This window comes from Modestobacter altitudinis, from assembly GCF_005930475.1.
GTDB lineage: Bacteria > Actinomycetota > Actinomycetes > Mycobacteriales > Geodermatophilaceae > Modestobacter > Modestobacter altitudinis.
This window is the reverse complement of sequence record NZ_SJEW01000033.1, coordinates 1-51,484: the sequence shown is the minus strand read 5'-3', so window position 1 is coordinate 51,484 and position 51,484 is coordinate 1. Positions and strand designations below refer to the sequence as shown.

Here is a 51,484-nt window from a genome sequence, read left to right as displayed (position 1 = left end):
CCCCTGGAGAGCCCGTGCTGATCCTCACGCCGACGCCGTTGCAGACGGCCGCCGAGCGTGCGTTCTTCGCCGAGCTGGCCGGCTGGGACACCGGCAGCGGTGTGCGCGGTGCCGTGGTGGCCTCGCTGCCGGTGGTCGAGGGGCCGATGGGGCGCCGGCAGGCCGACGCGGTGCTGTTCGTGCCCGAGGGTGTGGCCGTGGTCCGGGTGGTTGAGGTCCAGCGGAACTCCGGCGTGGTCACCGCCCACGCCGACGGCGCCTGGACCATCGGCCCCGGCGACGGGCCCGGCGACGTCCTGCAGCTCGACGGCGGTGGCTCCACCCCGCTCGAGGGCCTGATGAGCGCCGGCATGCACGCCGCCGTGACGCTGCGCAAGGCCGGCCTGGAGCCCGGTCGGATCGCCCGGCTCACCGTGCTCACCGGCCCGGTGACCGGTCTGCTGCCCGCCGACGGTGACCTGGGGGAGGGCGACCAGGTCGCGCTGGTCGAGCCGAGCTCGCTGCTGCTGGGCGTGGCCCGGGCCGCCCGCTACGCGGGCACCGACAACCCCCGGCTCTGGACGACGGCCGACGTGCGCGCCGCCGTCGAGGCCCTCGGCGTGGCCGGCCGCACCCCCACGGTCGAGGAGCTCAACGGCGAGGGCTTCCCGTACTCGCCCTACGTGCTCCGCCGACCCGACCTGCTGACCCCTGCCGCGCTGAACGCCTCACCGAGCCGGGTCGCCGCCGTCCCGCTGACCGGCGCGGGGGTCGACCGGGTGGCCCCGGCCGGGCCGCTGGTCGACCCGGCCGCCGCGGCCCGGGTCGCAGCGGCGGCGGTCCAGGCGCAGGAGGAGGCCGAGCGGGCCGCCCCCGGGCCGACGCCCGCATCGACGCCTGCTCCCGAGCCGGTGCCGGCTGCGGTCGCCCGTCCCGCCGCGCCGGCGCCGTACCAGCCCACCGTGCCGGTGGAGCTGCGCTCGGTCCGCTCCAGGGACACCATGGCGCTGACCGGCGAGCCCGCGACCGCCGTGGCCGGTGGGCCGGGCGTCGTCGAGCCGCGTCCGGCGGCCGAGGACACCGGGGGCATCGGTGGGTTGTTCGGCGAGGACGGGACCGTCGCCGTCGCCCCGTCCCGGCCGCGCGAGCTGCCACCGGAGCTGCGGCCCCGGCCGCTGGTCGGCGCCCCGCCGCCGGGCGGCAGCTCGGCCGCGGACGCCGGGGCGCCGGACCGGCGTCGCACGCTCGTGGTCGTGGCCGCGGCGCTCGTGCTGCTGCTCGTCGTGGCCGGCATCGGGATCTGGGCGCTGGGCAGCGGCGACGCCGACGCCGACGCCGACCGGCCGGCGGAGACGACCAGCGCGCCCGCCCCGACCTCGGCCCCGGCCGGCCCCGCGGTGGGCACGACCGAGGTGGTCAACGGCACCACCTTCACGCTGCGGGCGGTCGAGGTCGACGACACCTGCCGGGGGCACGCCTACGACGCCGTCGCCGCGTTCTTCGCCAGCTCCGACTGCACCGGCCTGCGCCGGTCGCTGTGGTCGGCCGACGCCGGTGGGCAGCCCGCCGTCGTCTCGCTGTCCCGGGTGACCATGCCCGACGTCGCCAACGCGCAGGCGCTGCGCTCGTTGGCCGACACCGACGGCAGCGGCAACGTCAACGACCTGCTCCGCGAGGGCGTCGGCTACGACGGCGGACCGGCCAAGCTCTCCGGCGCCCAGTACGCCAGCGCCCAGCAGGACACCACGGTGACGATCGTGGAGACCTCCTGGACCGGCGGCGCCGGCACCTCCTCGGCGCTGGACGCGCTGGCCAGCTCCGCTCTGTCCCTGCCGGACGCCGCCGGTTCCGACTAGGCGGTCGCGGCGGCGATCGCCATGTCGGCGAGCAGTGCGGCCATCGTCGGGCGGGCCAGCCGCCCCGCGCTGTGCGGGGTGGAGTTGATCAGGCCGAACACCGCGTGGGCGCGCGCCCGGCAGGCCGCCGTCGACGCGTCCGGGTGCACCCGGACGAGGACGGCGACCCACTCCTCGACGTAGCTCCGCTGCAGCTGGCGCACCCGGCGGGCGTCGGGGTCGCTCAGCGCCCCCAGGTCGCGGTCCTGCACGGTGATCAGCGCGGGGTTGTCCAGCGCGAAGTCGACGTGGAAGTCGACCAGCGCGCGCAGCTGGGCGGCGGGGGAGTCGCCGGCCGCGGCGATCCGCTCGGTGCCGCCGGCCAGCAGCCGCTCGCTGATCCGCAGCAGCATCTCGGCGAGCATCGCGTCCTTGCTCGCGAAGTGCCGGTAGATGGCCGGGCCGGTGACGCCGACGGCCGCGCCGACGTCGTCCACGCCGACCGCGCGCGACCCGCGCTCGGCGAACAGCTGGGCCGCGGCGCGCAGGATCTGCTCCCGCCGCGAGGGGTTCGCCGCGTCGCTGTGCAGCGCGCTGTCCGGCGGGGACGTCACGGACAGAGGTTAACGGCAGTTCACACTGGACCGACAGTGTGAACGGTGGTTAACCTCACCCCGTGGACGCACCGGTGCTCTCCAGTGCCCCGCCGGCGGACCCGGCGGCGGCCGCGCGCAATGCCGCGCACCACGCCGCGCTGGCCGGCGGGCTGGCCGACGAGCTGGCCCGGGTGGCGCTCGGCGGTGGGGAGCGGGCCCGCGAGCGGCACGTCTCCCGCGGCAAGCTGCTGCCCCGCGAGCGCGTGGACGCGCTGCTGGACCCGGGCAGCCCGTTCCTCGAGCTGTCCCCGCTGGCCGCGCACGGTCTCTACGACGGCGACGCGCCGGCCGCCGGCATCATCACCGGCATCGGCCGGGTGTCCGGGCGCGAGGTCGTCGTCGTCGCGAACGACGCCACCGTCAAGGGCGGCACCTACTACCCGATGACGGTGAAGAAGCACCTGCGCGCCCAGGAGGTGGCGCTCCAGAACCGACTGCCCTGCGTCTACCTGGTCGACTCCGGCGGCGCCTTCCTCCCGCTGCAGGACGAGGTCTTCCCCGACCGCGACCACTTCGGCCGGATCTTCTTCAACCAGGCCAACCTGTCCAAGGCCGGGATCGCGCAGGTCGCCGCCGTCCTCGGTTCGTGCACCGCCGGCGGCGCCTACGTGCCGGCGATGAGTGACGAGGCGGTCATCGTCCGCGGCCAGGGCACGATCTTCCTGGGCGGCCCGCCGCTGGTGAAGGCGGCGACGGGGGAGGAGGTCACCGCCGAGGACCTCGGCGGCGGCGAGCTGCACTCCCGGGTCAGCGGGGTGACCGACCACCTGGCCGAGGACGACGCGCACGCGCTGCAGATCGTCCGGCAGATCGTCGGCACGCTGGGCCCGCGGGAGGCCCGGCCGTGGGACGTCGAGCCGGTCGAGGAGCCGCGGTACGACCCTGCCTCGGTCTACGAGGTGGTCCCCACCGACACCCGCACGCCCTACGACGTCCGCGAGGTCATCGCCCGGCTGGTCGACGGCAGCCGGTTCGCCGAGTTCAAGCCGCTCTACGGGCAGACGCTGGTGACCGGCTTCGCCCGGCTGCACGGCCACCCGGTCGGGATCATCGCCAACAACGGCGTGCTGTTCAGCGAGTCCGCGCTCAAGGGCGCGCACTTCATCGAGCTCTGCGACCGCCGGAAGATCCCGCTGCTGTTCCTGCAGAACATCTCCGGGTTCATGGTCGGCCGCGACTACGAGGCCGGCGGCATCGCCAAGCACGGCGCCAAGATGGTCACCGCCGTCGCCACCGCCCGGGTGCCCAAGCTGACCGTCGTGATCGGTGGCTCGTTCGGCGCCGGCAACTACTCGATGTGCGGCCGGGCGTACTCGCCGCGGTTCCTGTTCACCTGGCCGAACTCGCGCATCTCGGTGATGGGCGGGGAGCAGGCGGCCAGCGTGCTGGCCACCGTCCGCCGCGACGGGTTCGAGGCCCGCGGGCAGGAGTGGTCGGTCGCGGACGAGGAGGCGTTCAAGGCGCCGATCCGCGACCAGTACGAGGACCAGGGCCACCCGTTCCACGCCACCGCCCGGCTCTGGGACGACGGGGTCATCGACCCGGCCCGGACCCGGACCGTGCTCGGGCTCGCGCTGTCCGCGTGCGCCAACGCCCCGTTGGAGGAGGTCGGCTATGGCGTCTTCCGCATGTGACGTCGTCCCTGAGGGCCATGGTGGCCACCATGGCCCTCAGGACTCAGACGCCGGCGATCCGCGGCGCGGTCGGGTCGACGCCCTCGGGGACGGTCTCCCGCTTGACGTAGTCCTCGATCTGCTCGACGTCGTGGGCGGAGCGGCGGACGACGGCCAGCAGGTCGCTCATCTTGCTGACCTCCTCGACCTGCTCCTTGATGAACCACTGCATGAACTGGTCGGAGGAGTAGTCGTTCTCCCGTCGCGCGATGCCGATGAGCTCGTTGATCTGCTGGGTGACCCGCTTCTCCTGCTCCAGCGCGAGCGAGACCGGCCCGACCACGTCCTGGAACCTGGTGACCGGGCCGACGACGCCGGGGATGGCCACGGGCGCGTCGGCGTCGAGCAGGTAACGGACCATCATCATCGCGTGGTTGCGCTCCTCGACCGCCTGGTCGAAGAAGAGCTGCGCCATCTGCGGCATGGTCAGCTCGTCGAAGTACACCGCGATGGCGATGTACTGGTGGTGCGCGGCGAACTCGTGGCCGATCTGCTCGTTGAGCTTCTCGACGAAGGCGTCGGCGGCCATGGGTGCTCCTCGGTGCGGTGGGACGACGTCCTCGGAACCGTAGCGGGCGACACGCCCGCCACCTCGACGGGTGGGGAAGGCATGGCTAACCTCACCGCGTGGGGAAGCCGGCCAAGATGCCCAAGAAGAAGTGCTGCGAGGACAAGCCGCGCTGCGGCCGCTGTCCGCTGCGCGCGCTCGCCGAGGGCAACCTCCCGCCCGGGTACACCGTCAAGAAGCGCCGGCTGGTCAAGGTCGGCAAGGCCGACCTCGTCCTCGCGAAGAGCACCCGCAAGGCAGCCTGACCGCACCCCCCGGGGCAGAAGTGGCCACTCCTGCCCTCGTGGGAGGTGGTGAGCGGTGTTCGAGACCGTCCTGGTCGCCAACCGTGGCGAGATCGCCGTCCGGGTCATCCGCACCCTGCGGCGGATGGGCATCCGCTCGGTCGCGGTGCACAGCGACGCCGACACCGGCGCGCTGCACACCCGACTGGCCGACGTCGCCGTGCCGATCGGCCCGGCGCCGGCCGCGCAGAGCTACCTGTCCATCGAGCGGGTGCTGGACGCCGCCCTCCGCACCGGCGCGCAGGCCGTCCACCCCGGGTACGGCTTCCTCTCCGAGAACGTCGACTTCGCCCGGGCCTGCGCCGCCGCCGGCATCGTGTTCATCGGGCCCCCGGTCGACGCGATCGAGGCGATGGGCGACAAGATCCGGGCCAAGCAGACCGTGGCGGCGGCCGGTGTGCCCGTCGTCCCGGGCCGGACCGAACCGGGCATGGACGACGACGCGGTCGCGCTCGCCGCGGTCGAGGTCGGCTTCCCGGTGCTGCTCAAGCCCAGCGCGGGCGGCGGCGGCAAGGGCATGCGGGTGGTGCGCGGCCCCGATGAGCTCGCCGAGCAGATCGCCGGCGCCCGCCGCGAGGCCCGCGGCTCCTTCGGCGACGACACCCTGCTGGTCGAGCGGTACCTCGGGAACTCCCGGCACATCGAGGTGCAGGTCTTCGGCGACGCGCACGGCACCGTGATCCACCTCGGGGAACGCGAGTGCAGCCTGCAGCGCCGGCACCAGAAGGTCATCGAGGAGGCGCCCTCACCGCTGCTGACCACCGATATGCGGGCCCGGATGGGCGGCGCGGCGGTCGAGGCGGCCCGCGCGGTCGGCTACACCGGCGCCGGCACGGTCGAGTTCATCGTCGACGCCGACAGCCCGGGGGACTTCTTCTTCCTGGAGATGAACACCCGGCTGCAGGTCGAGCACCCGGTCACCGAGTGCGTCACCGGGCTGGACCTGGTGGAGCTGCAGGTCCGGGTCGCGGCGGGGGAGCGGCTGCCGATCGGGCAGAGCGACGTCGTCCTGGACGGGCACGCCATCGAGGCCCGGGTCTACGCCGAGGACCCGGTCCGCGGGTTCCTGCCGCAGGCCGGGGACGTCGTCGGGCTGCTCGAGCCGACCGGCCCGGGGATCCGGGTCGACAGCTCGCTGCGGGTGGGCGGGGTCGTCGGCACCGACTACGACCCGATGCTGGCCAAGGTCATCGCCTGGGGGCCGGACCGGGAGACCGCCCGGGCGCGGCTGGTGACGGCGCTGGCCGGCACCGCCGTCCTCGGCGTGGCCACCAACACCACGTTCCTGCGCGACCTGCTGAACGACCCCGACGTCGTCGCGGGCCGGCTGGACACCGGGCTGATCGAGCGGCGGGGTGCGGCGCTGACGCAGCTCCAGCCGCCCCCGCCGCACGTCTACGCGTCCGCGGCGCTGGCCCTGCTGCTCGAGGGCGAGCCGACCCGGGCCGCCGACCCGTGGGACGACACCTCCGGCTGGCGGCTGGGGGAGGCGGCCTGGACGGTCCGGCGGCTGCAGGCGCCCGGCGGGCAGCCGGTGACCGTCCGCGTCCGCGGCCGGGCCGCCGCGGCCCAGGTGCAGGTGGCGGACGGGGCGCCGATGGCCGCCCGGGTCCGCCGGGACGACGACCTGCTCGCCGTGACCCTGGACGACGTGACCACCCACGTCACCGTGGTGCACGCCGCGGGCACCGTCTGGCTCGCCGTCGACGGCCACGTCGCGGCGCTGCGCGAGCACGAGCGGCTGGCGCCCCCGGACGCCGCGGCCGGGACCGACGGCTCGGTGACCGCCCCGATGCCCGGGACGGTGACCGTGGTGCAGGTGTCCCTCGGAGACGAGGTCGCAGCGGGGACCCCGCTGCTCGTCGTCGAGGCGATGAAGATGGAGCACGTGCTGACCGCCCCGGTCGCGGGGACGGTCACCGAGCTCCCGGTGACGGCCGGCCACCAGGTCCGGCTGGACGAGCGGGTGGCCGTGGTGACCCCACCGGCGCCCGGCGGGGAGGAGTAGACGTGCTGGACTACCGGCTCGACGAGGAGACCGAGGCGCTGCGGAAGGTGGTCCGCGAGTTCGCCCTCGAGGTCGTGGCCCCGCAGATCGGCGGGTTCTACGAGCGCGACGAGTTCCCGACCGACATCGTGCGGCAGATGGGGGAGCTCGGGCTGTTCGGCCTGCCGTTCCCCGAGGAGTACGGCGGCTCGGGCGGGGACTACTTCACCCTGTGCGTCGCCCTGGAGGAGCTCGCCCGGGTGGACAGCTCCGTGGCGATCACCCTGGAGGCCGGCGTCTCCCTCGGTGCCATGCCGATCTTCCGGTTCGGCACCGAGGAGCAGAAGCAGCAGTGGCTGCCCCGGCTGTGCGCCGGGGAGGCACTGGGGGCGTTCGGGCTCACCGAGCCTGGTGGCGGCTCGGACGCCGGCGCCACCCGGACCACCGCCCGGCTCGAGGACGGCGAGTGGGTGATCAACGGCTCGAAGGCGTTCATCACCAACTCCGGCACCGAGCTGACCGAGCTGGTCATCGTCACCGCGGTCACCGGCACGAAGCCGGACGGGAAGAAGGAGATCTCCGCGATCGCCGTCCCGTCGGGCACCGAGGGCTTCGCCGTCGGCAAGCGGTACTCCAAGGTGGGCTGGAACGCCTCGGACACCCGCGAGCTCGCCTTCACCGACGTCCGGGTGCCCGAGGCGAACCTGGTGGGGGAGCGCGGCCGCGGCTACGCGCAGTTCCTGTCGATCCTGGACGAGGGGCGGATCGCCATCTCCGCACTCGCCGTCGGGCTGGCCCAGGGCTGCGTGGACGAGAGCGTCAAGTACGCCGCGGAGCGGGAGGCGTTCGGTCAGCCGATCGGCCGCAACCAGGCGGTGCAGTTCATGATCGCCGACATGGAGGTGCGTGCCTCCACCGCGCGACTGGCCTACTACCGGGCCGCGGAGAAGATGCTGCGCGGTGAGCCGTTCCGGCGGGAGGCGTCGATCGCCAAGCTGTACAGCTCGGAGATGGCGATGGAGAACGCGCGCTACGCCGCCCAGGTGCACGGCGGGTACGGGTTCATGAACGAGTTCCCGGTCGGCCGGTTCTACCGGGACGCGAAGATCCTGGAGATCGGCGAGGGCACCAGCGAGGTGCAGCGGATGCTCATCGCCCGCTCCCTCGGCGTCGGCTGACGGGTGGAGTCCCAGCGTTCGGGAAGTGATGCGCTGGGACTCCATCAGCTCCCTCAGCTCGTGACGTCGATGAGGACCTTGCCGACGGCGCCGTCCTGGACGGCCTGGTGGGCGGCGGCGGTCTCGGCCAGCGGGAAGACGTGCAGCGGCAGCCCGGCGTCCTCGCCGACCCGGACGGCGCCGTCGAGCACCGCGGCGTTGACGTCCTCGACGCCGAGCTCCTTGGCCCGCCGGGGCTCGGTGTAGACCAGCACGAACTGCCAGCGCGCGTTCGGGGCCATCTGGGCACGCACCGGGATGGTCACCTCGGCGCCGCCGTCGTCGGCGTACATCGCGATCGAGCCGTACATCCCGACGACCTGCGCGTCGACGGCGGCGTTGCTGGCGGCGGAGACCTCGACGATGGCGTCGACGCCGTGCGGGGCGATCTTCCTGACCTCGGCGACGACGTCCTGCTGCCGGTAGTCGACGACGTGGTCCGCGCCGGCCTTCGCGGCCAGCTGTGCCTTGGCCGGCCCGCTGACGGTCGTGATGACGGTGGCGTCGGCCCAGCGGGCGAGCTGGATCGCGGCGTTGCCGACCGCGCCCGCCCCGCCCTGGACCAGCACGGTGCGGCCGGTGAGGGTTCCGGGGCCGATCCGGTCGGGCAGCGACTCGGCGACGGTCAGGCAGCGGTGGGCGGTCAGGAACGGGATGCCGAGGCTGGCACCGAGCTCGAACGACGGGTCCGGGCCCAGCAGCACGGTCTGGCGGGCCGGGACGACGGTGTACTCGGCCGCCGTGCCGTGCGGCCGCTGCCAGGCGGCCTCCCAGATCCACACCCGCTCGCCGACGAGCACCGGGTCGACGCCCTCGCCGACGGAGTCGACGGTGCCGGAGCCGTCCTGGTCGGGCACCTGCCCGCCGGGGCCGGGCTGGGTCTTGCTGCGGGACTTCCAGTCGGTGGGGTTCACGCCGGAGAAGGCCAGGCGCACCCGGACCTCACCGGGACCGGGTTCGGGGGTGGGGCGGTTCCCGAGTTGAAGGACCTCGGGACCACCGGGCTGGCTGTAGGAGATGGCTCGCACGAGCCCTTCCTACCCTGACTGACCGCGCCTGATCATCGGCGGGCGGCCAGCCGTGGCCCCGTCCAGAGGCTCGCCGCGAGCGTGCGAGGGGTGAGGAGGACGGGGTCCTTCTACTTTCTCAGGAGGCGCGGCGACGGAGCCGGCGACGCTCGCGCTCGGACAGGCCGCCCCAGATGCCGAAGCGCTCGTCGTTGGCCAGCGCGTACTCCAGGCACTCGGTGCGGACCTGGCAGCCGGTGCAGATCTTCTTGGCCTCGCGGGTCGAGCCACCCTTCTCGGGGAAGAACGCCTCGGGGTCGGTCTCGGCGCACAGCGCCTGCTCCTGCCAGCCCTGCTCCTCGGCGTCCATGCCCGGGAAGCCGGCGTCGAACACCGTGGCCAGGCCGAGCACGTCGGTCCCGTAGGTGACCGGCGTGGCCTCCACGGCGGCAGCCCGGTAGTCGTCCATCCATGTCACGTCGGCGATGGTCACGATGCGTCCCCCTGCGTCTCGGTTCGGCGTTCGTCACTCGACGACTGCCGCGGGTCACCGTCGGTGACCTGTTGGGGTGAATTACACGGGTGTCCTGCGGGCGGGTCAAATGTCGTCCGTGTTACGCCGGACCCCAGCAGTCACACCCGCCGCAGACACCTCAGGAGTGCCGCCGAGCAGGCTCGACGCGCCGCGTCAGGCGTCAGGTTCTGCCGACGGTGACGGGTCGGTTCGTCCAGTTCGATCTCGGCCGGACGGGCTCTCCGGACGGCTCCGGGACGCATGGGGCGCGCACCGACCACGGGTGGGATCGATCCCGGACCCGCAGAGCAGTCGGTCGGCCGTCCCGCACCCGGCGGGACGGCCGGGCCGTCACATCCGGGCGAGCTCCGCGGCGAGCGGCGCCAGGCCCAGCGGGCCGAGGTCGAGGACGGCGCGGTGCCAGGCCTTGAGGTCGAAGTCGGCGCCGCCGCGCAGCTGGGCCTGCTCCCGGCAGGTGAGGAAGACCCGCTCACCCACCTTGTAGACCGGCGCCTGGCCCGGCCAGCCCAGGTAGCGGTGCAGCTCGTCGACGCGCATCGCGTCCTCCATGTCCACGTGGGTGCGGAGGAAGGCCAGGGCGACGTCGTAGGTCCACCGCTCACCGGTCGCCCGCCCGGCGGGGATCGGGAGGTCCAGGTGCACGCCGATGTCCAGCACCACCCGGGCCGCGCGCAGCTCCTGGGCGTCGAGCATGCCCAGCCGGTCACCGGGGTCGTCGAGGAACCCGAGCTCGGCCATCAGCCGCTCGGAGTACAGCGCCCAGCCCTCGGCGTGCCCGGAGCAGGCGCAGAGCAGCCGCTGCCAGCGGTTGAGCAGCGCGGCGTTGTGCACCGTCTCGGCGATCTGCAGGTGGTGGCCGGGGACGCCCTCGTGGAAGACCGTCGTCGTCTCCCGCCAGGTGGTCATGTCCGTGACGCCCTCGGGCAGCGACCACCACATCCGGCCGGGCCGGCTGAAGTCCTCGCTGGGGGCCGTGTAGTACACGCCCTCGCCGGAGGTCGGCGTCAGCCGGCCCTCGATCCGGCGGACCGGCCCGGGGATGTCGAAGTGGACGCCGTCCAGCGCGGAGATGGCCCGGTCGGCGGTCTCCTGCAGCCAGGCCTGCAGCGCCTCCCGGCCGCGGACCTGGCGGACCGGGTCGGCGTCCAGCGCGGCGACGGCGCCGGCGACGCCCTGGCCGGGTGCGATCGACTCGGTGACGGCCTCCTTCTCGGCGACGATCCGAGCCAGCTCCTCCCACCCCCAGGCGTAGGTCTCCTCGAGGTCGAGGTCGATCCCGGCGTGGTACCGGGACTCCAGGGCGTAGCGCTCCCGGCCGACCCCGTCGGCCTGGGGTGCTGCGGGCAGCAGGCTCTGCTCGACCCGGTCGGCGAAGCCGAGCAGGGCGCCGGCGGTCTGCTGCGCGGCCCGCTCCAGGTCGCGGGTCAGGCCCGCGGACCCGGCGGGTGCGCCCGCCACCAGCTGGGTGAAGAAGCCGGGCCGGTCGGGCGTGCCGGCCCAGCGGCGGGCGATCTGGGCGCCGAGCCGCACCTGCCGGGCGGCGGAGGTGCGGCCGTGGCCGGCCGCGGACTCCAGCCCGAGGGCGTAGCCGTCCAACGCGGCCGGGAGGGCGGTCAGCCGGCGGGCGATCGTGGCCCAGTCCTGCTCGGTCGCGGTGGGCATCAGGTCGAACGACGAGCGGAACCCCTGGAGGGGGCTGTCGATGGTGTTCAGGTCGGCCTGGGCCCAGCCCGCCTGGTAGCGGGCGAGCTCGGCACCGAGCCGCTCCAGCAGCGCGCTGCGGGCGACCTCGTCGCGGCGGTCGACCGGTTCGATCCGCCTCGCCATGCCGATCACCGACGTCAGCAGCTGGGCGTGCGCGCCGTGCCCGTCGGGGGTGAGGTCGGGCCAGCGGTCGTCGTGCCCGGGCACGCCGATGTAGGTGGCCACCGTCGGCTGCGAGGCGGCGTAGTCCTCGACGAAGCGGTCGGCGAGCTGGTCGAGTTCGGACGGCGGGCGCACGGGCTCACTCACGGCGATCACGCTAGCCCCGGGGCCGAGCCGCCGCTCCCGGGTCAGTCGTCGGCGCCGGGGCCCTCCGGGAGCAGGCCCGGGAGGTTGACCACGATCGCCTCCTGGCTGCTGCGGGCGATCACCACCACCGCCTCCTCGTCGTGCGGGTTCTCCTCGCGGTGCGGCGTGTACGGCGGCACGAAGACGTAGTCACCGGGCCCGGTGGTCAGCCGGACCTCCTCCCCGGCCTGGGCGAAGACGAACTCCGGGTGGCCGCGCAGCACGTGGATGGCGGTCTCGGAGTCGCCGTGGTGGTGGTCGCCGGAGCCGGTGTGCGGTGCCACGTGCGTCTGGCCCATCCACAACCGCTGGGCGCCGACGGTCTGCGCGGACACCGCCTCCCGCCGGGTCATGCCGGTGGTCTGGCCGGTGTCGGCGGAGAGCTGATCGGCGCGCACGTGCCGCAGCGGCTGGTGCCAGTCGTCGGGGAGGTCCTGCTGCGGTCCGGCCACGGTGCGGTCCTCCTCGAGCGACTCAGGTCCCAGGTGCGCCCCCATGATCCAGACCCCCGCGGGACCACGCCAGAGGGAGCCTGCCGGGCTCCCGACGCGCGACGCCCCGCACGGTCGGGACCGTGCGGGGCGTCGGCGGTGGGCTCTCAGGGCAGCACGGTCAACTGGTCGACCGGGCGAACCGCTTCAGGCTGTCCAGTGCGATGGCGATGATGATCACGACGCCCTTGATCATCAGCTGGTAGAAGAAGGGCACGTCCAGCAGCACCAGGCCGTTGGACAGCACGCCGATGATCACCGCACCCACCAGGGTGCCGAAGATGCGGCCGCGGCCGCCGGCCAGGGAGGTGCCGCCCAGCACCACGGCGGCGATCGCGTCCAGTTCGTACCCGGTGCCGGCCGTGGGCTGGGCCGACAGGACCCGCGCGGAGAAGATCAGCCCGGCGACGCCGGCCGCCGCGCCGGCGAGCATGTAGGTCGACAGCAGTACGCGCTTGACGTTGATGCCGGCCAGCCGCGCGGCCTCGATGTTGCCGCCGACGGCGTACACGTGCCGGCCGAACCGGGTGCGCTCCAGCAGGAACCAGAACACCACGTAGACGACCAGCATCACGATCACCGGCTGCGGGATGCCGGCGACGCTGCCGTTGCCGATGCCGCGGAAACCGAGGTCGGTGGCGACCAGCGGCTGACCGTCGAGCATCGAGTAGGCCAGGCCGCGCAGGTAGGTCAGCGAGCCCAGCGTCACGATGAACGCCGGCAGCGCCAGCCAGGCGATCAGCGCGCCGTTGACCGCGCCGCAGAGCGCGCCGACGGCGATGCCGCCCAGCAGGGCCAGCGGCGTCGGCACCCCGTTGGTGGCCAGCAGGACGCCGCCCACCCCGGCCACGGCGAGGATCGAGCCGACCGACAGGTCGATGCCCGCGGTGAGGATGACCACGGTCATCCCCGCCGCGAGGATGGCGTTGATCGACACCGAGCGGGCGACGTTGACCGCGTTGTCGACCGACAGGAAGTTGGGCGCGATCGCCGACATCAGCGCGATCAGCAGCAGCAGGACCAGGAAGATGCCGACCCGGTCCCACCAGTAGGCGACCGGGAACCCGCGCTTCTCCGGCGGCTGGACGGTGGGGTCGGCGGTCGGGGTGGTGCTCGTGCTCATCGGGCGGTCCCAGCGGTCTCGGTCGGGGCGGCGTCCTCTGCGTAGACGCCGGTGGCGTGTTGCATGACGGTCTCCTCGCTCGCCGCGCGGGCGTCGAGGGAGGCCACGATCCGGCCGGCGCGCATCACCAGCAGCTGATCGCTGATGCCGAGCGCCTCGGGCAGGTCGGAGGAGATGACCAGGACGGCGGCGCCGGTCCCGGCGATCTCGTTGATCAGGCGGTAGATCTCGCTCTTCGCGCCGATGTCGACGCCGCGGGTGGGCTCGTCGAGGATCAGCAGCTTGGGCCGTTGCAGCAGCAGCCGGCCGAGCACCAGCTTCTGCTGGTTGCCGCCGGACAGCGCCCGGGACTCCAGCCCCAGCGCGTTGGACCGCACCTTGAGCTGGTCCATCACCCCGCGCACGGCCCGCACCAGCGGTCCGCCGCGGAGCACGCCGACGGTGCTGTGCTCCTTGAGCGTGGACATCGAGATGTTGTCCTTGACCGACAGGTCCAGGAACAGCGCCTGGTCCTTGCGGCTCTCCGGGAGCAGGCCCACCCCGGCGCGCAGCCCCTCGAGCGGGTTGCGCACCTTCAGCGGGGTGCCGTCCAGGGAGACGGTGCCCCCGGTGGCGCGGTCCGCGCCGTAGATGAGCCGGGCGACCTCGGTGCGGCCGGCGCCGATGAGGCCCACCATCCCGACCACCTGGCCGCCGCGGACGTCGAAGGAGACCGGGCCGATCCCGCCCGGCCCGGTCAGGTCGCGCACCGCGAGGCGGACCTCGCCGGCCGGGTGCGGGGTGCGGACGTAGAGGTCGCTGATCTCGCGGCCGACCATCATCCGCACGATGTCACCCGGGCTGGTCCGCTCGGGCCCGACGGTGCGCATGTCCCGGGTGCCGATGAGCTTCCCGTCGCGGAAGACGGTCACCCGGTCGGCCAGTTCCCACACCTCCTCCATGCGGTGGCTGATGTAGATCAGCCCCATGCCCTGGTCGCGCATCGAGCGGATCAGCGCGAACAGCTGCTCGGACTCGGTGCGCGACAGCGAGGCCGTCGGCTCGTCGAGCACGAGCACCTTGGCGTTCTCGGCGACGGCGCGGGCGATCTCGACCATCTGCTGCATGCCGACGCTGAGCCGGCCGATCGGGCGGGTCGGGTCGATGCGCGCGCCGACCCGGGCGAGCTTCTCCCGGGCCTGGGCGACCATCGTCCGGCGGTCCAGGACGCCGAACCGCGCCGGCTCGTTGCCGGTGGCCAGGTTCTCGGCCACCGTCATGTCCGGGATGGTGTTGAGCTCCTGGTGGATGATCGCGACCCCCGCCGTCATGGCGTCGCGCGGCGACGCCATGACAGCGGGGGTCCCGGAGATCCGGATGGTGCCGGTGTCCGGCTGGTAGTTGCCTGAGATGATCTTCATCAGCGTCGACTTGCCGGCGCCGTTCTCGCCCATGAGGGCGTGCACCTCACCCGGCCGGACGTCGAAGCTGACATCGGACAGGGCGAGCGTCGCGCCGAAGCGCTTGCTGATGCCCTCCACCTCGAGCAGCGGAGTCGCGGTCTCGTTCACGAGTTCCTCCTGCCAGCCGGACCAGGTCACCAGCCCTGGTAGTCGGCCACGTTGTCCTTGGTCACGAGGGAGGGCGCCAGCAGGGTCACGCGCTCGGCCGGGTCGTTGCCGGCGACGATGCCCTGACCGACCTCCAACGCCTTGAGGGCCATGCCGCCCGGGTCCTGCGCCGCGCTCGCGGTGAAGTTGGACGAGGGGTCCTCCAGTGCGGTGACCGCCTCGGGCGAGCCGTCGACGCCGACGATCGTCACACCGGTGCGACCGGCCTGCTGGACGGCGAGGTCGGCGCCCAGGGCCTCCGGGTCGTTGATGGCGAAGATGCCCGTGACGTCCTGGTTGGCGGTGAGCATGTCGGTGGTCAGCGAGAGCCCGCTGGCCCGGTCGTTCTTGCCGGCCTGGCGGGCCACCACCTTGACGCCGGTGTTGGCCGCGAGCACCTCCTCGCAGCCCTTCACCCGGTCCTGCGGCGCCGTGGTCGGGGTGCCCTCGACGACGAGGATGTTCCCGCTGCCGCCCAGGGCGTCGACCAGCGCCTGGCAGGACTGCCGGCCGGCCTCCACGTTGTCGGTGGTGACGGCCGCATCGGCGCCCTCGGCGTCGACGTCGACGGCGACCACGGTGATGCCCGCGGCCTGGGCCCGGGCGACGGCCGAGGCGATGCCGCTGCTGTCGACGGCGTTGAGCAGGATCAGGTCCATGCCCTGCTGGATGAAGGTGTCGATCTGGTCGTTCTGGGTGCCCAGGTCCTGACGACCGTCCTGCACGTTCAGGTCGAAGCCCTGGTCCTCGGCGGCGTCCTCCATGCTCTTCTGCATCGAGGCGAAGAACGGGTTGGAGATGTCCTGGAGCATCAGCCCGACCTTGTCCACCTCGCCGTCGCCACCTCCGCCGCCACTGCCACCGGCGTTGTCGCCGTTGCTGCAGGCGCTGAGCGCCACCGCGCTGAGCAGGACCAGGGCCGCGGACGTCTTCCGGGCCCGGAAGTGGGACAGCATCGTGGTTCCTCCGTGGGGACGAGCACTCGGGTGGGTGCGCGGGCGGCGGGGCCCGGGATCGGGGCGCCGCTGTAGCCGGTACAGGGCGCGGCAACATTAGCCCCGCTCAGGAGCAGGAGTGACGCAGGTCCCGTTCTGTGTCGCGCGGGCTCTGCGCGCCCACCTGGGCCGACGTGCCTGGGCGCCGGCCTGCGGGGCATCGTGACCCGCGGCCCGTGGTCACCGGCGGCACGGCGGGCCCCGGACGGCGGGGAGTCGACGGGGCGGCGATCGTCCGGGCCGGGCAGACCCTCCTCCTGCCCCACGAGGCGGGCGACCTGGTGCTGGACGGCGACGTCGAGGCGCTGTGGTGCCGGCCGCCGGCGGCCGCCTGACCTCGTGCATCACCGGGGGACAGCGGGGTAGGGCGCAGGGACGCGAGTGTCCTGCGACGAAGGAGGAAGGCGATGACCACCAAGGTCGAGGAGTCGATCCAGGTCGAGGTGCCGGTCACCACTGCCTACAACCAGTGGACCCAGTTCGAGGAGTTCCCGCACTTCATGGGAGGCGTGAAGGAGGTCCACCAGCTCGGTGACCAGCGGTTGCACTGGGTGGCCGAGATCGCCGGCGTCCGGCGCGAGTGGGACGCCGCCGTCCTCGAGCAGGTGCCCGACCAGAAGGTCGCCTGGGCGGCCACCGGTGGGGCGACGAACGCCGGTGCCGTGCGGTTCACCCCCGCCGGTCCCGGCGCCACGATGGTCCACCTGAGCCTGGAGTACGAGCCCGAGGGCGTCGTCGAGCAGGTCGGCGACAAGCTCGGCGTCGTCGGCCGCCAAGCCCGGTCGGACCTGGAGAGGTTCAAGGCGTTCATCGAGGACGCGGGCTACGAGAGCGGCGCGTGGCGCGGCTCGGTGCAGCACGGGGTCGGCGCCGGTACGCCCGGCGTCGGGGACGCGGCGCTCTCCCGCGGGGACAGCGGCAAGGCCGGCGTGTCGGCGACGAGCGTCGTCGCTGGCGTCGCAGCGGTGGCCGCGGCGGGAGCCGCGGTGGCCGCGGCGAGGAGCGGCTCGGGGTCCGAGCAGCCCCAGCAGGTCGAGTCCGTCCCGCAGCAGCAGCCGACCGGGACCGTTGCGCCGCAGCCGACCACGACCCAGCCGGTGACCGTCGTGGACCAGCCCCCGGCGGACTCGGTGCGGGACGGCGTGCTGATCGAGGAGCACGACGCCGAGGGCTACACCGCGCCGTCCTCCACCGAGGGCGTCGAGTCCACGGTGCGCGGCGACGGGGACGACCCGATGATCGGCGGCGGCAGCCGCTGAGCGCGACGGCCGGTGGAGGCGGCACCGCGCACGCCTCCACCGGCCGGCTGGACCCGGCTCAGGGTTCGGCGTACCAGCCGAAGCCGAGGCCGGGGACGACGAGGCCACGCCCCCGCACCTCGAGCGGGCCGTCGCTGCTCAGCGCCAGCTCGTAGCTGCCGAAGCCGGTGACGGTGTCGGCGTCCACGACCGCCGGCATCGAGGAGAAGTTGGCCAGGCCGACGAAGGAACCGCTGCGCGGGTGCCTGCGCCGCCAGACCAGCACCCGGTCGCTGCCCGCGGTCAGGACGGCGGGCTCCGCCCCGCCGCCGCGCAGGGCCGGGAGCGAGCGGCGCACCTCGCCCATCTCCCGCAGCCCGGTGAACACCCTGCCCTCCAGCGTCCCCGGGTCGTGCCGGCGTCCGACCGCGGTCCAGTCCATCGGCGGTCGGTGCATCCACCGGTTGTCCGGGGCCCGCTCGGGGTCGGCCAGGTAGCCGGCGTCGTTGCGCATGCCGATCTCGTCGCCCATGTAGAGCAGCGGGATGCCGCCGAAGGAAAAGGCGACCGAGTACATCAGCAGCAGCCGGCGGATCCCGCGGTCCAGGGCTGCGTCGTCCTCCTTCTCCAGGGCGGACTCGATGCCGCACAGCGACGCCGCCGTCCCCGAGATCCGGGCGTCGCCGGTGAGCGGGTTCTCCTGGAACAGCGCCCCCCGGGCCGGGGAGTGCGGGAACCGACCGGAGAAGAAGTCGTTGAGGAAGCGCCGGTGCGCATCGCCGTCGGCACCCACGGCGGCGGCATCGGTGTCGCTGACCGCCCAGCCGATGTCGTCGTGCCCGCGCACGTAGGTCACCCAGGTCGCGCCGGTGGGGATCGGCCGCATCCGGCGCAGCGCGGCGATCGCCAGCCGGGCGTCCTGTGCAGCCACGCTGCTCCACAACAGCACCATCAACTGGTTGTGATAGGCCAGCTCGCACTCGGGCCGCTCGCGGTCGTGCGCGCCCAGGTAGGGCACCAGGTCCTCCGGTGCGACGATCGCCTCGGCCTTGAAGACGACCGCCGGGGCGGCGATCCTGGCCAGCGCGTGCAGCAGCTGCACCAGGTCGTGGACCTCGGGCTGGTTCTGGCAGTTGGTGCCCAGCCGCTTCCACATGAACGGGATGGCGTCCATCCGGAACACCTCGACCCCGCGGTTGGCCAGCCAGGTGATCTCGCCGAGCATCGCCAGCGTGACCTCGGGGTTGGCATAGTCCAGGTCCCACTGGTAGCTCCAGAAGGTCGTCCACACCCAGCCGCCGGCCCCGCCGCAGGCCTCGGGCACCCAGCTGAACGAGCCGGGCGCGCGGTCGGGGAACACCTCCGGGATGGTCGCCTCGTAGGCGTCGGGCAGCCGGCGGTCGGGGAAGGCGGTGTAGAAGCCGGCGTACGCCGGGTCGCCGGCCAGCCAGGCCCTCGCCCACGGGTGCCCGTCGGCGGTGTGGTTGAGCACCAGGTCGATGCACAGGCTCATGTCGTGGCGGCGCAGCGCTGCGGCGACCGCCTCGAGCTCGGCCATCGTGCCCAGCCGCGGGTCGACCTGCCGGTGGTCGGCCACGGCGTAGCCACCGTCGTTCTCGCCCTCCCGCGGCCGCAGCAGCGGCATCAGGTGCAGGTAGGTGGTGCCCAGCTCGGCGAGGTGGTCCAGCCGGGCGGGCAGCTGGCCGAGCGTGCCGCAGAACCGGTCGACGTAGCAGACGTAGCCCTGCATGCGCTCGCGCTGGAACCAGTGCGGGTCGATCTCCCGGCGCCGGTCCAGCACCCGCAGCTCCGCCGGCCGCTCGGCGGCGGCCGCGAGGACCAGCCGCAGGGCGCGCGCCAGCAGCTCCTCGGGGTCGCCCCGCTGGCCGTAGAGCGCGACCAACGGGGCGTGCACGTCGACCAGCGCGACGTCGACCCGGGTCAGGAAGGCGTCGGCCTCGGCCGGCCCCAGCGCGGCCACCGCCTCCTCGGCCAGCTGCGGCCGCAACCGCTGCCAGGCCTGCTCGGCGGCGAGGGGGCCGCCCGGGTCGAGCGCAGTCACCGACGTCCCCCAGGCTCCACCTGCGCATCATGCCGCCGCAGGACCGGCGCGGACAGTCGGGGTCGACTGGCACGAACAAGCTTGAGGGTGAGCGCCGACCGGCCTACGCTCGGCTCCCCTCACGGGCTCAGGAGGCGTCCATGACGCGTACAGCCACCGACAACGCCACCCTCATGCACGGCGCCTATGAGGCGTTCGACCGAGGAGACGTGCCAGCCGTGGTCGCCCTGATGGACGACCAGATCGAGTGGAACGAGGCCGAGGGGCATCCCTGGTACCCGGGCCGACCGCTGATCGGACCGCAGCAGGTCGTCGACGAGGTCTTCGTCCCGCTCGCCGAGGCCTACGAGGCGTTCCACGTCCAGCGGGACCGGTGGTTCACCGACGGTGACACCGTGATCGTGCAGTGCCGCTACCGCGCCACGAAGGCGCAGGCCACCGGTCGGCCCCTCGACGCCCAGGCGCTGCACGTGTGGGACCTGCGGGAGGGGAAGGTGATCAGGTTCCAGCAGTACGTGGACACCCGCCAGCTCGCGACGGTGCTGGGGGCCTGAGGGCGGCACCGAGGCAGGGGACCGACGGTGTGCGCGGACGCGCAGGCGGGGCACCGGAACTGCGCGTCGGCGCACACCGTCGGAGTCAGATCAGTTCGAGGGTGGGCGCCCTGCGGCTGACGTCGGGCGGTCAGGCCGGCGAGGCCATCGGCTGGGCCTCGCCTGCCCCGGCGATGAAGTCACGGACCACGGGGTAGACCTCCGCGTCCCAGCGGGAGCCGCTGAACACGCCGTAGTGGCCCACCCCCGGCTGCAGGTGGTGGTGCCTGCGGTCGGCCGGGATGCCGGTGCAGAGGTCGTGGGCGGCCTCGGTCTGCCCGGGGGAGCAGATGTCGTCGTTGGCGCCCTCGACGGTGAGCAGGTCCGTGCCGGAGATGGCCCCGGGGTCGACAGGCGTCCCGCGCCAGGTGAACGTCCCGGTGGCGAGGTCGTTGCTCTGGAAGATGCGCCCGACCGTCTCGAGGTAGAACTCCGCAGGGACGTCCATCACGGCGCCGTACTCGTCGTAGAAGGCGCGGGTGGAGGCAGCTCGTGCGGTCTCGCCGGCCACGAGGTCGCGGTAGAGACGCGCATGGGCGCTCAGGTGCCGCTTGGGGTTCATCGACATGAACGCGGTCAGTTGGACGACGCCGGGGTACACCCGGCGCCCGGCACCGGCGTACCGGGCGGGCACCGTGTCGATGACCCGGCGTTCGAAGGACGACAGCGGCTTGGTCGCGGCCATCGTGTTGATCCGGTTCGGGTTCACCCGGGTGTCGACCGGTCCGGCCATCAGGGTCAGGCTGCGGGGCTGGGCCTCGTCGCCGGCGGCGGCCAGCAGTGCGACGGCCGCGAGCACCGGTACGGCGGGCTGGCAGACGGCGACGACGTGGCAGTCGGGGCCGAGGTGGCGGAGCGCGGCCATGACGTGCTCGATGTACTCGTCCAGCCCGAAGCGGCCGTCCTCGACCGGGACGTCCCGGGCGTTGTGCCAGTCCAGGACGAACACGTCGTGGTCGGACAGCAGGGTGCGGATGGCCGGCCGGATCAGCGTGGTGAAGTGCCCGGACATGGGTCCCACGACGAGCACCCGGGGCTGGCCGGTGACCGACGGCTTCCGGAAGTGCAGGAGCGTGGCGAAGGGCGTCCTCGTCTCCGGGTGCTCGACGACCTCCGCCGACCGGCCGCCGACCGGCACGGAGTCGATGCCGAACGCCGGCCGGTCGTGCGTCGGGCGGGCGTGGGCGACGATGTCGCAGGCTGCCCGGAGGTGCCGGACGCCGGGCGCGACGAGGGGCGCAGGCAGCGCGTCCAGCACCCGCGCGGTCCTCCGGGAGACCGTCACCGCCGGTGAGGTCAGACGGCGTTGGAGTTCGTACGCGGCGTAGAGCATGAGGACCTGCCTGTTGCATCAGGGGAGGCGCAGTGGCGCGCCTCACACCGTCGCACTGTATCCAGGCACCCGAGGAGTACGCGCGGGGCGCACCGGCCGACGCTCAGACCGGGGTGATGGAGAGCGTCAGCGCCCGCCGGCCCGCGTCGGAGCGGGCGGTGGCCATCCGCTCGGCGCTCGGCGTGCCGTACTCCGTCGTCCGCTGCCGGGCGGGCCGGCCGATGCCGGCGGCCATCGCCTCGAGCTCGGCGATCGTCTTCAGCGACCCGTTGCCCGAGCCCGCCATCCGGCTGATCGTCTCCTCCATCAGCGTGCCGCCCAGGTCGTTCGCGCCACCGTTCAGCATCGCCTGCGTGCCGGTGTCGCCGAGCTTGACCCAGGAGGTCTGGACGTTGTCGATCCGGCCGTGCAGCAGCAGCCGGGCGACCGCGTGCACCGCCCGGTTCTCCCGGTTGGTGGGCCCGGGGCGGGCGACGCCGGCCAGGTAGATCGGGGCGTTGTGGTGCACGAAGGGCAGCAGCACGAACTCCCGGAAGCCACCGGTCTCGTCCTGCAGCGCGGCGAGGGTGCGCAGGTGGGCGACCCAGTGGGCGGGGGTGTCGACGTGGCCGTACATCATCGTCGACGTCGTCGGCAGGCCCACCTGGTGCGCGGTGCGGACGATCTCCAGCCAGGCCGCCGCGGGCAGCTTGCCCTTGGTCAACACCCAGCGGACGTCGTCGTCCAGGATCTCCGCCGCCGTGCCGGGCAGGCTGTCGACGCCGGCCTCCTTCGCGGCGGTGAGGAAGTCGCGGTAGGACAACCCCGTGCGGGCGGCGCCGTTGACGACCTCCATCGGGGAGAAGGCGTGCAGGTGGATGTCGGGACGACGGGCCTTCACCTCCCGTGCCAGGTCCAGGTAGGCGGTGCCCGGCAGGTCGGGGTGGATGCCGCCCTGCATGCAGATCTCGGTCGCCCCGCCGGCCCACGCCTCGTCGACCCGGTCACCGACCTGCTGCATCGACAGGGTGAAGGCGTCGGCGTCGGTGCGCCGCTGGGCGAACGCGCAGAACCGGCAGCCGGTGTAGCAGACGTTGGTGAAGTTGATGTTCCGGTTCACCACGTAGGTGACGTCGTCGCCGTTGACCTGCCGGCGGACGTCGTCGGCCAGGGCCGCGAGCGCGTCCAGGTCGGCGCCGTCGGCGCCCAGCAGCGCGAGGTACTCGGCATCGGACAGCCCGGCGGGGTCGGCCTCGGCGTGCCGGAGCGCGGCGTGCACCGCCGGGTCGCCGGGGCGAAGAGCGGTGGAGTGCCCGTCGCGGGCCGAGGTCGTGGCCTCCCGGAGCTCCGCCCAGTCGCCGTAGACGGCGTCGAAGTCGCTGCGCCGGTCGCCGGTGCGCCCGACGGTGTCGACCTCCACGTGCAGCTCGGTGCGGCCGGTCGACGTCCACGCCTCGTCCGGCTCCTGCCAGGGCAGCCCGACCGGCAGCCGGCCTTCCACGGCCAGCCCGTCGGGGCCGGCCAGGGCGGACACGTGCGGGCGCACCCGCGGGTCCAGCCACGGCTCGGGCTGGGTCACGTAGCCGGGCTGGGCGGCCAGCCGCTCGCGCAGGGTGAAGCCGGCCTCGGCGGTCAGCGCGGCGAGCTCGTCGATGTTCGGCCAGGGCCGCTCGGGGTTCACGTGGTCCGGGGTGAGCGGTGAGACCCCGCCCCAGTCGTCGACGCCGGCACGCAGCAGCAGGCCCAGCTCGGTCGAGTCGCTCAGGTTCGGCGGCGCCTGCACCCGCGCGGCCGGCCCGAGCACCAGCCGGCTCACCGCGACGGCGGCCACGTAGTCCTGCAGGCCGAGGTCGTCGTGCGCGGCCATCGCGGTGCGCGGCTTGGCCCGGAAGTTCTGCACGATCACCTCCTGCACGTGCCCGTGCCGGCGCGACAAGGCCTTGATCGCGGCGATCGCCTCGACCCGCTCGGCGTAGTCCTCGCCGATGCCCAGCAGCACGCCGGTGGTGAACGGGACGGCGGAGCGGCCGGCGTCCTCCAGCACCCGTAGCCGGAGCGCGGGCTCCTTGTCCGGGCTGCCGAAGTGCGGGCCGCCGGGCAGCGACCAGAGCCGGGTGGCCGTGGTCTCCAACATCATCCCCATGGAGGCGGTGACCGGCTTGAGCCGCTGGACCTCCTCCCACGACAGGACGCCGGGGTTGAGGTGGGGGAGCAGGCCGGTCTCCTCCAGCACCCGGATCGCCATCGCCCGCAGGTAGCCCAGCGTGGAGTCGAAGCCGTGCGCCTCCAGCCACTGCGCCGCGACCGGCCAGCGGTCCTCCGGCCGGTCGCCGAGGGTGAACAGCGCCTCCTTGCAGCCCAGCGCCGCCCCGGCGCGGGCGATCTCCAGCACCTCGTCCGGCGACAGGAACGGGGCCTTGCCCTCCGCGCGCAACTGGCCGGGCGTCGTCACGAAGGTGCAGTAGTGGCAGCGGTCGCGGCACAGGTGGGTCAGCGGGATGAACACCTTGCGGCTGTAGGTCACCACCCCGGGGCGCCCGGCCGAGGCCAGCCCGGCATCGCGCACCCGGGACGCGGCGATGAGCAGCCGGTCCAGCGGCTCACCCTCGGCCAGCCCGCGGGCGTGCAGCAGCGTCTCGGCCTCGACGGCGTCCAGCGTCACCCCTCGTTCGGCGCGGACCAGGGCGCGGCGCAGGGCGGACTCGGACGGAGCGGGCATGGCGGGCATCGGCTCCGACGCTAACCCCGGGATGTGACGCCCGCGTTCCCCGGGGCCATGTTGGCCAACATTGTCCGGGGGTCGTTCATCAGGGACGGCGGAGGGGGTGGCCGGCTCCGTCGGTCCAGCGGCCGCGCAGCCGCAGCAGCGGGTCGCCCTCGGCGGCGAGCACCGGCACCGACTCGACCGACAGCAGCACCAGCACGTGGCTGCCGGCCTCGACCACCGAGGAGACCCGGCAGTCCAGCGCCGCGAGCGCCCCGTCGAGCGCGATCGCGTCGCTGACCGGCGCCCGCCGCCAGGGCACCGACTCGAGCAGGTGCCGGGCCGAGGGCCGCCCCGCGGAGGAGAACCGGCTGGCCAGGATCGCCTGCCCGGCGCCCAGCACGTTCAGCACGCCGGCCCCGACGGACTGCAGCACCTCGGCCGGGTAGCCGTCGGCGGCCAGCCCGATCGCGACCAGCGGCGGGTCGGCCGAGACGCTCATCAGCGAGGTCACCGTCGTCCCGACGTCGTCGATGTCGTCGCGCACGGTCAGCAGCACCACCCCGGCGGCGTACTGGCGCAGGGCGGCGGCGTACCCGCCCGGATCGACCGGCATGGCGGTCAGTGGAGCACAACGGACAGGATGACCGGGTGACAGACGGAGAGCAGACCTACGACGTCATCGTCCTGGGCGCCGGTTCGACCGGGGAAAACGTCGCCGACATCGCCGTCCGGGGCGGCCTGACCGCCGTCCTGGTGGAGAGCGAACTGGTCGGCGGCGAGTGCTCCTACTGGGCGTGCATGCCCAGCAAGACGCTGCTGCGGGGCAGCGAGGCGATCGCCGCGGCCCGCGCCGTGCGGGGTGCGGCGGAGGCGGTCACCGGCGAGCAGGACGTCGCCGCGACACTGGCCCGGCGCGATGACTTCACCAGCCACTGGGACGACGCCGGGCAGGCGAGCTGGGTCGACGGGGCCGGCATCGCGCTGGTCCGCGGGCACGGCCGGCTGGCGGGGGAGAAGCGGGTCGTGGTCGCCCAGCCCGACGGCACGGAGCTCGTGCTGGTCGCGCGGCACGCGGTCGCGGTCTGCACCGGCTCCCGGGCCGCCGTCCCCCCGGTCGACGGTCTCGCCGAGGTGCAGCCCTGGACGCCCCGGGAGGCGACCAGCGCCAAGGAGGCGCCGGGTCGGCTGCTGGTGCTCGGCGGCGGCTACGTCGGCTGCGAGATGGCCACCGCCTGGCAGCAGCTGGGCGCCTCGGTGACGCTGCTCCAGCACGGCGACCGGGTGCTGCCCGACCTCGAGCCCGCCGCCGGCGACGCGGTCGCCGCCTCGCTGCGCGCGCTCGGCGTCGACGTCCGGCTCGGCACGAGGGTGGACTCCGCGCGGCGGGAGGGCGGTGAGGTGGTGCTCGGCTGCGGCGAGGAGGAGGTCCGCGGCGACGAGGTGCTGGTCGCGACGGGGCGGACGGCGAACTCCGACGCCATCGGCCTGGAGACCGTCGGCCTCGAGCCGGGCGGCTACCTGGAGGTCGACGAGTCGCTGCAGGTGCCGGGCGTGCCGTGGCTGTACGGCGTCGGCGACGTCAACGGTCGGGCGCTGCTCACCCACATGGGCAAGTACCAGGCCCGGCAGGCCGGGCACGCCATCGTGGCGCGCGCCCGCGGCGAGCAGGTCGACCTCGCCGACTGGTCGCCGTCCGTCGCCACCGCCGACCGGCGCGCCACGCCCAGCGTCGTCTTCACCGACCCGCAGGTGGCGGCGGTCGGGCTGACCGCCGCGCAGGCGGAGGAGCAGGGGCTGGCGCACCGGGTGGTCGAGTACCCGATCGGCAGCATCGCCGGTGCCAGCGTCTTCGCCGACGGCTACACCGGGACGGCGATCGCCGTGGTCGACACCGACCGGGAGGTGCTGCTCGGGGTGACCTTCATCGGCCCGGGCGTGGCCGAGCTGCTGCACTCGGCGACCATCGCCGTGGTGGGCGAGGTGCCGATCAGCCGGCTCTGGCACGCCGTCCCCGCCTATCCGACGATCAGCGAGGTGTGGCTGCGCCTGCTCGAGACCTGGCGGGGCTGACCGGTGCACGACGGGAGTCGGATCGGACTGGTGCTGCACCCCGTCCGCAACTGCGGCGGGGCGGTCGGCCAGGTGGTGGCGTGGACGTCGACCCACGACGTCGAGCTGGTCGCCGGCGCCGCCGACGTGGAGCGGCTCGGGCTGCAGGGCGTGACCCCGGTCGACGTCGAGGAGCTCGCCACCGGCGTCGACGGGTTGATCGCGCTCGGCGGGGACGGCACCCTGCTCGGGGCGATGCGGCTGGTGGCGGCCAAGCCGGTGCCGGTGCTGGGCGTCAACTTCGGCCGGCTGGGCTTCCTCACCGAGGTGGAGGCGCGGGAGCTGGACGGGGCGCTGACCGCGATGGCCGAGGGGCGCTCGACGATCGAACCGCGCAGCTGCCTGGTCGTCCGCGGGCCGGGCTGGGAGGCGGTCGCCTTCAACGACGTCGTGCTCGCCCGGGTGCCCGGCCAGGGGCAGGTGGAGGGCGTGCTGTCGGTGTCGGGACGGCGGTACGGCCGGTACCGCTGCGACAGCCTCATCGTGTCCAGCCCGATGGGCTCGACGGCCTACAACTACGCCGCCGGCGGGCCGGTGATGAGCCCCGGCGCGGAGGGCGTGCTGGTCACCCCGTCGGCGCCGATGAGCGGGATCAGCCGCACGGTCATGGTCGGGCCGGCCGAGCCGCTGTCCCTGGAGATCACCGGCGGGCGGCCGGCGATGGAGATCGACGGCGTCTGGTCCGGCGAGTGCGCGGTCGGTGACGTGGTGGAGGTGACGACCCGCCCCGACGCCGGGCTGCTGGTCCGCATCACCGACTCCCGGGCCGCCGACCGCAGCCGGGTGAAGCTGTCCCTGCTGGACCTGCCGCTGCTGCCCGACGAGCTGGTCGAGCTGGTCCCCGACGACCTGCGTCCGCCGCACGCGCCGCAGCCCGCCCCGGCCGACTGAGCGGGGCTGTCGATCCGGGCCGGCGCCGTTCGTACAGAGGGTGAGAGCCGGCGACGGGCCGGCTCCGTCAGGGAGGAGCACCTCATGACCCAGTACCTGCTCAGCGTCGTCGAGCCCAGCGGTGACGGCACGCTGCCGCCGGACCTCGGCCAGATCATGTCCGACGTCACCGAGGTCGACCGGCAGATGCGCGAGGCCGGCGTGTGGGTGTTCGCCGGCGGCCTGCACTCCCCGAAGACGGCGACCGTCGTCCGGGTGGCCGACGGCGAGGTGCTCACCACCGACGGGCCCTACGTCGAGGGCAAGGAGCACCTGGGCGGCTTCTCGATCATCGAGGCGCCGGACCTGGACGCGGCGCTCGACTGGGGCACCCGGCTGGCCCGGGCGACCCGGCTGCCGATCGAGGTGCGCCCCTTCCAGGGCGGGGAGTGACCCCGGGCGTGCCGGTCGAGCAGACGGTCGAGCAGGTGTTCCGCGAGCAGTACGCGCGCGCCGTCGCCGTGCTGGTGCGGGTCTTCGGGGACGTCGACGTCGCCGAGGAGGCGGTCGCCGACGCCTTCACCGCGGCGGTGCAGCGCTGGCCGGAGGACGGCGTCCCGCCCAGCCCGGCCGGCTGGATCATCACCACGGCCCGCCACCGCGCCATCGACCGACTCCGGCGGGAGGCCTCCCGCGACGACCGGCACGCCCAGGCCGCGCTGCTGCACGCCCGCGACGAGCCGCTGGACGTCGGCGCGGTGTCCGACGACCGGCTGCGGTTGGTGTTCACCTGCTGCCACCCGGCCCTGGCGCCGGCCGCCCAGGTGGCCCTCACGCTGCGGCTCGTCGGCGGGCTGAGCACCGCCGAGATCGCCCGGGCCTTCCTGGTCCCCGAGCCGACCATGGCGCAGCGGCTGGTGCGGGCGAAGGCGAAGATCCGCGACGCCCGCATCCCGTACCGGGTGCCCGGCGAGCAGGACCTGCCGGCGCGGCTCGGCCCGGTGCTGGCGGTGGTCTACCTCGTCTCCACCGAGGGGCACACCGCCAGCGCCGGGGACGAGCTGGCCCGCGCCGACCTCTGCGCCGAGGGGATCCGGCTCGGCCGGCTGCTGCACGAGCTGCTCCCGGACGAGCCGGAGGTGACCGGGCTGCTGGCGCTGATGCTGCTCACCGAGTCCCGCCGGCCGGCCCGCACCACCGCCGACGGCGAGCTGGTGCTGCTGGCCGACCAGGACCGCCGGCGCTGGGACCGGGCGCTGGTGGCCGAGGGGCAGGCGCTGGTGCGGGACTGCCTGCGCCGTGGGCAGCCCGGGCCGTACCAGGTGCAGGCGGCGGTCAGCGCCGTGCACAGCGAGGCCCCGACGGCGGCGGACACGGACTGGCGGCAGGTCCTCGCCCTCTACGACCTGCTGCTCGCCCTGACCCCCACGCCGGTGGTGGCGCTCAACCGGGCCGTGGCGATCGCGGAGGTGGAGGGGCCCGCGGCCGGGCTGGCGCTCGTCGACCAGCTCGACCTGCCCGGGCACCTGGTGCACGCCGTCCGCGCCGACCTGCTGCGCCGGCTGGACCGGCGGACCGAGGCGGCGCAGGCCTACGCCGCGGCACTCGAGCGGGTGAGGAACGCCACCGAGCGGGCGTTCCTGGAGCGCCGCCTGGCCGAGGTGCACGCGGTGGGTTGACACCGACGGACCCGGGTGGTGGACGGGCGACCGCTCGGTAGTGTGTGAGACAGATCACATCGATCCGTGGAGGAGCGATCATGCCCGAGGTACCGCAGCCCGTGACCGACAACACCATCAAGGTCCGTCAGCTGAGTCACTACCAGTTCAGCTGGACCGCGGGAGAGCCCGGCAAGCCGGGGACGTACACCCTGCAGCTGGTCCTCGACCAAGGCGCCTGGGAGGAGGTGCTCACGCTGGACCCCGACGACGCCGACAACCTGCAGGACCTGCTCACCAACACCGGCACCGTGCACTACGACGTCGAGCGGCGGGTTCTGCTGTTCGGCGTCACACCGGCCGGCAGCTGACGAAGGACCCCACTGCCCCCCACCACTCGCGAGCTCGCGGCGGGACCCTGCAGTGGGGCCATCAGGGCAGCGCGAACGGCTCGTCGTCCGGTGCGGGGAGCTCGCCGTCGACCGTGGCGGTGACGGTCATCGCGCCCAGCGTCGCCCGACCGCCGAAGAGCGAGAGGAAGGCGGTGTCGGCGGCGTCCCGGCCTGAGCAGATCCGGACCAGGGACGTCGTCGGCGCCAGCCGCGTGGCGTCGACGGTCTTCCAGACGTCGTCCACGTCGGCCTCGACCACCGCGTGGAAGTCCATCGGCGACAGCCCGGGGGCGTAGACGGCGACCAGCCGGGCCGGCACCTCCAGCGCCCGGAGCAGGGTGATGGTCAGGTGCGCGTAGTCGCGGCAGACCCCCTGGCCGAGCAGCAGGGTGTCCACGGCGGTGTCCACCGGCCGGCTCGAGCCCGAGGTGTAGACCAGCCGCCGGCCCACCCACGCCGCGACGTCGGCGACCAGCTGGGCCCGCGGGGTCGTCCGGTCGAACTCGGTGCTCGCGTACCCCTCGAGCTGGTCCGACGGGCAGTACCGGCTGGGGCGCAGGAACTCGGCCCACTCCGCCGGGGTCACCCCACGGGGGCTGCCGCCGGACTCGACGTGCGCGGTGTAGGCGATCGTCGACTCACCGGCGCCGATCTGCAGGCGGTGCACCCGCGCGCCGGGGACGGCGATCTCCTCGACGGGCACCGGCCGTCCGTCGGTCAGCACGGTCAGCTGCTCCCCGGCCGGGGCGGCGACGGCGACCTGCAGCAGCGCGGTCGCCGGCACGGGGGAGGAGACGGTCAACGAGCAGGCGACGTCGGTGCGCATGACCACCGATCCTCGCCGTCCCGCGTGTCGGGCGCGTGACCGTGGGATGTGCGTTCTGCCACGTGCCGCGGGGAGGTCGGCCCACGACGGTCGTGCTCTGCTGCCTGCCGGGCAGCAGAGCACGACTGCGCCGGACCCCGGTCGGTGCCTGGGTGCGCGGCTTCGTGATGCCGGGGGTCGGTCGCCGGCGGCGCGGTCGGTCGTCGGGCGACGGCCGCGTCGCCGAGCGGCCGCAGCTCGAACGGTTGGACGCCATCCTCTGGCCCGTGACCGATTTGTGACCGGGGGACCCATCCGGTTCGGGTGCCGACCTCGAACTCCTGTCGTTGCGTCACCCGCTCACGACTTGGAGTCAGACATGAACCGCAGGAGCGCCACTCGCAAGGGCTTCGTCGTCGCCGCCGCGCTCAGCGCCGTCATCGGGCTGTCCGCCTGTGGGTCCAACGACGTGGACACCGCCCAGGCCGCCGATTCCTCGAGCAGCTCGGTGTCCGTGCCCAAGCCCGCCGCGGTCGTCCGCGCCATCCCGGGCGGCGACACCGCCGTCACCCTCGACCAGGGCTTCGTCAGCGCGCTCGGCACGCTGGGCCTGACCCCGGGCGTCACCGGCACGGCCACCCTCGACGGGACGACCGGCGTCGTAGACTTCCCGATCACCGGCGGCACGGTGACCCTCTACGACCGCGAGACCGGCTACCGCCCGTGGGTCCAGGGCGTCGTCTTCCACGACGGCAGCGGCCTGACCCTGGCCGCCGGCGGCACCACCGTCGAGCTGAGCAACTTCGTCATCGACCCGGGCAAGCCGGCCCGGCTCTTCGGCGACGTGACCGTCAACGGCCGGCTCGCCGCCGGCAACGCGCCGCTGTTCAACCTCGACGGCAGCACGCTGTCCGCGCCGACGACGGACGCGGACGGCTCCGCCGTGCTCGACGGCACCACCGTCAAGCTCTCCGACGAGGCCGCCGCGCTGCTGAACTCGACCTTCGAGACCGACGCCCTCGCCGGCGGCCTGGTCATCGGCACCTCGACGATCACCGTCCAGACCTCCTGACGGAGGGACCCCTCTGCCCCCCACGCCTCGCAGGCTTGGCGCGGGACCCTGCAGAGGAGCCGCAGGGGGCCTCGAGCCGACCGGCGTTCCTGCCGGTCGGCTCGAGCCGTGTCTAGGCCCGGTCGCCGACCTGTGGGAGGTCACCGGTGCGCGGGCCGAGCCGCTGCTGGAAGGACTCCAGCCAGGGCCGCAGGCCGGAGAAGTCGGTCGGGTCGTCGGTCAGCGACCGCAGGTCACCGAACGCCACGGGCTCCCGCGGCTCCGGGACGCCGGCGATGTCCGCGGCCCCGTTGGCCCTCAGCAGCTCGCGCAGCTCGAGGAACGCGCGGGACGGGCGGAAGACCCCGGGGTCGAAACCGGGCGCCGGCACGACGTCGGCCGCCCCGTCCACCTCCGGCTCAGCGACCGCGGGGTCGGCCTCCGCGGACTCGGCCGTCGCAGGCTCGGCGGGCACGTCCGTCGCCCCGACCTCCGCCTCGACCTCGGGCAGCTCGTCGGTGTCCGCCGGCAGCGCGGGGAGCACGCCGGTGGCCGGCAGGACGAAGGCGTCCAACTGGGGGACGGCGGCCGAGCGGAGGCTCGGGCCGGTGTCTGCCTCGGGGCCCCACTCGTCCTCGGTCGGGTCGTGCAACTCGCCCAGCGGGACCAGGGGCGCGCCGGCGGTCCCGTCCAGCCCGGTCGGCAGGTCGGCGTCGTCGAGGTCGGGCAGCTCCTCGAGCTCGCGCGCCGGCAGGGGGGCCGGGCGGCCGAAGGCGTAGCCCTGGGCCATCGAGCACCCGTGCTCGCGCAGCCACCGGGCCTGCTCGCCGTCCTCGATGCCCTCCGCGATGACCTGCAGGCCCATGCCCTTCCCCAACTGGAGCAGGCCTTGGACCAGGGCGGCGGTGGCGGGCTCGGCGACGACGTCGGCGACGAACGAGCGGTCGATCTTCAGCGTGTGGATGGGCAGCCGGTGCAGCGCGGTGATCGCGGAGTAGCCGGTGCCGAAGTCGTCCAGGGCCAGCGTCACGCCGGTCTCGGTGACCGTGTCGACGGCGTGCAGCGTCGCGTCGGCGGCGAACAGCGCCGTCGACTCGGTGATCTCCAGCTCCAGCCGCTCCGGGGCCAGCCCGGACTCGGCCAGGGCGTCGGCGACGAGCTCGCTGAAGCCGGGTTCGGCCAGGTGCCGGGCGGAGATGTTGACGTGCACCCGCAGGTCGGCGTCCCAGCCGGCGGCGTCCCAGCAGGCCTGGTGCAGGACCCAGGCGCCCAGTCGGGAGGTGAGCCGGTTGTCCTCGGCCGCGGACAGGAACGCGCCCGGCGGCAGCAGTCCCCGGGTCGGGTGCTGCCAGCGGATGAGGGCCTCGTAGCCGAGCAGGCGCTCGTCGGACAGTGCCACGATCGGTTGGTAGAACAGCCGCAGCTCACCGGCTTCGAGCGCGCGCCGCAGGTCGGTCTCCAACTGCAGCTGGTCGACGTAGCCCTCGCCGACGGCCCCGTCGTGCACCTCGACGCGGCCACGGCCACCGCTGGCCTTGGCCCGGGCGAGGGCGCTGTGCGCCTGGCGCAGCAGCGCCTCCGGGGCGAGGTCCGAGCCGAGCGTCATGCCGACGCTGGCCGACAGGACGACCTCCCGGTCGAGCACGTGGAACGGCTCGTCCAGGACGCTGAGCAGCCGGTCCGCGAGCGTCCGCAGCGCCTCGACGTCCTCGACGTCCTCGGCCAGGACGAGGAACTCGTCGGCCCCGAAGCGGACCGCGGTGTCCTCGACCCGGGTGCTCCAGCGCAGCCGGTCGGCCACCTGGCACAGCAGCTGGTCGCCGCCCTCGTGCCCGAGGGAGTCGTTGACCGCGGTGAAGCGGTCCAGGTCCAGGTGGAGCAGGCCCACCGTGGTGCCCCGGCGGCGGGCGACGGCGAGGGCGCGTTGCAGCCGCTCGGTCAGCGCACGCCGGTTGGGCAGCCCGGTGAGGGCGTCGGTGTACGCGCGGCGGACCAGGTCCTCCTCGACCCGCCGGCGGTCGGTGACGTCGACCATCGTCACCACCACGAACTGCGGCTCGCCGTCGGTGCGGCGGACCAGCTCCTGGGACTGGTGCACCCAGATGCTCTCGCCGTCGGCCCGCCGCAGCCGGCGCTCACCGACGACCTCCAGCTGCGGGTCGAGCAGCGGGGTCCCGGGCACGTGCTCGGTCGCCCGGTCACCGAGCGGCACGTCGTCCGGGTGGGTCAGCAGGTCGAGGTGCCGGCCGACCAGCGCGCCCGAGGTGCGGCCGGTGAGCTCGCACAGGGCCCGGTTGGCCACGAGCAGGTGCCCGTCCGGCGACACGACCGCCTTGGCGATCGGCGCGGCGAGGAACAGGGCGCGGAAGAGCTGACCGCGGTCGGCGAGCAGCACGTCGGCTGCACGCAGCCGCTGCCCGGCAGCGCCGGTGGGCCCGGAGGCGCCGGGCGACTCGGGGGCGGAGATGGTCACGGGGACAGGGTGGCTCATCCGGCGCCGTCAACCCGGGAACCCGGGCCGAAGCTGAGTGCGTGCCGTCACTCCGGGTGACGAACGGTCCCTCCGGTCACGCAGTGCGCGTCGTGCCACACAGGACGCGCGCCGACCGGGACCCCGATGTCGGAGCGGGCGGGAAGACCTCGTCCTCGCCGAGGAGCGAGACCAGACGGGCGACCGAGCGGCTGCGGCGCACCAGCTGCAGGCTGCGGCCGTGCGAGGCGGCGATCGCGTGCGCACCGGTCAGTGCCCGGAGGCCGCCGGCGTCGCAGAACGTCACGTCGGCCGCATCGAGCTGCCAGCTCCGGCTCGACCGGGTGGCCAGGATCTCGACGGCCTCGAGCAGGTGGTGGGCGGAGTCCCGGTCCAGCTCTCCGGCCACCCTGACCCGGGCATGGGGCAGGTCGACGGAGACGGCGATGGACGACGGGGTGACCGTCGGCGTGCCGGCGGACGGGGAAGGGGTGACCACGGTTCTCCCGGTGGCAGGGGGCGCCTGTGCGGTGCGCGTGCTGTCTGCGCAGGCGGGCGGTGCACGGAGCCTCGCGCTCAGCTCCGGGACTGACCGTATGCGTGAGCCGGGGCGACACGCCAGACCCGCAGCACGGGAGCCGCGGCGGCGGCGTGTCGCGCTCTCACGCCCGTGCCTCGGCCATCCGGAGGTCCAGTCCGCTGAGCCGGACGAGTCGCTCGACGCACCGGCTGGCGTTGACGAGCCGGAGCCGGCGGCCGTGCGTGAGGGCCAGTGCGTGCGCCGCGGCCAGGGCCCGCAGCCCCCCGGCGTCGCACCAGGTGACGGCGGCGGCATCGACCACCCAGCACGGCTGGTCGGTACCGGTCAGCGAGGCGAGGGCGTCGACGAGGTGGTGGGCGCTGTCGCGGTCCAGCTCACCGGAGAGGACCACGGTGGCGCGGGTCCGCCGGACCTGCACGGACAGGAGCGCCGGCTCGGCCAGCGGGGATCGGGTGTCGGAGAGTGCGAGCACGGTGGTCTCCCCACGGTGCGGCGCAGCGACGGCGACCTGGGAGCCCCGGGACGCGGACGCCAGCGCGGGCGTGCGCACGGCCGGAGCTTCGACCGCCTCCGACCGTACGCCAGTCCTCGGCTCCCGTGCAGCCCGACCCCGGCGACGGGCTCAGTCCGCGCTGACCGTCACACCCGGGGAGAAGGCGACGTAGCCGGCGAAGTCGCTGCCCACCCGCTCGACGGCGGAGGGCTTGAGGTCGGGGTAGCTCCAGGCGCCGTCCTGCGTCGTACCGTTCGGCGTGACGACGTGCCAGTACTGGGCCGGGCCCTTCCACGGGCAGGTGTAGGGCGTCGGGCTCTCGCTCAGCGCGCCGGGCACCACCGCGGACGGCGGGAAGTACCAGTTGCCCTCGATCCGGACGAGCTCGGACTCCGGGGCCTCGGCGATGACGGTCCCGTCGACGGTGGCGCGCATGGGGTGCTCCTCGGTTCGCTGTGTGTCCCTGGACACGTCCGGCAACGCACCGGACCCCGCCGGTCATCCCGCGGGAACACCGCGGGCCCGGCAGGTGCTCGACGGGGCATGGAGAAGCGGATCGGGTTCCTGTCCTTCGGGCACTGGCAGCCCATCCCGGGCTCGCAGGTGCGGACCGGGCGGGACGCGCTCGTGCAGAGCGTCGAGCTGGCGGTCGCGGCCGAGGAGCTCGGCCTCGACGGGGCCTACGTGCGGGTGCACCACTTCGCGCGGCAGCTGGCCTCGCCGTTCCCGCTGCTGGCCGCGATGGCCGTGCGCACCTCCCGGATCGAGCTGGGCACCGGCGTGATCGACATGCGCTACGAGAACCCGCTGTACATGGCCGAGGAGGCAGCGGCCGCCGACCTGCTCAGCGCCGGACGGCTGCAGCTGGGGATCAGCCGGGGGTCACCGGAGACCGCGCTCCGCGGCTCGGAGGCGTTCGGCTACGTCCCGCCGGAGGACGGTGACGACGCCGGGCTGGCCCGCGAGAAGACCGGGCTGTTCCTCGCTGCGATCAGCGGCGCGACGGTGGTGGACGCCGACCCGCGGATGACCGGCGGGGCGTCCGGCCGGCTCGCCGTGCAGCCGCAGTCGCCGGGTCTGCGGGAGCGCATCTGGTGGGGGTCGGGCACCCGGGGCACCGCGGTGTGGACGGCGCAGCAGGGGATGAACCTGATGAGCTCCACGCTGCTGAGCGAGGACACCGGGGTGCCCTTCGACGAGCTGCAGGCCGAGCAGATCGCGCTCTACCGCGCGGCCTGGACGGAGACCGGCTGGGACCACGAGCCGCGGGTCTCGGTGAGCCGCAGCGTCATGCCGATCACCAGCGACCTGGACCGGCAGTACTTCGGCTCGGAGCGGGGCAGCGGTGACCAGGTGGGCATCCTCGAGGGGGTGCGGGCCCGGTTCGGGAAGAGCTACGTCGGCGAGCCCGACCAGCTGGCCGAGGAGCTGGCCAAGGACGCCGCCGTCCGGGACGCCGACACCCTGCTGCTGACCGTGCCGAACATGCTGGGTGTGGAGTACAACGCCCGGCTGCTGGAGACCGTCGCGCGGCACGTCGCCCCGGCCATCGGCTGGGTGCCCCCGGGGCAGCGCGCCGCCGGCTGAAGCACTCAGTGGTGTGCGGCCGCCTTCTCCAGCACCCAGCCCGTGCCGCCGCACCCGTGCGGCAGCGGCGGGAACCGGTGGCCCTTCACGTCGGTGGACTCGTAGGCGTGGCTGCCGGCGTCGTCGCAGCGGTAGATCCCGCTCGCCGGGACGATCTGGCCGGGGTGGAAGACAACGGTGTCGTTCGCCATGCGCGGCGCCGTACCCGCCTCCGTCCCCGCCATGCCGTCGGCGGTGCCGCCGGGATCAGTCCGCGGGGCCGGCGCCGAGGACGACCGTCGCGGTCTGCGACCCGCCGGCGGTGTCGGTCCAGGTGACGACGACCGGGTCGCCCGGGTCGAGGTCGGCCAGCGCGGCGCTGACGTCGTCCGGGGTCGTGACCGTCGTCCCGCCGACGGCGGTGACGACGTCGCCGGCTCCCAGGCCCGCCCGGTCGGCCGGTCCGTCGGCGACGACCCCGATGACCGCCGCGCCACCGGTGCCGGTGGCCTGCACCGAGACGCCCAGGAACGCCGGGGAGCCCTGGTGGACGGTCCCGTCGTCGACGCCGTCGCTGATCTGCTGCGCGATCGACAGCGCCGTGGCGATCGGGATCGCGTACGCCTGACCGCCGGTGCTCGATGCCGCGGTGTCCATCCCGGCGACCTCGCCCTCAGCGTCGTAGAGCGGGCCCCCGGAGTCGCCGGCCTCCACGTCGGCCGCGATCTCGATCAGCCCGGTGAGCTGCTCGGCGTCCTGCCCGCTCTCGTCGGTCGCGGTGATCGACTGGTCCAGCGCGGTGACCGTGCCGGCGGCGGCCGCGGTGCCCGCCTCGTCGCCGGCGTTGCCGACCGCCGTGACGTCGTCGCCGACGGCCACCGGGTCCTCGTCGGGCTGCACGGTGTCCAGCCCGGAGGCGTCGGTGAGCTGGAGGACGGCGACGTCGTCGGTGGGGTCGGTGCCCACGACGGTCGCGGTGTAGCTCACCCCGGTGCTGAGCACCGTGACGGTGATGCTGGTGGCGCCCTCGACCACGTGGTCGTTGGTCAGCACCTCGCCGTCGGCGGTGAGCACCATGCCGGTGCCGGCCGCCTCGCCGTTCTGGTAGCCGAGCACCGTGGTGATGTCCACGACCCCGACCAGCTGGTCCGCGGTCGCCTGGGTCGCCGCCGCGACGGCGTCCGTCGAGCTGCCCGTCGTCCCGGGCGTCCCGGGCGCCCCGGTCCCGCCGCCGAGCGCGCCGGGATCCCAGCTGTGCCCACCGCGGCCGCCGAGGACGACGGTCGGGTCGGTCGCCGGGACGGCGAGCGACCGCACGGCGGTGGTGTCGCCGCTCGCCGCGGAGAGACCGTGGAGGCTGCCGGCGGCGATGCCCAGCGCACCGAGGGTGCCGATCGCCACCGTGCGGGTGCGCCGACGGTGCGTGCGGGGGGCCGGGGCCTGCTCTGTCTCGCTCACGACCCCAGGGAAGGCCTGCCGGTGATGAAGGACCTGTGAGCCCGCTGCGATGTCCCTGCACCCGCCCCTTGCGGGTGACCACGGTGCTCCGGCTCTCCGGCGGGCTCGTCCGGGCGCCGATGGGAGGGCTCAGTCCAGAGGCAGATCGGGGGAGCCGTGCAGGAGTGGCAGGGGCCGTTCGTCGGCCTGGAGGGGTTGTTGGCGGGCTGGGCGTGGTCGGCGGTCGTGGCCGGGTGCCTGGTGGCGGTCACCGCGGCGTGGGTGCTGCGTCGCCGGTCGGCCGAGCGGCAGGAGAGCCGGTAGCTCCCGCGCTCGGCCGGCGCCTGCTCGGGCGTCGAGCCGAGCGGCAGCGGCGCGCAGCACGCCGGGCACCAGCCGCCGGTGCACCGCGGACGCCGGGGCCCAGAGCGCGCGGCCCGGCAGGCGGTCGAACCGCAGGCAGGTCGTCCACGCCACCGCGCCGCTCCCCGTCTGCACCAGCATGTCGGCGCTGAGCGACCGGGACGTGGTCTCCAGCCGGATCCAGTCGGCGCCGCGTCCGCCGATCCGCCAGCCGCCGACCGTGGCCGGTGACCGCCCGGTGCTGAGCCGGAACCCGAGGACACCACGCCAGATCACCTGCTCCGCGGGACTGGGGACGTCGCCGAACATCGCCCGGGCCCACTGCTCCGGCGTCGCGACCACCTCCGTGCGGAGGGTGGACCGGTCGGCGTAGTCGATGCGGGACAGCGAGCTGAGTGCGCGGACGGCCTCGGGGACGTCGCGGGTCACCCGGGTGGGGGTGTGGGGCATGGTCCTGCCTCCTGACTCATGTACGGTGCCGTATAGACGTTAGCCGCTTTGTACGGCGCCGTATAGAGATGAGGTGACCGTTCTTGCCCGCGATCCGGACGCCCCGCGAGCGATGGGTCGAGCAGGGGCTGCAGGCGCTGGCAGTCGGCGGTCCGGACGCCGTCCGGGTGGAGGTGCTGGCCAAGGCCCTCGGCGTCACCAAGGGCGGGTTCTACGGGGCGTTCGCCGACCGGGACGCGCTGCTCGAGGCGATGCTCGACAGCTGGGAGCGGGAGAGCACCGACGAGGTGCTCGAGCGGGTCGAGCGGGCGGGTGGGGACGCGCCGGCCAGGATCCGCCGTGCCGGCGCGCTGACCTTCTCCAGCGAGCGGCTGCTGCCCATCGACCTCGCGGTCCGCGCCTGGGCCCGGCGTGACCCGGCGGTCGCCGAGCGGTTGCGGCGGGTCGACGACCGGCGGATGGGCCTGCTGCGCGAGCTGATCGGCTCCTTCTGCACCGACCCCGACGAGGTCGAGGCGCGCAGCCTGCTCGCGTTCTGCCTGGCGATCGGCGAGCACTTCCTCGCCGCCGGCCACGGCGACCGCTCCCGGGCCGACGTCCTCGCCCGCGCGAGCGACCTGCTGTTCGACCGTCCGGCGGCGCCCGACCGGTGAGGCCGGGGACCGCCTCCCTCGCCGTCGACGACCCGGCCGAGGCCGCCCAGCGGGTCAGCGGGCGCCCGGGACCGCCGGACGAGATCGCTCCAGCTCGTGCCCCGGATGGATACCGTCGTGCCCGTGCAGATGCGCTGGGGCGACCTGACCGGGGTGCGGGAGCCGTCTGACGGGTCCGGTCGGGCAGTCCTGTTCGTGCACGGCTGCGGACGTCGTTGGGCAGCGATGGCCCGCCGGGTGGAGCGCGTCGATCAGGGTGGATCCGATCGCCTCCCTCACAACTCCGGTGCCGCGTCGATCCTGGCGTGCTCGGCCTGCACGATGTCGTAGCACTCGCAGGCCACGTCGTGCAGTGCCGTGGCGTCCAGGACGCTGATCCGACCGCGGGTGTAGCGGATGATCCCGGCCTGCTGCAGGACGCTGGCGGTCAGCGAGACGGTGCCGCGACGTACCCCCAGCATCTGGGACAGGAACTCCTGGGTCATCAGGAACTCGTCGGCGCCCACGCGGTCACGCGTCTGCAGCAGCCAGCGGGCGCATCGCTCCTCGGTGGTGTGGAGCCTGTTGCAGGTGACGTTCTGGGCGAGTTGCACCATCGTGGCGTTGGTGAAGCGGTGCAGGACGTCGTGCAACGCGCCGTCACCGCTGAGGAAGCGGCGCAGATCTGCCGTGGCGAGGCGTAGCGCGCGGCCGGGGACCTGGCAGTAGCAGTCATGGGGGCTCTCACCAACGCCCAGGAAGGCAGGCAGACCAGCAACGCCCTCGAAACCGATGGTCGCCACCTCGATGACGGCCTCACCATCGATGGTGGCCACGAGCGAGAGCACGCAGTCGACCGGGAAGTAGAGGTGCTCGATCGGCTTGCCCGGGGAGAAGATCGTGTCGCGGAGCTCGAGCGTCACCGGCTCGAGGGCGTCCGCCAGGCGCCCGTACTCCTCAGGTGGCAGCGCCCGCAGCAGGAGGTTGCGTGGAGGGTCGCCCGTCGAACCGTTCGGTGTGGACACGGGTCCTCCCGGTCGTTCACGTCCACCCGTCGTCTCCGGGCATCGAAGGCCTACCCCCGGGGGATCGACCTCACGCCGGCAGAGAGAGGATCGGACCGAGTCGGGCCCAGGGCGCCAGCGGGACGGACAGCAGGTCCGCGGCTCCGGGCGCCATGGTGTACGCCACCAGGGCCGGCGCGATGAGGGGCAGCGGCACCACGTGTTCCACACACCCGGTGGCCAGCGCCGCAAGGGGCATGTCCGGCGCCTGGGCGTCCGCCGGGTCCTGCGCCAGGACGCGACCACCGGCTCGCTTGACAGCACGCACGCCGTCGGCGCCGTCGGACAACCGCCCGGTCATCACGACAGCCAGCACCCGGGGCCCGAAGGCGTCTGCGACGGCGGTCAGCACCTGGTCCGCGACCCGGCCGCCGGGACATGGGCGGATCGACAGCGCACCGCCGGCGTCGATGTCGACCGTCGCCTTCGCGGGGACGACGGTGATGCCCCGCTGCACCGGCCCCGGAAGCGCTCCGCGCACCGGGAGGGACGACCGAGCAGCCAGGATCTTCGGCAACATGTCCACCGCCACCTCCGCGCGGTGTTGGACCGTGAGGACCGGCGCCTCGAACCACGCCGGCAGACCCGCGGCCACCGTGGTCAGCGCCCGGACGCCCCGGTCGAGGCCACCAGCACGACGACGTCGACCCCATCGCCCGCCCCGCCGACCGTCACGTCCTCAAGCCACGCCTGTGTCCGCCACCTGACACAGCACCGACCCGCGGTCGCCGGCGCGGGCGTCGTCCTCGGGCGACCATCGGCGGAGGGCTGCACCCAACTGTTGGCGGCCGTTCAGGCGGTGATGGACGCGGGTCCCCACGCAGACGCCGCTGAGCGCGGGCGGCTCGGCGGCAACACCTTCCGGGCCATTCCCGGGCGGATGAGAGCAGCGAGGCTGTAGCCGGGGCCGTCAGCCCGGTGCCTGGAGACGTGCCGGCCGACGTCCGGCAGGCGAACGAAGCCGCTCGGATGACGGCACACGAGCCGGCCCTCCACGACGCGATGCGGCGCCACCTCGTGCGCGCGACCACGCTCAGGCAGTCGGGCTGCGCTTCAGAGGTCTGGCGGCTCCTGGGGTGACGTCGACCCCAGGGCGAGGCGACGGTCGTGTCACCCCTGGCGTTCCCCTTGGTCGGCCGCGGACGATGTGACCCCCGGCGCGTGCGGCGTCGAGACGACGAAGGACCCCGCACGAGGCGCCGCGGTCCGCTACGTGGGGCAAGGGGCCGGGTCGTGGTGACTGACGTCCCTGACCACGCGGCGGGTTTGGCGGGCCGGCGCGCGGCAGCGCAGGGCAAGCAGCGCGACGTCGTCCTCCGCCGGTCCGGGCAGGACGCGCCTCACCAGCTGGTCACACAGCTCCTCCAAGGGGAGGCCCGCCAGTCCTGCGAGCTCTGCGCAGAGTCGGCTGATGCCCTCATCGAGGGTCGTCCATCGGCCGTCGCGGCGTTGCTCGGCCAGCCCGTCGGTGTACAGCAGCACCGTGTCCCCGTGGCGCAGCTCGATGTGGTGATCGGTTCGACGCACCGCGGTCCCTGTGCCGAGCAGTCGCTCGGCCGGCGTGTCGAGGATGCGCACCTGCCCGTCGGCGGTGAGCAGCACGGGCGGCAGGTGCCCGGCCGAAGACCAGCGCATCTCGTACTGCCCATCGGCGGCCTGTGGGTCAGTTCGCTCGAGGCGCGCGACCAGGGCGGTGGCGAGCGTGTCGAACGCCAGTGTGGTCAGCACTCGATCGGCGCGGGTGAGGGTGTCGGCCGGGCTGCCGGGCCGATCGCAGGCCAGCGTGCGCACCGTGCTCCGCAGTTGGGACATGGCAGCTGACGCCTCGACCGAGTGGCCGGTGACATCGCCGACCACGAGCGCGGTGGCGCCGTCGGGTTGCCGGAAGGCGTCGTAGAAGTCGCCGCCGACCAGGGTGTGCCGACTGGCGGGGCGGTAGCGGACCGCAATGCGCAGCTGCTCGGACTGTGGCGGCGGGGTGAGCAGGCTGCGCTGCAGGGTCTCGGCCACCTGCAGCTGGCGGGAGTACAAGCGGGCGTTGTCCAGGGCCAGAGAGCCTCGGCGGGCGATCTCCACCGCGAGGGAGACGTCGGCGTCGGTCGGCGCTGGCCGGTCACCGGCGTTGACGAGTGACAGGGCGCCGAACACCTGCCCGTGCGCGGCCAGTGGCACGAACACGACCGAGGTCGCGTCCAGACGCTCCATCGCCGCCTGCACCGCCGGGACCGCGGTGTGGAACAGCGCAGGATCGATGGCGGTCAGTCGCACGGGATTGCCCGACAGCAGTGCAGCAGTGAGTGCAGGGCGGTCCCGCGCACCGCCGGTCCGACCGGCCAGGTAGGTGTCGAGGTCGGCAAGCCGGTCGGGGTCGCGGTGCGCGCGCCCGGTCAGCTCGTCGGCGCCGTCCTCGGCCAGCACGGTGACCGTGGCCCAGTCGGCCAGCCGGGGCACCAGCAGTCGGGCCAGTTGATCGGCTGACTCCCCTGTGTCCAGCGTGCGGATGAGGGTGTCGCTGACCTCGGCGAGCAACTCGAGCCGAGCCCATTCGTCGTCGGACGGCACCGAGACAGCCGAGAGCTCCGGGGCGTCCGTCACCGTGAGCTGTCCTCCTCCCGCGCGTCCGCTGGCCGGACTCCGTCCCCGCGGTCTGTTCCGCGCAACCTAACTGATGCCCGGGGCGCATCGCCGGCGGACCTGAGGGCGGCGGCCGACCGGAGGAACGGTGGCGCTGGCCCGACGCGTCAGCAGGACCGTGTCCCGCTCGACCCGGCCTGGCACGAGTTGACGGTCGTGGGGAGCCTGACCGATGACACGGTCGACGCCATCGTCGACGACGTGGTCGTACCACAGCTGGCCGTCCTCAGCCGGGGCTGGTCAGAGTCCGCAGGTGCTCATCGAAGAAGGCGAGGATCCGGCGCTTGGCGTCGGCGGCCGCGTCGTGGTCGTACCCGACACCGGCCACCTTGAGCACCGGTGTGAGCGGCCAGGCCGCGCTGATGCGGTTGATGAAGCCGTGTCGGGCCTCCGGGTACTCCTTCACGTCCGCTGGTACCCCGGCGGCGTCCGCGGCGGCGCGTACCTTCTCCGCGGCACCCTTGAGTCCCTTGTCTCGGCCGCCGAAGCTGGCGACGACGGGACAGGCGCCGCTGAGGACGTCGTCGACGTCGTCCGGTACCGGCCCGTAGTTGACGCTGGCCGCGGACCAGCCGGGGCGTCCGGCGAGCAGCAGGGCGAAGCCGCCGCCCATGCAGTAGCCGATCACCCCGACCTGGCTGGTGCAGCGCGGATCGTCGGCGAGGGCTGACCGGGTGGCATCGAGCCGGTCGAACGTGGGGCCCTGCTGTCGGCTGAGGTGGGCGAAGGTGCTCTTGAGGCAGCGGATGGCGGCCTTGCCCTCGTAGAGGTCGGGCACCGCGACGAGGTAGCCGGCAGCGGCGAGCCAGTCGGCTTGCTCGCGCATGTCGTCCCCCAGGCCGAGCACGTCGTGCACGAGGACCACCCCCGGCCAGGGGCCGGGCCGGTCGGAGGTGACCACGGGAACGGCGAGGTATCCGACCTGGTCGGCGAGGGCGGTGCGGGCAGGACTGGTCACGGGGGGTCCTCAAAGGGGCAGGAGCCGGAGCGTCAGAGCCTGGTGGCGCGCCCGGCAGGGATCGAACCTGCGACCAAGTGCTTAGAAGGCACCTGCTCTGTCCACTGAGCTACGGGCGCTCGGCCCGAGCCGTCGCACTGCCACCCGGACCTGCGCCGGCCGAGGAACCCGGCGCAGCGCACATGGTGCCATCTGCAGGCGGCGACGGGCACTGAGCGACCCAGCTGCTACCCGGCTGCGACCGGCAGGGGCACGCCGCGCCTCCGGTCACCGCGGGGCGGGACGCGACCCGCGGAGCTCCGCCTCGATGCGGTCCAGTTGGGCCCGCAGCGCGTCGACGTCCCGCCGTCCTGCAGCCGCACGGCCTGCTCGAGCTCGCTGCGCCGCAGACCGAGCCGCCGCAGCGACTCCTCCACGATGCGGCCGTCGACGATGACGTCGGTCGGCGTGCCCTCGGGGAGCCGCTGCGCCCGGCCGCTGAGGAGGATCAGCCGGTTGACCGCCGCGTTGACCGCCACCAGGGTCACCGCTCCGATCCCCCCGCCGACCAGCGAGCCGTCGTCGCCGATGACGGCGTTCCGCACCGGCAGCTGTTCGGCGAACATGTCGTGCCACGTGCGGTGACCTCCGTGCGCAGGGGAGCGGGACCGCGCGCAGTGTCCCCCCGCCGTACGCCCGGGTTGCCGCCCCCTCCACAGCCGGGCAGTTCGTCCACAGATGGACCACGCGGCTGTCCCCGGCGGCGACGGCGCACGACGGTGGACGCACCCCGGCAGGTCGCCGGGGCACCCACCTCGACCGAGGAGCACCGTGAACGAAACGGACGTCACCGTCGCCGGCAACATCGTCAACTCGCCACAGCGCAGCCGGCTGCCCAGCGGGGACAGCGTCACCAACTTCCGCATGGCCTCCACCTCCCGCCGGTTCGACCGGGAGACGCAGACCTGGACCGACCACCGCACCTTCTTCGTCGACGTCGAGTGCTGGGGGGAGCTGGGCGGCAACGTCTCGCACACCCTCAGCAAGGGCGACCCGGTGGTCGTGCGGGGTGAGATCTACACGCACGAGTGGGACAGCGAGCAGGGGCGGCGCAGCCGGCCGCAGGTCCGCGCGGCGCACGTCGGGCCGGACCTGGCTCGGGGCGTTGCCGACTTCCGACGCTCGGCCCGGGCGGCCGTCCCGGCTGAGGAGCCGGGCGAGGACGCGCCGCCGGCCGAGGACCCGTACTCGGGGCGGTCGACGGACTACATCGAGGGGGAGGGGACGTTGCACCAGACGGACTTCGACGTCAGCGGCGACCGCGAGGCGGTGCCGACGCCGGCGTGAGCCTCCCGGGCTGGGAGGATCGGAGTCGAGAACGCAGGGGGCGGGGCTGGAGCCGCGCTGCGGCTGCCCCGCCCCGCCCCCGCTCGCGACCTGACGGAAGGCTCGAACCCCCAGTGGCCCAGTACATCTACTCGATGGTCCGTGCGCGCAAGGCGCACGGCGACAAGGTGATCCTCGACGACGTCACCCTGGCGTTCCTGCCGGGTGCCAAGATCGGCGTGGTCGGCCCGAACGGCGCCGGCAAGTCCACGGTCCTCAAGATCATGGCCGGTCTGGAGACCGCCTCCAACGGCGACACCGTGCTGGCCCCCGACGCCAGCGTCGGCATGCTGCAGCAGGAGCCGCCGCTCAACGAGGACCTCGACGTCCGCGGCAACGTCGAGGAGGCCGTCGCCGACCTCCGGGCGGCGCTGACCCGCTTCGAGGAGGTCAGCGCGGCGATGGGGGAGCCCGACGCCGACTTCGACTCGCTGCTGACCGAGCAGGGCGAGCTCATGGAGGTCATCGAGAACGCCGACGGCTGGGAGCTCGACGCCCGCATCGAGCAGGCCATGGACGCGCTGCGCTGCCCGCCCGGTGACGCCGACGTCCGGGTGCTCTCCGGTGGCGAGCGGCGCCGCGTGGCGCTGTGCAAGCTGCTGCTCGAGGCGCCGGACCTGCTGCTGCTCGACGAGCCGACCAACCACCTCGACGCGGAGAGCGTCGCGTGGCTGGAGCAGCACCTGGAGAAGTACGCCGGCACCGTCATCGCCGTCACCCACGACCGGTACTTCCTGGACAACGTCGCCGAGTGGATCCTCGAGCTGGACCGCGGCCGCGCGTACCCCTACGAGGGCAACTACTCCACCTACCTGGAGACCAAGGCGACCCGGCTCAAGGTCGAGGGTGCCAAGGACGCCAAGCGCGCCAAGCGGCTGCGCGAGGAGCTGGAGTGGGTCCGCTCCGGTGCCAAGGCCCGCCAGGCGAAGAGCAAGGCGCGGCTGGCCCGCTACGAGGAGATGGCCGCGGAGGCCGACAAGTTCCGGAAGCTGGACTTCGAGGAGATCCAGATCCCGCCGGGCCCGCGGCTGGGCAGCATCGTCATCGAGACCAAGCACCTCACCAAGGGCTTCGGCGACCGGGTGCTGATCGACGACCTGTCGTTCACCCTGCCCCGCAACGGGATCGTCGGCGTGGTCGGCCCCAACGGCGCCGGCAAGACGACGCTGTTCAAGATGCTCGTCGACCAGGACGAGCCCGACGACGGCGAGGTCAAGGTCGGCGAGACCGTCAAGATCAGCTACGTCGAGCAGAACCGCAGCGGCATCGACCCGGCCAAGAGCCTGTGGGAGGTCGTCTCCGACGGCCTGGACCACATCAAGGTCGGCAACGTCGAGATGCCGTCCCGCGCCTACGTCTCCGCGTTCGGGTTCAAGGGGCCGGACCAGCAGAAGAAGGCCGGCGTGCTCTCCGGCGGTGAGCGCAACCGGCTGAACCTGGCGCTGACCCTGAAGCAGGGCGGCAACCTGCTGCTGCTCGACGAGCCGACCAACGACCTGGACGTCGAGACGCTCACCAGCCTGGAGAGCGCGCTGCTGGAGTTCCCCGGCTGCGCCGTGGTCGTCAGCCACGACCGGTGGTTCCTCGACCGGGTGGCGACGCACATCCTCGCCTACGAGGGTGACTCGAAGTGGTTCTGGTTCGAGGGCAACTTCGACGACTACGAGAAGAACAAGGTCGAGCGGCTCGGCATCGACGCCACCCGCCCGCACCGCGCGACCTACCGCAAGCTCAGCCGGGACTGAGGAAGGACCCCCTTGCCCCCCGCCACTCGCGAGCTCGCGGTGGGGCCCTGCAAGGGGGCCGTTCCAGCCCGTCGCCGGGCCGTTCCAGCCCCTCACCGACGGCCGGTCGGAGCAGCTGCTCCGACCGGCTCTCGGCACGCGTCGCGCTGAGGTCGGGCTCAGACCGCCTCGCGGACGAGCACGTTGGCGCGGCGCTCGATCAGCCACGCGCCGTCCCGGCGCACGAAGACGTACAGCGCACGCATCTCCGGGGGCCGGCCGGCATCGGCATCCGCCTCGCTCGACCATGCCTCCTTCGTCGCGACGCGGACGTCCGGAGCAGGTGAGGCGACGTCGAGGAGGCGGTAGTGCGCGGTGGTGTCCCGCAGGTACGGGCTCGCCAACCCGGCCTCGGCGGCCGCGACGATCCCCGGCCGACCGCGGAGCACCCGCCCGCTCGCGTCGACCAGCACCGCCTCCGCCGCGACGTCGGCCGTCATGAGCCGGGCGTCGTTGCGGTTGAAGCCGTCCTCCACGCGCTGGACCACGGCCTGCAGTGCCGCCAGGGCCTCCGGCTCGGCCGGGGCGTCCTCGGCGAGAACGTCCTCCGCGGGCACCCCGGTGTTCTGCCCGGCCACGATCAGCCAGTTCCCGTCGCTGCGCGCCCAGGTGTACGTCGGCATGCCCAGCGAGCGTGGGGACAGCGACCGTCCCGCGGCGTCCAGGTACTCCTGGTCCACCCAGGTGACAGCCACGCCATCGGACAGGAACCGGATCCCGGACACGGCGTACCGGACCGACGCTCCCCGCATCGCGCCGGGCAGGACGCTGCGGGTGAACGCCGCGATGACGTCGCGACCCACCAGCCGGCGGCCACCGCCGGTGACCCACACGGCGTCGGGGTGGAACAGCGCGAGGAAGCCGTCGACGTCCTCGGCGCGCTGGGTGGCCTCCACGACGGACACGAGTTCGACGAGACGGTCGACGTCCCCGGGGTGGGCGTCGGGCGGTGAGACGGAGTACGCGGCAGCGGTCATGCCCGGAGTCGACTCCTTCACGTGCACATGAGGTCAAGAGCGCTCGTGGCCGGACCCCCTGGACGCCGGGTGGCAGCACGTGACCGAGCTCGGCCCTCGGCGCCTCAGCGCGGGGCGAAGCGGGCCACGAACCGGCGTTGCCCGGGGGTCTCCACGGCGCGCGGACGGTAGTGCGCCCGGACGTAGGCCACCGCGTCCGCCGGCGGCACCCCGTCCAGCACCGCCAGGCAGGCCAGCGCCGTCCCGGTGCGGCCGGCGCCGCCCTGGCAGGCCAGCTCGACCCGCTCGTCCGCCGAGCGCTCCCACGCCTCGAGCAGGGCCGAGCGCAGCTCCGCCGGGTCGGCCGGCAGCCGGAAGTCCGGCCAGCGCACCCAGCGGTCCTCCCACGGCACCGGCTCCGGTCGCCGGCCGAGCAGGTAGACCCCGAGGTCCGGCACCGGGCCCTCCGGCAGCGGAGCGCCCCGTCCGCGACCCCGCACCCGGCGCCCCGACGGCAGGGTCAGCACCCCGGACGCGGTCGGCTCCCACCCTCCGCTCATGCCGGCGAGGGTAGGGCCGCGTGCAGCCCGGGAGCAGCACGTAGGGCAGGGTGGCCGCCGTGAGGCACACCGTCGCCGTCCCGATGCGCTGGTCGGACATGGACGCCTACCAGCACATCAACAACGTGGCCTTCCTCGGCTACTTCGAGATGGCGCGGGTCGACCTGTTCTTCGACCAGCCCACGCACGACGAGAAGACCGGCCTGCGCCGCGGCATCGTCGTCGCCTCGCACGAGATCGCCTACAAGCGCTCGGTCGTCTACGACGCCGAGCCGCTCGAGGTGCAGATCTGGGTGTCCGGCATCCGGGCCGCGGCCTTCACCTGCCACTACGAGCTGTTCGACCACGGCCGGCTGTCGGTCACCGGCAGCACGCTGCTGGTGCCGGTCGACTTCGCGCTCAACCGCCCCCGCCGGCTCACCCCGGAAGAGCGGGTCTTCCTGGACAAGTACCTCGACGAGCCCACTGCCTGACTGCACTTTCGCGCGCGAAAGTGCGTGGGAGCGCGGGCCGGGGTTCGGCGCCGAATCCCCGCCGGGTTTCGGCGTCGAAACCGGGGGAGCGGTCAGTCGGGGAGGGCGACGATCCGGGGCACTAGGCGGTCGGCACCCACCGGCGCACCGCGGCCGGCGGCCTCCTCGTCGGAGACCAGCCGGACGACGTCGCCCTCGGCCACCGTCCCGCCGACCAGCACCGCGGCGTTGACCCCGCCGCGGGCGGCCAGCGCCTTGACGAGCTTCCAGCCGGTCAGTCGCTCCAGATGCGTGCACGGCGGGCAGCGCTTGGTGCCGAACGCGAGCACCTCCCCGACCGCGAAGTACCGGCCGACCAGCGAGGGCAGCGCGACGCCGTCGGTGACCAGGTTCCGCCGGGTCGCACCCGGGGTCAGCGGGACGCCGACCTCCCGCGCCACGGCCGCCACCTCGTCGGCGTCGATCAGCGTCAGCTGCTTCTCCTGCAGCGGGTAGCCCGCCCACGTCCCACCGCCGAGCGCGTACCGGTCACCGGCCAGCCCGACCCCGGCCAGCGCCTGCACCGACGCCGACCGCACCATCGGCGCCGCGGCCGCCGGTGCCGTCCAGATCTCCCGCACCCGACCGGTCACGACCGCCTCCAGAACGGGCGCGGTGGCGCCTCGTCGTCCGCCCCGCGGGCGTCCAGCGCCTCGGCGGTGGTGTGCGCCAGCTGCAGGACCTGCACCAGCAGCGGCACGAGCAGCAGGAACAGCGGCCGGGTCGCCCCGCGCGCGGCCTGCGCCTCGCGGATCCGCCCCGCCCGCTCGGCGACCAGCGGGATGAACCGGAGCGTCATCGCGATCGCCAGGCCGATCCGTCCCGGTCGCACACCGACCAGCCGCAGCGGCGCCAGCAGCCACTCGATGACCGCGACCAGCTCGGCGACCCGGCTGGTCGCGGTCACCACCGCCGCGGCCAGGACCAGCGTGGCCAGCCGCAGCACCGCCAGCGCCCCGGTGGCCAGGTCGGTGACCACCAGGTGGAAGGCCAGCAGCCCGGCCAGCCAGAGCCAGACCGGGCGCACCTGGGCGAGCACCTGCCGCGCGGTGAGCCGGGCGCCGGCCAGCGCCAGCAGCACGACGACCGCCAGCGCCGTCGCGGCCACCGGGAGCTCCGGCACGGCGAAGAGCAGCACGCTCAGCCCGGCCAGCGCCGCCAGCTTCCACCCGGCCGGCGTGCGGTGCAGCGCGCCGGGGCGGGGGGAGTAGAGGGCGAGGAGGGTCACGACATCCGCGCCACGTACCAGCCGACCGTCTCGCCCGGTGCACCGTCGGCCACCACCCGGCCGTCCTCGACCACGAGCACCCGGTCGAAGCCGGCCAGCAGGTCCAGGTCGTGGGTGACGACCAGGACGTCCTGCTCCAGCTCCTCGACCACCCGGGCCACCCGCCGCCGGTTGGCCAGGTCCAGCAGCGTCGTCGGCTCGTCGAACACCACCCGGGCAGGTCGCATCACGAGCACCCCGGCGATCGCCAGCAGCTGCTTCTGACCTCCGGACAGCAGGTGGGCCGGGTGGTCGGCGTGCCCGGCCAGCCCGTACCGGGCCAGCACCTCCGCGACCCGCTGCTCCCGCTCGGCCGCCGGCACCCGCTGGTTGTGCAGCCCGAACGCGACGTCCTCGGCGACGGTCGGGTGGACGATCTGGGCGTCGGGGTCCTGGAAGACGAAGCCGACCCGCCGGCGCACCGCCCGCAGGTGCTCGGCGGTGTCCAGCCCGTCGACCAGCACCCGGCCGGCGGTCGGCAGCACCAGGCCGTTGAGCAGCCGGGCGAAGGTGCTCTTCCCCGAGCCGTTGCTGCCGATCACGCCGACCCGGTGCTCGGCGAGGACCACCGAGACGTCGCGCAGCACGGTGCGGTCGCCGTAGGAGTGCGTCACGCCGACCAGCTCGACCGCCGTCCGGGGGAGGACGGCGTCGTCCTGGGCCGGCCGGTCGGCGGCCCGCCGCCACGGTCGGGCCACGGGCGAGGTCAGCGGTGGGCGGGCTGCCGGGCGGGCAGCTCGATCACCGGGTAGGCGCGCCGGACGCCGACCGCCACCAGCGCGGCGATGAGGGCCTTGACGCCGTCGCCGGGGAGGAAGACGAACGAGCCGGTGAAGCTGGCCCACAGCGGGACGTCGGCGTAGAGGCTGGTGAAGGGGATGCCGATCGCGTAGATGACCAGGATCCCGCCGACCACGTTGGCGAGGAACGCCCAGCCGAGGTTGAGCCGCCGCCAGAACAGCTGGGTCAGCAGCCCGACGACGAACGCGCCGATCGGCCAGCTGTACAGGTACCCCGCCGCCGGTCCGGTGAAGACGCTCAGCCCGCCCCGGCCGCCGGACAGCACCGGCATCCCGATCGCGACCACGGCCAGGAAGAGCAGCAGGGCCAGCCCGCCGCGCCGCGCGCCCAGCACCGACCCGGCGAGCATCACGCCGAGGGTCTGGGCGGTGATCGGCACCGGGACCACCGCGACGGTGATCGGCGGGAGCACCCCCAGCACCGCCACGACGGCGGCGAAGAGGGCGATGTAGGCGAGGTCGCGGGTCTTCACGGCGTCTCCTCTGCAGGCAGCGGGTGGGGCCCGCACGTTCCCGGCGGAAGGTACCCGAGTCCGGCGGGCCGACGGCCGGCCGGGCGCAGCGCCCGAGGGAGGACAGCCCGGGTGAGGCCGACGGCGAGGAGTCGGCTGCGCTCGCCGTGAGTGTCGGCGCGCTCACCTGCAGATACGTCTGCCGGTTTGCCCGGCTCGACGGAGCCGTGTTGTCTGAGGTCCTGAGCCCCTCGGCGAAGGCGGAACAACGGCATGGCAACCGGGTGGTGGGCGTCGCTGTGGACGTGGGGGCAACCCCCGCCGCAGCACTCCGCAGCGGAGGCCCCGCGGGACCTGGACCGGGTGCCCGACGACGGTCCCCGGCCCGACCC

At 73.9% G+C, this 51,484-nt stretch carries 51 protein-coding genes and 1 tRNA gene; 19 read left to right on the top strand and 33 right to left on the bottom strand.

The genetic code is table 11. From position 1 onward, the window contains the following. A partial coding sequence (locus FHL79_RS13810; RefSeq protein WP_246080767.1) for a hypothetical protein occupies nt 1-1,835 on the top strand: 1,835 nt, incomplete at its 5' end. On the opposite strand, the gene FHL79_RS13805 is transcribed toward FHL79_RS13810, so the two are convergent. After that, entirely contained in the window at nt 1,832-2,428 is a 597-nt protein-coding gene (locus FHL79_RS13805) for an SACE_7040 family transcriptional regulator (protein ID WP_138759165.1), read from the bottom strand. The two genes, FHL79_RS13810 and FHL79_RS13805, sit on opposite strands and share 4 nt — an antisense overlap. Before the next feature lie 62 nt (nt 2,429-2,490). On the opposite strand from FHL79_RS13805, the gene FHL79_RS13800 reads away from it, so the two are divergent. Then, a complete protein-coding gene (locus FHL79_RS13800; RefSeq protein WP_138759164.1) occupies nt 2,491-4,104 on the top strand; it encodes a carboxyl transferase domain-containing protein in 1,614 nt (537 codons plus the stop codon). Nucleotides 4,105-4,147: 43 nt separating this feature from the next. Here FHL79_RS13800 and FHL79_RS13795 read toward each other — a convergent pair whose 3' ends face one another. Beyond that, entirely contained in the window at nt 4,148-4,672 is a 525-nt protein-coding gene (locus FHL79_RS13795; RefSeq protein ID WP_138759163.1) for a ferritin, read from the bottom strand. 98 nt (nt 4,673-4,770) lie between these two features. Here FHL79_RS13795 and FHL79_RS13790 point away from each other — a divergent pair, with 98 nt between their 5' ends. The 3 genes from FHL79_RS13790 to FHL79_RS13780 are packed head-to-tail and all read left to right on the top strand — an operon-like array spanning nt 4,771 to nt 8,160. Then, the gene (locus FHL79_RS13790; RefSeq protein WP_138759162.1) at nt 4,771-4,956 is read left to right on the top strand and encodes a hypothetical protein; all 186 of its coding nucleotides are present in this window, start codon (nt 4,771-4,773) and stop codon (nt 4,954-4,956) included. Between the two features lie 55 nt (nt 4,957-5,011). Next, entirely contained in the window at nt 5,012-7,003 is a 1,992-nt protein-coding gene (locus FHL79_RS13785) for an acetyl/propionyl/methylcrotonyl-CoA carboxylase subunit alpha (RefSeq protein WP_138759161.1), read from the top strand. Nucleotides 7,004-7,005: 2 nt separating this feature from the next. Continuing rightward, nucleotides 7,006-8,160 carry an acyl-CoA dehydrogenase family protein gene (locus FHL79_RS13780; RefSeq protein ID WP_138759160.1) on the top strand — a complete coding sequence of 385 codons (1,155 nt, stop codon included), beginning with the start codon at nt 7,006-7,008 and terminating at the stop codon, nt 8,158-8,160. 53 nt (nt 8,161-8,213) lie between these two features. Here FHL79_RS13780 and FHL79_RS13775 read toward each other — a convergent pair whose 3' ends face one another. From FHL79_RS13775 to FHL79_RS13745, 7 genes are all read right to left on the bottom strand, one after another. Continuing rightward, a complete protein-coding gene (locus tag FHL79_RS13775) occupies nt 8,214-9,227 on the bottom strand; it encodes an NADPH:quinone reductase (RefSeq protein WP_138759159.1) in 1,014 nt (337 codons plus the stop codon). Between the two features lie 118 nt (nt 9,228-9,345). Continuing rightward, complete coding sequence (locus FHL79_RS13770) at nt 9,346-9,675, bottom strand: WhiB family transcriptional regulator (protein ID WP_246080769.1); 330 nt, start codon at nt 9,673-9,675, stop codon at nt 9,346-9,348. A 396-nt stretch (nt 9,676-10,071) separates the two neighbouring features. Next, the gene (locus tag FHL79_RS13765) at nt 10,072-11,754 is read right to left on the bottom strand and encodes a DUF885 domain-containing protein (protein WP_138759157.1); all 1,683 of its coding nucleotides are present in this window, start codon (nt 11,752-11,754) and stop codon (nt 10,072-10,074) included. A gap of 41 nt (nt 11,755-11,795) precedes the next feature. After that, nucleotides 11,796-12,245: a cupin domain-containing protein gene (locus tag FHL79_RS13760; protein WP_138759156.1), complete on the bottom strand. Its 450-nt coding sequence runs from the start codon at nt 12,243-12,245 to the stop codon at nt 11,796-11,798. A gap of 160 nt (nt 12,246-12,405) precedes the next feature. After that, a complete protein-coding gene (locus FHL79_RS13755; RefSeq protein ID WP_138759155.1) occupies nt 12,406-13,407 on the bottom strand; it encodes an ABC transporter permease in 1,002 nt (333 codons plus the stop codon). Further along, on the bottom strand, nt 13,404-14,957 hold the full coding sequence (locus FHL79_RS13750) for a sugar ABC transporter ATP-binding protein (RefSeq protein WP_138759154.1): 1,554 nt from the start codon (nt 14,955-14,957) through the stop codon (nt 13,404-13,406). Before FHL79_RS13750 ends, FHL79_RS13755 begins: the two co-directional genes overlap by 4 nt. A 26-nt stretch (nt 14,958-14,983) precedes the next feature. Next, complete coding sequence (locus FHL79_RS13745) at nt 14,984-15,952, bottom strand: ABC transporter substrate-binding protein (protein WP_138759153.1); 969 nt, start codon at nt 15,950-15,952, stop codon at nt 14,984-14,986. A gap of 215 nt (nt 15,953-16,167) precedes the next feature. Here FHL79_RS13745 and FHL79_RS13740 point away from each other — a divergent pair, with 215 nt between their 5' ends. Both FHL79_RS13740 and FHL79_RS13735 read left to right on the top strand, forming a co-directional pair. Next, complete coding sequence (locus FHL79_RS13740) at nt 16,168-16,326, top strand: hypothetical protein (RefSeq protein WP_179966094.1); 159 nt, start codon at nt 16,168-16,170, stop codon at nt 16,324-16,326. A 72-nt stretch (nt 16,327-16,398) separates the two neighbouring features. Beyond that, entirely contained in the window at nt 16,399-17,250 is an 852-nt protein-coding gene (locus FHL79_RS13735) for an SRPBCC family protein (protein WP_138759152.1), read from the top strand. 58 nt (nt 17,251-17,308) lie between these two features. Here FHL79_RS13735 and FHL79_RS13730 read toward each other — a convergent pair whose 3' ends face one another. Next, complete coding sequence (locus tag FHL79_RS13730) at nt 17,309-19,291, bottom strand: alpha-amylase family protein (RefSeq protein WP_138759151.1); 1,983 nt, start codon at nt 19,289-19,291, stop codon at nt 17,309-17,311. A 140-nt stretch (nt 19,292-19,431) separates the two neighbouring features. Between FHL79_RS13730 and FHL79_RS13725 the strand changes: the two genes are divergently transcribed. Beyond that, on the top strand, nt 19,432-19,845 hold the full coding sequence (locus FHL79_RS13725; protein WP_138759150.1) for a nuclear transport factor 2 family protein: 414 nt from the start codon (nt 19,432-19,434) through the stop codon (nt 19,843-19,845). Between the two features lie 130 nt (nt 19,846-19,975). Here FHL79_RS13725 and FHL79_RS13720 read toward each other — a convergent pair whose 3' ends face one another. The 3 genes from FHL79_RS13720 to FHL79_RS13710 all read right to left on the bottom strand — a co-directional run bounded on the left by FHL79_RS13720 (nt 19,976) and on the right by FHL79_RS13710 (nt 24,516). After that, nucleotides 19,976-21,217 (bottom strand): polyhydroxyalkanoate depolymerase, encoded by a 1,242-nt coding sequence (locus tag FHL79_RS13720; RefSeq protein WP_138759149.1) that lies wholly within the window; start codon nt 21,215-21,217, stop codon nt 19,976-19,978. 103 nt (nt 21,218-21,320) lie between these two features. Beyond that, a complete protein-coding gene (locus tag FHL79_RS13715) occupies nt 21,321-23,915 on the bottom strand; it encodes a bifunctional FO biosynthesis protein CofGH (protein WP_246080765.1) in 2,595 nt (864 codons plus the stop codon). A gap of 88 nt (nt 23,916-24,003) precedes the next feature. Beyond that, on the bottom strand, nt 24,004-24,516 hold the full coding sequence (locus FHL79_RS13710) for a flavin reductase family protein (protein ID WP_138759147.1): 513 nt from the start codon (nt 24,514-24,516) through the stop codon (nt 24,004-24,006). Between the two features lie 35 nt (nt 24,517-24,551). Between FHL79_RS13710 and FHL79_RS13705 the strand changes: the two genes are divergently transcribed. The 5 genes from FHL79_RS13705 to FHL79_RS13685 all read left to right on the top strand — a co-directional run bounded on the left by FHL79_RS13705 (nt 24,552) and on the right by FHL79_RS13685 (nt 28,911). After that, nucleotides 24,552-25,973, top strand: coding sequence for a dihydrolipoyl dehydrogenase family protein (locus FHL79_RS13705; protein ID WP_171058160.1), 1,422 nt, complete (start codon nt 24,552-24,554; stop codon nt 25,971-25,973). Between the two features lie 30 nt (nt 25,974-26,003). Continuing rightward, complete coding sequence (locus FHL79_RS13700) at nt 26,004-26,903, top strand: NAD(+)/NADH kinase (protein ID WP_218938463.1); 900 nt, start codon at nt 26,004-26,006, stop codon at nt 26,901-26,903. Between the two features lie 84 nt (nt 26,904-26,987). Continuing rightward, nucleotides 26,988-27,335, top strand: a complete 348-nt coding sequence (locus FHL79_RS13695) for a YciI family protein (protein WP_138759145.1) — start codon at nt 26,988-26,990, stop codon at nt 27,333-27,335. 8 nt (nt 27,336-27,343) lie between these two features. Further along, complete coding sequence (locus tag FHL79_RS13690; RefSeq protein WP_138759144.1) at nt 27,344-28,561, top strand: RNA polymerase sigma factor; 1,218 nt, start codon at nt 27,344-27,346, stop codon at nt 28,559-28,561. A gap of 80 nt (nt 28,562-28,641) precedes the next feature. Continuing rightward, nucleotides 28,642-28,911 carry a hypothetical protein gene (locus tag FHL79_RS13685; RefSeq protein ID WP_110552142.1) on the top strand — a complete coding sequence of 90 codons (270 nt, stop codon included), beginning with the start codon at nt 28,642-28,644 and terminating at the stop codon, nt 28,909-28,911. A gap of 61 nt (nt 28,912-28,972) precedes the next feature. Here FHL79_RS13685 and FHL79_RS13675 read toward each other — a convergent pair whose 3' ends face one another. Further along, on the bottom strand, nt 28,973-29,758 hold the full coding sequence (locus FHL79_RS13675; RefSeq protein WP_138759143.1) for a transglutaminase-like domain-containing protein: 786 nt from the start codon (nt 29,756-29,758) through the stop codon (nt 28,973-28,975). Nucleotides 29,759-30,116: 358 nt separating this feature from the next. On the opposite strand from FHL79_RS13675, the gene FHL79_RS13665 reads away from it, so the two are divergent. After that, a complete protein-coding gene (locus tag FHL79_RS13665) occupies nt 30,117-30,809 on the top strand; it encodes a hypothetical protein (RefSeq protein ID WP_138759142.1) in 693 nt (230 codons plus the stop codon). A 112-nt stretch (nt 30,810-30,921) separates the two neighbouring features. Here FHL79_RS13665 and FHL79_RS13660 read toward each other — a convergent pair whose 3' ends face one another. The 4 genes from FHL79_RS13660 to FHL79_RS13645 form a co-directional block, all read right to left on the bottom strand. After that, nucleotides 30,922-33,261: an EAL domain-containing protein gene (locus FHL79_RS13660; RefSeq protein WP_138759141.1), complete on the bottom strand. Its 2,340-nt coding sequence runs from the start codon at nt 33,259-33,261 to the stop codon at nt 30,922-30,924. A gap of 94 nt (nt 33,262-33,355) precedes the next feature. Further along, nucleotides 33,356-33,757, bottom strand: a complete 402-nt coding sequence (locus FHL79_RS13655; RefSeq protein WP_138759140.1) for an STAS domain-containing protein — start codon at nt 33,755-33,757, stop codon at nt 33,356-33,358. Nucleotides 33,758-33,920: 163 nt separating this feature from the next. Next, on the bottom strand, nt 33,921-34,349 hold the full coding sequence (locus tag FHL79_RS13650) for an STAS domain-containing protein (RefSeq protein ID WP_246080763.1): 429 nt from the start codon (nt 34,347-34,349) through the stop codon (nt 33,921-33,923). A gap of 72 nt (nt 34,350-34,421) precedes the next feature. Next, a complete protein-coding gene (locus FHL79_RS13645; RefSeq protein ID WP_138759139.1) occupies nt 34,422-34,727 on the bottom strand; it encodes a DUF427 domain-containing protein in 306 nt (101 codons plus the stop codon). Between the two features lie 108 nt (nt 34,728-34,835). Here FHL79_RS13645 and FHL79_RS13640 point away from each other — a divergent pair, with 108 nt between their 5' ends. Continuing rightward, nucleotides 34,836-35,879, top strand: a complete 1,044-nt coding sequence (locus tag FHL79_RS13640) for an LLM class flavin-dependent oxidoreductase (protein WP_138759138.1) — start codon at nt 34,836-34,838, stop codon at nt 35,877-35,879. 5 nt (nt 35,880-35,884) lie between these two features. Here FHL79_RS13640 and FHL79_RS13635 read toward each other — a convergent pair whose 3' ends face one another. From FHL79_RS13635 to FHL79_RS13625, 3 genes are all read right to left on the bottom strand, one after another. Next, the gene (locus FHL79_RS13635; protein ID WP_138759137.1) at nt 35,885-36,070 is read right to left on the bottom strand and encodes a hypothetical protein; all 186 of its coding nucleotides are present in this window, start codon (nt 36,068-36,070) and stop codon (nt 35,885-35,887) included. 55 nt (nt 36,071-36,125) lie between these two features. Further along, the gene (locus FHL79_RS13630; RefSeq protein WP_138759136.1) at nt 36,126-37,316 is read right to left on the bottom strand and encodes a S1C family serine protease; all 1,191 of its coding nucleotides are present in this window, start codon (nt 37,314-37,316) and stop codon (nt 36,126-36,128) included. Nucleotides 37,317-37,445: 129 nt separating this feature from the next. After that, nucleotides 37,446-38,108 carry a hypothetical protein gene (locus FHL79_RS13625; RefSeq protein WP_179966093.1) on the bottom strand — a complete coding sequence of 221 codons (663 nt, stop codon included), beginning with the start codon at nt 38,106-38,108 and terminating at the stop codon, nt 37,446-37,448. An 83-nt stretch (nt 38,109-38,191) separates the two neighbouring features. Here FHL79_RS13625 and FHL79_RS13620 point away from each other — a divergent pair, with 83 nt between their 5' ends. Continuing rightward, nucleotides 38,192-38,761, top strand: coding sequence for a TetR/AcrR family transcriptional regulator (locus FHL79_RS13620; RefSeq protein WP_138759135.1), 570 nt, complete (start codon nt 38,192-38,194; stop codon nt 38,759-38,761). Between the two features lie 275 nt (nt 38,762-39,036). On the opposite strand, the gene FHL79_RS13615 is transcribed toward FHL79_RS13620, so the two are convergent. From FHL79_RS13615 to FHL79_RS13590, 6 genes are all read right to left on the bottom strand, one after another. Next, nucleotides 39,037-39,765, bottom strand: a complete 729-nt coding sequence (locus FHL79_RS13615) for a Crp/Fnr family transcriptional regulator (RefSeq protein WP_138759134.1) — start codon at nt 39,763-39,765, stop codon at nt 39,037-39,039. Between the two features lie 70 nt (nt 39,766-39,835). Continuing rightward, complete coding sequence (locus FHL79_RS13610; protein ID WP_281283875.1) at nt 39,836-40,408, bottom strand: chemotaxis protein CheB; 573 nt, start codon at nt 40,406-40,408, stop codon at nt 39,836-39,838. 605 nt (nt 40,409-41,013) lie between these two features. Further along, a complete protein-coding gene (locus tag FHL79_RS13605) occupies nt 41,014-42,399 on the bottom strand; it encodes a PP2C family protein-serine/threonine phosphatase (RefSeq protein ID WP_138759133.1) in 1,386 nt (461 codons plus the stop codon). 265 nt (nt 42,400-42,664) lie between these two features. Next, nucleotides 42,665-43,396 (bottom strand): dienelactone hydrolase family protein, encoded by a 732-nt coding sequence (locus FHL79_RS13600; protein WP_138759132.1) that lies wholly within the window; start codon nt 43,394-43,396, stop codon nt 42,665-42,667. A gap of 43 nt (nt 43,397-43,439) precedes the next feature. Continuing rightward, nucleotides 43,440-43,515: transfer RNA gene (locus tag FHL79_RS13595), tRNA-Arg, on the bottom strand. Nucleotides 43,516-43,623: 108 nt separating this feature from the next. After that, entirely contained in the window at nt 43,624-44,001 is a 378-nt protein-coding gene (locus FHL79_RS13590) for a DUF421 domain-containing protein (protein ID WP_138759131.1), read from the bottom strand. A 205-nt stretch (nt 44,002-44,206) separates the two neighbouring features. Here FHL79_RS13590 and FHL79_RS13585 point away from each other — a divergent pair, with 205 nt between their 5' ends. Further along, entirely contained in the window at nt 44,207-44,722 is a 516-nt protein-coding gene (locus tag FHL79_RS13585; RefSeq protein ID WP_138759130.1) for a single-stranded DNA-binding protein, read from the top strand. 113 nt (nt 44,723-44,835) lie between these two features. Then, nucleotides 44,836-46,506, top strand: a complete 1,671-nt coding sequence (gene ettA, locus FHL79_RS13580) for an energy-dependent translational throttle protein EttA (RefSeq protein ID WP_138759129.1) — start codon at nt 44,836-44,838, stop codon at nt 46,504-46,506. 158 nt (nt 46,507-46,664) lie between these two features. Here ettA and FHL79_RS13575 read toward each other — a convergent pair whose 3' ends face one another. Beyond that, nucleotides 46,665-47,522: an SgcJ/EcaC family oxidoreductase gene (locus FHL79_RS13575; RefSeq protein WP_138759128.1), complete on the bottom strand. Its 858-nt coding sequence runs from the start codon at nt 47,520-47,522 to the stop codon at nt 46,665-46,667. A 104-nt stretch (nt 47,523-47,626) separates the two neighbouring features. Then, a complete protein-coding gene (locus tag FHL79_RS13570) occupies nt 47,627-48,061 on the bottom strand; it encodes a protein-tyrosine phosphatase family protein (protein ID WP_138759127.1) in 435 nt (144 codons plus the stop codon). Between the two features lie 59 nt (nt 48,062-48,120). On the opposite strand from FHL79_RS13570, the gene FHL79_RS13565 reads away from it, so the two are divergent. Next, nucleotides 48,121-48,534, top strand: coding sequence for an acyl-CoA thioesterase (locus FHL79_RS13565; RefSeq protein ID WP_138759126.1), 414 nt, complete (start codon nt 48,121-48,123; stop codon nt 48,532-48,534). Between the two features lie 92 nt (nt 48,535-48,626). Here the strand turns inward: FHL79_RS13565 and FHL79_RS13560 are convergent, their stop codons facing one another. The 4 genes from FHL79_RS13560 to FHL79_RS13545 are packed head-to-tail and all read right to left on the bottom strand — an operon-like array spanning nt 48,627 to nt 51,113. Then, complete coding sequence (locus FHL79_RS13560) at nt 48,627-49,166, bottom strand: MOSC domain-containing protein (RefSeq protein ID WP_138759125.1); 540 nt, start codon at nt 49,164-49,166, stop codon at nt 48,627-48,629. Further along, nucleotides 49,163-49,801 (bottom strand): energy-coupling factor transporter transmembrane component T family protein, encoded by a 639-nt coding sequence (locus tag FHL79_RS13555; RefSeq protein ID WP_138759124.1) that lies wholly within the window; start codon nt 49,799-49,801, stop codon nt 49,163-49,165. Before FHL79_RS13555 ends, FHL79_RS13560 begins: the two co-directional genes overlap by 4 nt. After that, a complete protein-coding gene (locus FHL79_RS13550; RefSeq protein ID WP_138759123.1) occupies nt 49,798-50,538 on the bottom strand; it encodes an energy-coupling factor ABC transporter ATP-binding protein in 741 nt (246 codons plus the stop codon). The genes FHL79_RS13555 and FHL79_RS13550 overlap by 4 nt, the downstream gene beginning before the upstream one ends. A gap of 8 nt (nt 50,539-50,546) precedes the next feature. Then, nucleotides 50,547-51,113 (bottom strand): biotin transporter BioY, encoded by a 567-nt coding sequence (locus tag FHL79_RS13545; protein ID WP_138759122.1) that lies wholly within the window; start codon nt 51,111-51,113, stop codon nt 50,547-50,549. Nucleotides 51,114-51,484: the final 371 nt, after the last annotated feature.

Excerpts from the sequence above, each read along its gene's own strand:
- FHL79_RS13640 (WP_138759138.1), top strand. The coding sequence starts at position 34,836 with ATGGAGAAGCGGATCGGGTTCCTGTCCTTCGGGCACTGGCAGCCCATC.
- FHL79_RS13695 (WP_138759145.1), top strand. The coding sequence starts at position 26,988 with ATGACCCAGTACCTGCTCAGCGTCGTCGAGCCCAGCGGTGACGGCACG.
- FHL79_RS13735 (WP_138759152.1), top strand. The coding sequence starts at position 16,399 with ATGACCACCAAGGTCGAGGAGTCGATCCAGGTCGAGGTGCCGGTCACC.
- FHL79_RS13685 (WP_110552142.1), top strand. The coding sequence starts at position 28,642 with ATGCCCGAGGTACCGCAGCCCGTGACCGACAACACCATCAAGGTCCGT.
- FHL79_RS13645 (WP_138759139.1), bottom strand. The coding sequence starts at position 34,727 with ATGCGCGCCACCGTCGACGGGACCGTCATCGCCGAGGCCCCGGAGTCC.
- FHL79_RS13720 (WP_138759149.1), bottom strand. The coding sequence starts at position 21,217 with ATGCTCTACGCCGCGTACGAACTCCAACGCCGTCTGACCTCACCGGCG.
- FHL79_RS13795 (WP_138759163.1), bottom strand. The coding sequence starts at position 4,672 with ATGGCCGCCGACGCCTTCGTCGAGAAGCTCAACGAGCAGATCGGCCAC.
- FHL79_RS13675 (WP_138759143.1), bottom strand. The coding sequence starts at position 29,758 with ATGCGCACCGACGTCGCCTGCTCGTTGACCGTCTCCTCCCCCGTGCCG.
- FHL79_RS13745 (WP_138759153.1), bottom strand. The coding sequence starts at position 15,952 with ATGCTGTCCCACTTCCGGGCCCGGAAGACGTCCGCGGCCCTGGTCCTG.
- FHL79_RS13725 (WP_138759150.1), top strand. The coding sequence starts at position 19,432 with ATGACGCGTACAGCCACCGACAACGCCACCCTCATGCACGGCGCCTAT.
- FHL79_RS13665 (WP_138759142.1), top strand. The coding sequence starts at position 30,117 with ATGAACCGCAGGAGCGCCACTCGCAAGGGCTTCGTCGTCGCCGCCGCG.
- FHL79_RS13625 (WP_179966093.1), bottom strand. The coding sequence starts at position 38,108 with ATGCCCCACACCCCCACCCGGGTGACCCGCGACGTCCCCGAGGCCGTC.
- FHL79_RS13710 (WP_138759147.1), bottom strand. The coding sequence starts at position 24,516 with ATGCCGGTCGATCCGGGCGGGTACGCCGCCGCCCTGCGCCAGTACGCC.
- FHL79_RS13575 (WP_138759128.1), bottom strand. The coding sequence starts at position 47,522 with ATGACCGCTGCCGCGTACTCCGTCTCACCGCCCGACGCCCACCCCGGG.
- FHL79_RS13590 (WP_138759131.1), bottom strand. The coding sequence starts at position 44,001 with ATGTTCGCCGAACAGCTGCCGGTGCGGAACGCCGTCATCGGCGACGAC.
- FHL79_RS13755 (WP_138759155.1), bottom strand. The coding sequence starts at position 13,407 with ATGAGCACGAGCACCACCCCGACCGCCGACCCCACCGTCCAGCCGCCG.
- FHL79_RS13570 (WP_138759127.1), bottom strand. The coding sequence starts at position 48,061 with ATGAGCGGAGGGTGGGAGCCGACCGCGTCCGGGGTGCTGACCCTGCCG.
- FHL79_RS13635 (WP_138759137.1), bottom strand. The coding sequence starts at position 36,070 with ATGGCGAACGACACCGTTGTCTTCCACCCCGGCCAGATCGTCCCGGCG.
- FHL79_RS13770 (WP_246080769.1), bottom strand. The coding sequence starts at position 9,675 with ATGGACGACTACCGGGCTGCCGCCGTGGAGGCCACGCCGGTCACCTAC.
- FHL79_RS13715 (WP_246080765.1), bottom strand. The coding sequence starts at position 23,915 with ATGCCCGCTCCGTCCGAGTCCGCCCTGCGCCGCGCCCTGGTCCGCGCC.